The sequence below is a fragment of the Rossellomorea aquimaris genome (assembly GCF_020171925.1).
In the GTDB taxonomy this organism is placed as follows: domain Bacteria; phylum Bacillota; class Bacilli; order Bacillales; family Bacillaceae_B; genus Rossellomorea; species Rossellomorea aquimaris_F.
The window spans coordinates 115,343-173,013 of record NZ_JAIVAR010000006.1 but is presented as its reverse complement, the minus strand read 5'-3'; the positions used below and the strand labels follow the sequence as shown (position 1 = coordinate 173,013).

At 42.9% G+C, this 57,671-nt stretch carries 63 protein-coding genes and 1 other annotated feature (1 of these 64 cut by a window edge); of the genes, 45 read left to right on the top strand and 18 right to left on the bottom strand.

The window, feature by feature from the left end; translation table 11 throughout:
- Positions 1-794: 794 nt before the first annotated feature.
- The 5 genes from LCM10_RS17430 to LCM10_RS17410 form a co-directional block, all read right to left on the bottom strand.
- The gene (locus LCM10_RS17430; RefSeq protein WP_224877559.1) at positions 795-1,664 is read right to left on the bottom strand and encodes an SDR family oxidoreductase; all 870 of its coding nucleotides are present in this window, start codon (positions 1,662-1,664) and stop codon (positions 795-797) included.
- A gap of 134 nt (positions 1,665-1,798) precedes the next feature.
- Positions 1,799-3,145, bottom strand: a complete 1,347-nt coding sequence (locus LCM10_RS17425) for a CoA-disulfide reductase (RefSeq protein WP_224877558.1) — start codon at positions 3,143-3,145, stop codon at positions 1,799-1,801.
- Between the two features lie 136 nt (positions 3,146-3,281).
- A complete protein-coding gene (locus LCM10_RS17420) occupies positions 3,282-3,773 on the bottom strand; it encodes a YajQ family cyclic di-GMP-binding protein (RefSeq protein WP_224877557.1) in 492 nt (163 codons plus the stop codon).
- A 244-nt stretch (positions 3,774-4,017) separates the two neighbouring features.
- Positions 4,018-4,149 carry a DUF3941 domain-containing protein gene (locus LCM10_RS17415; RefSeq protein ID WP_224877556.1) on the bottom strand — a complete coding sequence of 44 codons (132 nt, stop codon included), beginning with the start codon at positions 4,147-4,149 and terminating at the stop codon, positions 4,018-4,020.
- Between the two features lie 67 nt (positions 4,150-4,216).
- Positions 4,217-5,065 carry a DegV family protein gene (locus tag LCM10_RS17410; protein ID WP_224877555.1) on the bottom strand — a complete coding sequence of 283 codons (849 nt, stop codon included), beginning with the start codon at positions 5,063-5,065 and terminating at the stop codon, positions 4,217-4,219.
- Between the two features lie 195 nt (positions 5,066-5,260).
- Between LCM10_RS17410 and LCM10_RS17405 the strand changes: the two genes are divergently transcribed.
- The gene (locus LCM10_RS17405; protein ID WP_224877554.1) at positions 5,261-6,115 is read left to right on the top strand and encodes a YitT family protein; all 855 of its coding nucleotides are present in this window, start codon (positions 5,261-5,263) and stop codon (positions 6,113-6,115) included.
- A gap of 43 nt (positions 6,116-6,158) precedes the next feature.
- On the opposite strand, the gene LCM10_RS17400 is transcribed toward LCM10_RS17405, so the two are convergent.
- From LCM10_RS17400 to LCM10_RS17390, 3 genes are all read right to left on the bottom strand, one after another.
- Positions 6,159-6,350, bottom strand: coding sequence for a DUF3813 domain-containing protein (locus tag LCM10_RS17400; protein WP_224877553.1), 192 nt, complete (start codon positions 6,348-6,350; stop codon positions 6,159-6,161).
- Between the two features lies 1 nt (position 6,351).
- Positions 6,352-6,504: a hypothetical protein gene (locus LCM10_RS17395; RefSeq protein ID WP_224877552.1), complete on the bottom strand. Its 153-nt coding sequence runs from the start codon at positions 6,502-6,504 to the stop codon at positions 6,352-6,354.
- A 102-nt stretch (positions 6,505-6,606) separates the two neighbouring features.
- Entirely contained in the window at positions 6,607-7,422 is an 816-nt protein-coding gene (locus tag LCM10_RS17390) for a Cof-type HAD-IIB family hydrolase (protein ID WP_224877551.1), read from the bottom strand.
- Positions 7,423-7,671: 249 nt separating this feature from the next.
- On the opposite strand from LCM10_RS17390, the gene LCM10_RS17385 reads away from it, so the two are divergent.
- Together LCM10_RS17385 and LCM10_RS17380 are read left to right on the top strand one after the other, a co-directional pair.
- Positions 7,672-8,445: a prolyl oligopeptidase family serine peptidase gene (locus tag LCM10_RS17385; protein ID WP_224877550.1), complete on the top strand. Its 774-nt coding sequence runs from the start codon at positions 7,672-7,674 to the stop codon at positions 8,443-8,445.
- A gap of 70 nt (positions 8,446-8,515) precedes the next feature.
- On the top strand, positions 8,516-8,824 hold the full coding sequence (locus tag LCM10_RS17380) for a metal-sulfur cluster assembly factor (protein ID WP_175988393.1): 309 nt from the start codon (positions 8,516-8,518) through the stop codon (positions 8,822-8,824).
- A 92-nt stretch (positions 8,825-8,916) separates the two neighbouring features.
- On the opposite strand, the gene LCM10_RS17375 is transcribed toward LCM10_RS17380, so the two are convergent.
- On the bottom strand, positions 8,917-9,726 hold the full coding sequence (locus tag LCM10_RS17375) for an undecaprenyl-diphosphate phosphatase (protein WP_224877549.1): 810 nt from the start codon (positions 9,724-9,726) through the stop codon (positions 8,917-8,919).
- Positions 9,727-9,923: 197 nt separating this feature from the next.
- Between LCM10_RS17375 and LCM10_RS17370 the strand changes: the two genes are divergently transcribed.
- Both LCM10_RS17370 and clpB read left to right on the top strand, forming a co-directional pair.
- Positions 9,924-10,103, top strand: coding sequence for a YjzC family protein (locus tag LCM10_RS17370; RefSeq protein WP_224877548.1), 180 nt, complete (start codon positions 9,924-9,926; stop codon positions 10,101-10,103).
- A gap of 176 nt (positions 10,104-10,279) precedes the next feature.
- Positions 10,280-12,874, top strand: coding sequence for an ATP-dependent chaperone ClpB (clpB, locus tag LCM10_RS17365; protein ID WP_224877547.1), 2,595 nt, complete (start codon positions 10,280-10,282; stop codon positions 12,872-12,874).
- Between the two features lie 69 nt (positions 12,875-12,943).
- Here the strand turns inward: clpB and LCM10_RS17360 are convergent, their stop codons facing one another.
- Positions 12,944-13,129, bottom strand: coding sequence for a DUF2929 family protein (locus tag LCM10_RS17360; RefSeq protein ID WP_224877546.1), 186 nt, complete (start codon positions 13,127-13,129; stop codon positions 12,944-12,946).
- Positions 13,130-13,372: 243 nt separating this feature from the next.
- Between LCM10_RS17360 and LCM10_RS17355 the strand changes: the two genes are divergently transcribed.
- The 9 genes from LCM10_RS17355 (at position 13,373) to LCM10_RS17315 (ending at position 20,927) form a co-directional block, all read left to right on the top strand.
- The gene (locus LCM10_RS17355) at positions 13,373-14,116 is read left to right on the top strand and encodes a hydrolase (protein WP_224877545.1); all 744 of its coding nucleotides are present in this window, start codon (positions 13,373-13,375) and stop codon (positions 14,114-14,116) included.
- A gap of 21 nt (positions 14,117-14,137) precedes the next feature.
- A complete protein-coding gene (locus LCM10_RS17350; protein ID WP_224877544.1) occupies positions 14,138-14,857 on the top strand; it encodes a hypothetical protein in 720 nt (239 codons plus the stop codon).
- Positions 14,858-14,981: 124 nt separating this feature from the next.
- Positions 14,982-15,950 carry a BMP family ABC transporter substrate-binding protein gene (locus LCM10_RS17345; protein ID WP_224877543.1) on the top strand — a complete coding sequence of 323 codons (969 nt, stop codon included), beginning with the start codon at positions 14,982-14,984 and terminating at the stop codon, positions 15,948-15,950.
- Positions 15,950-16,138, top strand: coding sequence for a ComZ family protein (locus tag LCM10_RS17340; protein WP_224877578.1), 189 nt, complete (start codon positions 15,950-15,952; stop codon positions 16,136-16,138). The genes LCM10_RS17345 and LCM10_RS17340 overlap by 1 nt, the downstream gene beginning before the upstream one ends.
- 430 nt (positions 16,139-16,568) lie before the next feature.
- Complete coding sequence (locus tag LCM10_RS17335; RefSeq protein WP_224877542.1) at positions 16,569-17,501, top strand: beta-ketoacyl-ACP synthase III; 933 nt, start codon at positions 16,569-16,571, stop codon at positions 17,499-17,501.
- A gap of 42 nt (positions 17,502-17,543) precedes the next feature.
- Positions 17,544-18,785, top strand: a complete 1,242-nt coding sequence (fabF, locus tag LCM10_RS17330; protein ID WP_224877541.1) for a beta-ketoacyl-ACP synthase II — start codon at positions 17,544-17,546, stop codon at positions 18,783-18,785.
- 206 nt (positions 18,786-18,991) lie between these two features.
- The gene (locus tag LCM10_RS17325; protein WP_224877540.1) at positions 18,992-19,780 is read left to right on the top strand and encodes a DUF2268 domain-containing protein; all 789 of its coding nucleotides are present in this window, start codon (positions 18,992-18,994) and stop codon (positions 19,778-19,780) included.
- Between the two features lie 92 nt (positions 19,781-19,872).
- Positions 19,873-20,094 (top strand): hypothetical protein, encoded by a 222-nt coding sequence (locus LCM10_RS17320; protein ID WP_224877539.1) that lies wholly within the window; start codon positions 19,873-19,875, stop codon positions 20,092-20,094.
- Positions 20,095-20,177: 83 nt separating this feature from the next.
- Complete coding sequence (locus tag LCM10_RS17315; RefSeq protein ID WP_224877538.1) at positions 20,178-20,927, top strand: YjbA family protein; 750 nt, start codon at positions 20,178-20,180, stop codon at positions 20,925-20,927.
- Positions 20,928-21,015: 88 nt separating this feature from the next.
- Here LCM10_RS17315 and trpS read toward each other — a convergent pair whose 3' ends face one another.
- Together trpS and LCM10_RS17305 are read right to left on the bottom strand one after the other, a co-directional pair.
- Positions 21,016-22,014 carry a tryptophan--tRNA ligase gene (gene trpS, locus LCM10_RS17310; RefSeq protein WP_224877537.1) on the bottom strand — a complete coding sequence of 333 codons (999 nt, stop codon included), beginning with the start codon at positions 22,012-22,014 and terminating at the stop codon, positions 21,016-21,018.
- Between the two features lie 52 nt (positions 22,015-22,066).
- Positions 22,067-22,306 (bottom strand) — a binding site (T-box leader).
- Between the two features lie 41 nt (positions 22,307-22,347).
- Positions 22,348-22,731, bottom strand: coding sequence for a DUF3899 domain-containing protein (locus tag LCM10_RS17305; protein WP_224877536.1), 384 nt, complete (start codon positions 22,729-22,731; stop codon positions 22,348-22,350).
- Positions 22,732-23,241: 510 nt separating this feature from the next.
- Here LCM10_RS17305 and LCM10_RS17300 point away from each other — a divergent pair.
- The 12 genes from LCM10_RS17300 to pepF all read left to right on the top strand — a co-directional run bounded on the left by LCM10_RS17300 (position 23,242) and on the right by pepF (position 38,213).
- Positions 23,242-24,897: a peptide ABC transporter substrate-binding protein gene (locus LCM10_RS17300; RefSeq protein ID WP_224877535.1), complete on the top strand. Its 1,656-nt coding sequence runs from the start codon at positions 23,242-23,244 to the stop codon at positions 24,895-24,897.
- 173 nt (positions 24,898-25,070) lie between these two features.
- Entirely contained in the window at positions 25,071-26,000 is a 930-nt protein-coding gene (opp3b, locus tag LCM10_RS17295) for an oligopeptide ABC transporter permease (protein WP_224877534.1), read from the top strand.
- Positions 26,000-27,025 (top strand): oligopeptide ABC transporter permease, encoded by a 1,026-nt coding sequence (gene opp3C / locus LCM10_RS17290; protein WP_224877533.1) that lies wholly within the window; start codon positions 26,000-26,002, stop codon positions 27,023-27,025. Before opp3b ends, opp3C begins: the two co-directional genes overlap by 1 nt.
- Before the next feature lie 20 nt (positions 27,026-27,045).
- Positions 27,046-28,119, top strand: coding sequence for an ABC transporter ATP-binding protein (locus LCM10_RS17285; protein ID WP_224877532.1), 1,074 nt, complete (start codon positions 27,046-27,048; stop codon positions 28,117-28,119).
- Positions 28,119-29,054 (top strand): ABC transporter ATP-binding protein, encoded by a 936-nt coding sequence (locus LCM10_RS17280; RefSeq protein ID WP_224877531.1) that lies wholly within the window; start codon positions 28,119-28,121, stop codon positions 29,052-29,054. The genes LCM10_RS17285 and LCM10_RS17280 overlap by 1 nt, the downstream gene beginning before the upstream one ends.
- Before the next feature lie 293 nt (positions 29,055-29,347).
- On the top strand, positions 29,348-30,535 hold the full coding sequence (locus LCM10_RS17275; protein ID WP_412103417.1) for a putative glycoside hydrolase: 1,188 nt from the start codon (positions 29,348-29,350) through the stop codon (positions 30,533-30,535).
- Between the two features lie 454 nt (positions 30,536-30,989).
- A complete protein-coding gene (locus LCM10_RS17270; protein ID WP_224877530.1) occupies positions 30,990-31,562 on the top strand; it encodes a GNAT family N-acetyltransferase in 573 nt (190 codons plus the stop codon).
- Positions 31,563-31,872: 310 nt separating this feature from the next.
- Positions 31,873-32,268, top strand: coding sequence for a transcriptional regulator SpxA (gene spxA / locus LCM10_RS17265; RefSeq protein ID WP_224877529.1), 396 nt, complete (start codon positions 31,873-31,875; stop codon positions 32,266-32,268).
- Between the two features lie 449 nt (positions 32,269-32,717).
- A complete protein-coding gene (mecA, locus tag LCM10_RS17260; protein WP_224877528.1) occupies positions 32,718-33,389 on the top strand; it encodes an adaptor protein MecA in 672 nt (223 codons plus the stop codon).
- Between the two features lie 66 nt (positions 33,390-33,455).
- On the top strand, positions 33,456-34,961 hold the full coding sequence (gene cls / locus LCM10_RS17255; protein WP_224877527.1) for a cardiolipin synthase: 1,506 nt from the start codon (positions 33,456-33,458) through the stop codon (positions 34,959-34,961).
- Positions 34,962-35,113: 152 nt separating this feature from the next.
- Positions 35,114-36,301: a competence protein CoiA gene (locus LCM10_RS17250; protein WP_224877526.1), complete on the top strand. Its 1,188-nt coding sequence runs from the start codon at positions 35,114-35,116 to the stop codon at positions 36,299-36,301.
- Positions 36,302-36,389: 88 nt separating this feature from the next.
- Positions 36,390-38,213 (top strand): oligoendopeptidase F, encoded by a 1,824-nt coding sequence (gene pepF / locus LCM10_RS17245; RefSeq protein ID WP_224877525.1) that lies wholly within the window; start codon positions 36,390-36,392, stop codon positions 38,211-38,213.
- A 570-nt stretch (positions 38,214-38,783) separates the two neighbouring features.
- On the opposite strand, the gene LCM10_RS17235 is transcribed toward pepF, so the two are convergent.
- The 4 genes from LCM10_RS17235 to LCM10_RS17220 form a co-directional block, all read right to left on the bottom strand.
- Entirely contained in the window at positions 38,784-39,581 is a 798-nt protein-coding gene (locus tag LCM10_RS17235) for a ClpXP adapter SpxH family protein (RefSeq protein ID WP_318247508.1), read from the bottom strand.
- Positions 39,582-39,624: 43 nt separating this feature from the next.
- On the bottom strand, positions 39,625-40,026 hold the full coding sequence (locus LCM10_RS17230; RefSeq protein ID WP_224877522.1) for a globin: 402 nt from the start codon (positions 40,024-40,026) through the stop codon (positions 39,625-39,627).
- Between the two features lie 244 nt (positions 40,027-40,270).
- Positions 40,271-40,903: a lytic transglycosylase domain-containing protein gene (locus LCM10_RS17225; RefSeq protein WP_224877521.1), complete on the bottom strand. Its 633-nt coding sequence runs from the start codon at positions 40,901-40,903 to the stop codon at positions 40,271-40,273.
- A gap of 64 nt (positions 40,904-40,967) precedes the next feature.
- Positions 40,968-41,567, bottom strand: a complete 600-nt coding sequence (locus LCM10_RS17220; RefSeq protein WP_263621547.1) for a CYTH domain-containing protein — start codon at positions 41,565-41,567, stop codon at positions 40,968-40,970.
- A gap of 185 nt (positions 41,568-41,752) precedes the next feature.
- On the opposite strand from LCM10_RS17220, the gene LCM10_RS17215 reads away from it, so the two are divergent.
- The 4 genes from LCM10_RS17215 to LCM10_RS17200 are packed head-to-tail and all read left to right on the top strand — an operon-like array spanning position 41,753 to position 44,579.
- Positions 41,753-42,124, top strand: a complete 372-nt coding sequence (locus LCM10_RS17215) for a hypothetical protein (RefSeq protein WP_224877519.1) — start codon at positions 41,753-41,755, stop codon at positions 42,122-42,124.
- Positions 42,125-42,179: 55 nt separating this feature from the next.
- Positions 42,180-42,845 (top strand): GTP pyrophosphokinase family protein, encoded by a 666-nt coding sequence (locus tag LCM10_RS17210; protein ID WP_224877518.1) that lies wholly within the window; start codon positions 42,180-42,182, stop codon positions 42,843-42,845.
- A gap of 20 nt (positions 42,846-42,865) precedes the next feature.
- On the top strand, positions 42,866-43,663 hold the full coding sequence (locus LCM10_RS17205) for an NAD kinase (protein WP_224877517.1): 798 nt from the start codon (positions 42,866-42,868) through the stop codon (positions 43,661-43,663).
- Positions 43,638-44,579 carry an RluA family pseudouridine synthase gene (locus LCM10_RS17200; protein ID WP_224877516.1) on the top strand — a complete coding sequence of 314 codons (942 nt, stop codon included), beginning with the start codon at positions 43,638-43,640 and terminating at the stop codon, positions 44,577-44,579. The genes LCM10_RS17205 and LCM10_RS17200 overlap by 26 nt, the downstream gene beginning before the upstream one ends.
- Positions 44,580-44,622: 43 nt before the next feature.
- Here the strand turns inward: LCM10_RS17200 and prpE are convergent, their stop codons facing one another.
- The gene (gene prpE, locus LCM10_RS17195; RefSeq protein ID WP_224877515.1) at positions 44,623-45,360 is read right to left on the bottom strand and encodes a bis(5'-nucleosyl)-tetraphosphatase PrpE; all 738 of its coding nucleotides are present in this window, start codon (positions 45,358-45,360) and stop codon (positions 44,623-44,625) included.
- Positions 45,361-45,792: 432 nt separating this feature from the next.
- Between prpE and mgtE the strand changes: the two genes are divergently transcribed.
- The 5 genes from mgtE (at position 45,793) to LCM10_RS17170 (ending at position 51,489) form a co-directional block, all read left to right on the top strand.
- Positions 45,793-47,136: a magnesium transporter gene (gene mgtE, locus LCM10_RS17190; protein ID WP_224877576.1), complete on the top strand. Its 1,344-nt coding sequence runs from the start codon at positions 45,793-45,795 to the stop codon at positions 47,134-47,136.
- A 21-nt stretch (positions 47,137-47,157) separates the two neighbouring features.
- Positions 47,158-49,023 (top strand): monovalent cation:proton antiporter family protein, encoded by a 1,866-nt coding sequence (locus LCM10_RS17185; protein WP_224877514.1) that lies wholly within the window; start codon positions 47,158-47,160, stop codon positions 49,021-49,023.
- Positions 49,024-49,414: 391 nt separating this feature from the next.
- Positions 49,415-49,900 carry a DinB family protein gene (locus tag LCM10_RS17180; RefSeq protein WP_224877513.1) on the top strand — a complete coding sequence of 162 codons (486 nt, stop codon included), beginning with the start codon at positions 49,415-49,417 and terminating at the stop codon, positions 49,898-49,900.
- Positions 49,901-49,981: 81 nt separating this feature from the next.
- Positions 49,982-50,758, top strand: a complete 777-nt coding sequence (gene fabI / locus LCM10_RS17175; protein WP_224877512.1) for an enoyl-ACP reductase FabI — start codon at positions 49,982-49,984, stop codon at positions 50,756-50,758.
- 236 nt (positions 50,759-50,994) lie between these two features.
- Positions 50,995-51,489, top strand: coding sequence for a CotO family spore coat protein (locus LCM10_RS17170; protein ID WP_224877511.1), 495 nt, complete (start codon positions 50,995-50,997; stop codon positions 51,487-51,489).
- A 67-nt stretch (positions 51,490-51,556) separates the two neighbouring features.
- Here the strand turns inward: LCM10_RS17170 and LCM10_RS17165 are convergent, their stop codons facing one another.
- Entirely contained in the window at positions 51,557-52,012 is a 456-nt protein-coding gene (locus LCM10_RS17165; protein WP_224877510.1) for a CotY/CotZ family spore coat protein, read from the bottom strand.
- A 130-nt stretch (positions 52,013-52,142) separates the two neighbouring features.
- Between LCM10_RS17165 and LCM10_RS17160 the strand changes: the two genes are divergently transcribed.
- The 10 genes from LCM10_RS17160 to LCM10_RS17115 all read left to right on the top strand — a co-directional run.
- On the top strand, positions 52,143-52,502 hold the full coding sequence (locus tag LCM10_RS17160) for a DUF1360 domain-containing protein (RefSeq protein ID WP_224877509.1): 360 nt from the start codon (positions 52,143-52,145) through the stop codon (positions 52,500-52,502).
- 264 nt (positions 52,503-52,766) lie between these two features.
- The gene (locus tag LCM10_RS17155; protein WP_224877508.1) at positions 52,767-53,234 is read left to right on the top strand and encodes a sporulation protein; all 468 of its coding nucleotides are present in this window, start codon (positions 52,767-52,769) and stop codon (positions 53,232-53,234) included.
- Between the two features lie 12 nt (positions 53,235-53,246).
- Positions 53,247-53,717: a stage V sporulation protein AC gene (gene spoVAC, locus LCM10_RS17150; protein WP_224877507.1), complete on the top strand. Its 471-nt coding sequence runs from the start codon at positions 53,247-53,249 to the stop codon at positions 53,715-53,717.
- Entirely contained in the window at positions 53,717-54,733 is a 1,017-nt protein-coding gene (gene spoVAD / locus LCM10_RS17145) for a stage V sporulation protein AD (protein ID WP_224877506.1), read from the top strand. The genes spoVAC and spoVAD overlap by 1 nt, the downstream gene beginning before the upstream one ends.
- Positions 54,734-54,751: 18 nt before the next feature.
- A complete protein-coding gene (spoVAE, locus tag LCM10_RS17140) occupies positions 54,752-55,108 on the top strand; it encodes a stage V sporulation protein AE (protein ID WP_224877505.1) in 357 nt (118 codons plus the stop codon).
- A gap of 15 nt (positions 55,109-55,123) precedes the next feature.
- Positions 55,124-55,825 carry a DUF421 domain-containing protein gene (locus LCM10_RS17135; RefSeq protein WP_224877504.1) on the top strand — a complete coding sequence of 234 codons (702 nt, stop codon included), beginning with the start codon at positions 55,124-55,126 and terminating at the stop codon, positions 55,823-55,825.
- 69 nt (positions 55,826-55,894) lie between these two features.
- Positions 55,895-56,011, top strand: coding sequence for a YjcZ family sporulation protein (locus tag LCM10_RS17130; RefSeq protein ID WP_224877503.1), 117 nt, complete (start codon positions 55,895-55,897; stop codon positions 56,009-56,011).
- A 122-nt stretch (positions 56,012-56,133) separates the two neighbouring features.
- Positions 56,134-56,394 (top strand): stage VI sporulation protein F, encoded by a 261-nt coding sequence (locus LCM10_RS17125; protein ID WP_224877502.1) that lies wholly within the window; start codon positions 56,134-56,136, stop codon positions 56,392-56,394.
- 160 nt (positions 56,395-56,554) lie between these two features.
- Positions 56,555-56,836, top strand: a complete 282-nt coding sequence (locus LCM10_RS17120; protein WP_224877501.1) for a hypothetical protein — start codon at positions 56,555-56,557, stop codon at positions 56,834-56,836.
- A gap of 72 nt (positions 56,837-56,908) precedes the next feature.
- On the top strand, positions 56,909-57,671 hold the 5' portion of the coding sequence (locus tag LCM10_RS17115) for an MBL fold metallo-hydrolase (protein ID WP_224877500.1). It continues 134 nt past the right edge of the window; 763 of the gene's 897 nt are visible here — the first part of the coding sequence; it begins with the start codon at positions 56,909-56,911; its stop codon lies off the right edge, out of view.

Sequence of the window (57,671 nt, the reverse complement as noted above, 5' to 3'; positions counted from 1 at the left end):
TAGCGTGTTGTTGATGATGAACAGGTTTCAGGCGAGGGTTGACGTGCAAGGTGAAGGAGGTCGTAGGTGAAGAGTGGCGGATGTGTGGCCTTGGAATGGGGGGAGGTTTTCGTCCGCCGCTTTTTAGGGGGAATTCTTGAAAGGGAACTATGATTGAAAGGGAACTATGGAATATTATGTGAGAGAATGTGTTTTTTGGAAGAGATTAGATGGTTTTTTCATAAAAGGGGGTGTTTTTCCTGAAAAGGTGGTTGCGTAGAAGGATTTTGACTGTATCAAGTGAGGGGGAATACTACTTTTTAACTTTTATGCTCCATTCGACAAAAAATATGCTCCAAATTCAGGATATATGCTCCAATTTCGAGTTTTATGCTCCTAATTACAAAAATATGCTCCAAAAGCAATCATTTATGCTCTGATTAGAATGATTCTAATCAGGAGTTGGCGAAGCCAGTGCCGCGTCCAGCCGAGAGACCAGGTATACCCAATAAGTTCCTGTCAACAATGTCCCATTCAGTGAAAAATCCACAAAAAAATTCTCACCCCTGAAAAATCGGCTCTCTTTTAATCAATGGACCCAAACACAACCCCCGATCCCCAATCCATGATTGGACCAAAACGCAAACCCCGATCCCCCCCAATCCATCAATGGACCCAAACACAAATCCCCAATCCAACATCATACCCGAACACTAAAACCATCAATTTACCCAAACAAACACAAAAAAAAGACCGGGTCCATAAACAACCCGGCCTCTCACTGTTACTACATCAAAAGCAAAATCACCAACACATCAGCCATTCACTACCGTACCACCGTTCACATGGATCATCTGACCCGACACATACGAGGAGTCATCGCTAGCAAGGTAAACATATGCTGGTGCAAGTTCAAATGGTTGTCCGGCTCTGCCCATCGGGGTATTGGCGCCGAACTGAGATACTTTGTCAGCATTGAAGGTGGATGGGATCAATGGTGTCCAGATCGGTCCCGGAGCCACGCCGTTAACGCGTATCCCCTTGGAAGCGATGTTCTCAGCAAGCGAACGAGTGAAGCTGACGATTGCCCCTTTTGTGGAAGAATAGTCGATCAGATCTTTATTTCCTTTGTATGCGGTAATGGATGCCGTATTGATGATGGAAGCCCCTTTTTTGAGATGGGGAAGAGCGGCCCTCGTTAGGTAGAACATCGAGAAGATATTGGTCTTGAACGTTCTTTCGAGCTGTTCATCGCTGATGTCCTCGAGTCCTTTCTGAGGATGCTGTTCGGCGGCATTGTTAACCAGGATATCCAGTTTTCCGAACTGGGAAATCACTTTTTTAATAATATCCGTACAGAATGTGGAACTTCCGATATCCCCTGATAGAAGCAAGCATTGGACGCCTTCTGCCTCAACTAGCTCCTTCGTTTTGGTGGCATCTTCGTGCTCATCGAGGTAAGAAATGGCTACATGTGCACCTTCACGCGCGAAATACCATGCAACAGAGCGGCCGATCCCGCTGTCCCCGCCTGAAATGAGGGCAACTTTCCCGTCTAGTTTGCCGCTACCTTTATATTGCTGATCAGTATGGATTGGCTGTGGATTCATTTCATCAGTTGTACCTGGCTGATGGTCCTGGTGCTGTGGTGGAAAGGTTGTTTTTCCGTTTTGTTGCTGGGTCAATTTGAACACTCCTTCTTGAATGTGATCCTCTTATCCTTTACTTAGAATAGTGTTTACCCGATAAGTGTAATTATTAACATGATTTCACGTCATGATATGGCTTTTGTAGAAAAGATCTGGACATGGTATTTACGTTATTTCATCATGCTTTCCGCTTTGTAGCCAACCATATTCATCAACCCTTTTGGCGATGAGTAAGGAGGGGCATAGCACGTTTCGATTTCCTGCAGTTGAATGACCGACAGTCCGCCTATGATGGCAGTTGAAAGGACATCGATTTGCTTGTCTACACCTTCGCCACCCGCAACGTTTCCCCCGAAAATCCGTCCGGTTTCAGGGCAGAAGTGGACGCGAACATAGACATCCTTGCTGCCCGGATAGTAACCGGCATGGGATTTTGCTTTATGCGTCACTGTTTTATAGTGTATTTTCCGTTTGATCAGTTCTTTCTCCCCATGTCCTGTAGAGGCAACGGTCATGTCGAATACTTTTGCAATCGCACAGCCAAGCATCCCCCTGAAAGGAACCGGAGTCCCTGTTATGTGTTTTGCCGCAATATATGATTGACGATGTGCCGGCCATGCAAGGGGTACTTGTTTGGGGCTGCCATCGATGAGGTCGAAGGATTCGACTACATCGCCTACTGCATAGATGGATGGGTCATCGGTCTGCATGTATTTGTTCACGGAAATCCCGCCTGATTCCCCGATTGAAAGTCCTGCATCATAGGCAATTTTATTAGTTGGTTTTATTCCCGTTGCGAGAATCACAAAATCTGCATGGATGACCGCACCGTCATCAAGCACCAGATCATTTTTTGGATGGACCCGATGAAGTCCAGTATTTAAGTGTAATTTCACGCCTTTTTCCGTCAGGTGCTGTTGAATGACTCCCGCTGTCTCTTCATCAATGACACTGAGCACGTGACTGGATCGTTCGATGATACTTGTCTCAATTCCCAGGTGGGTAAGGTTTTCGGCCATTTCGACCCCGATGAAGCCTCCACCTATGATGGCACCGGTTGTCGGCTTTTCATTTTGCAGATAGTCCTTTATCCTATCCATATCCCCAACGGTACGAAGGGTGAAAGAGTTGATGGACTCCAGTCCCTTTATATCTGGTTTGAAAGGTGTTGCCCCGGTGGCGATGACAAGTGCATCATAGACCTCTTCATACATGTCACCTTTAACGAGATCTTTGATGAAGAGTGTTTTCTTATCGCGATCGATGCGCAATGCTTCATGCTGCATCCTGACATCTATTTTCTTTTTTGCTTGTAACTTCTCTGGAGAGTAGGCAAATAAAGATTCCCGTTCCTGTATCACATCGCCAAGATAATAGGGCATCCCGCATGCACCATATGAAAGGAAGGGAGTCTTTTCAAGCAGGATGATTTCTGCGGCTTCATCTAATTTCCTCAATTGCGAAGCCGTCGTGGCGCCTCCGCCAACGGCTCCGATCACGATGATCTTTTTAGTCATTGTACTCCTCCGGTTATGTATATTTGGAAGACTCTTTTGGGTGATAGCATAAAGTGTTCGATCTTCCCTGGGTCCTAAAAGTATATAAAAAACCTGATGAGTATATTCTACCCACCAGGCTATGTAAGATAACATATTAACGGAAGTTTACAAACTGGACATCAATGGATAGATCAGCTTCCCTGACAGCAGAGATGATTTGTTGTAGGTCATCCTTGCTCTTCCCGGTAACGCGCACTTGATCATCCTGCACTTGGCTTTTGACTTTTACGCCTGAGTTCTTGATGAGTGTATTGATTTTCTTTGCATTTTCTTTATCGATCCCTTGTACCAATTTAGCTCTCTGACGTACGGTTCCACCGGAAGCACCTTCAAGTTTGCCGTAATCAAGGTTTTTGACCGGTACACTCCGTTTGATCAGTTTGCTTAACAGCACATCTTTCAGCTGGTTCATTTTAAACTCGTCATCCGAGACCAAGACAATTTCTTCCCCATCCAATTTAATATCACTTTTGCTTCCTTTGAAATCATAGCGCGTTTGGATTTCTTTCAGAGCGATTCCAATCGCATTGCTGACCTCCGACATTTCCACCTTCGAAACAATATCAAATGAACTTTCTTTCGCCATTTCCATTACCTCCATTGTCATTATCTTCTTTCATTATAGACAGCTGTTGTTATCTGCACAACTAATAGAAGATATAAGCTTATGTTGATGAAATGGAAACGCTAAGTAATCTAGTTGAGTTGAAGGCGGGTTACAGCGGTGAAGACTCTTGACGGACATCAACATCGGTATTTTTTCGACAAATTAAAAAGACCACCCTATTCAACAGGTGGTCTTGATTTAACGATTCAATCAGAATGTAGATCTAGAGATGGTCCGTTTTTTTGGAATAAGAGTTCTTTCCAGCTTTACGGTTCAGTTCTTTGATCTTGTTTTTTTCTTCATGAATGGCATTATTATCTTTCGCTTTTTTATCGTTATCAGATGTGTGCGGCATAGTATGACTCCCTTTCAATGGATGTATTCATTGTTAGTATGACTAAAAAAAGGGGAGTTTATGACCATTAACGAAGGAAAAATACCGCCAGTGTACCGGTTCCGGTATGAGAACCTATCGCGCATCCAATAATATTGATGTATACGTCCTTGGGTGAGAATTTCTCTTCGATCATCTTTTTCATTTCCATTGCGAGTTCCAAGTCGTCACCATGACTGATGCCGATTGTCTGCCCGGAGAGATCAGTTCCGCGCACTTCCATCAGCTCAAGGATTCTTCTCATCAGCTTCTTCTTTCCGCGTAGCTTCTCGATCGGTACCAGTTTCCCGTCTTCCACATGAAGAAGGGGCTTGATGTTGAGAAGGCCTCCGAGGAACGCCGATGCCTTTGAGACCCGCCCTCCTTTGGCGAGATAATCAAGATCTTCAACGGTGAAGAGATGTTCCATATGTTCGGCGTCATGGATGATGGTATCGATGATTTCTTGATGAGACTTGCCATTATTAAGGGCCCTCAATGCATTCTGAACCACCAGGCCATAGCCAAGTGAGGCACATTTGGAATCGATGATGGTAAGATCGAGTTCAGGGTATTCCTCTTTTACTTGATCCCTGATCATCACAGCTGTTTGATAGGTGCCTGACAGTTGGGATGAGAAGGCGATATAGATGCCTTTTTCACCTTTTTGGGCAAGATCCGAAAATGTCTTTAAGAAGCTTTCGGGGGAAACCTGGGATGTTTTGGGCATGTGGCCTTCACGGATTTTGTCAAAGACCTTTTTCGGTTCAATCGTGATAAGGTCTTCATAATCTTGTCCTTCGATATGTACTTTCAGAGGGAAGAAATCTATGTTGTCTTGATCGAAAAACTCTTTCGGGAGATCACTTGCGCTATCAGCAAATAATTTTACATTCATTTTTCTCATCCTTATCTTTCTTTACTTATAGCTTTAGTCTAGCTATTTTTCGTTGAAATGACAATCTATTCCTCTGTTTTATTGTGATACAAATCATTCAAAAAATATTTTTCAAAGAGATGAACTATCCAGAGAGTTTAGTTATGATATGTTGTGGAAGATAATTAAAGTACATAACAACATGGGAGGTATGTCATGAACAGGGATCATGTTCGTTTAGAATTAAAGAAGTTTGTGGTGGTTCTGATTGGTGCGGTATTGGGTGCCGTGGCGATGAACTTCTTCCTGATACCCGCAAATGTCTATGCCAGTGGATTTACCGGCATGGCACAGCTGTTATCAAGCATCATAACGGAATTTACTTCTTTTGAAGTATCAACAGGTATTTTATTATTCATCTTGAATATACCGGTGACGATCATCGGCTGGTTCAAGGTAGGTAAGTCCTTCACTGTGTACAGCTTTATTTCGGTTTTTCTCACATCATTCTTTCTAGAAATCATTCCGGTCATCCATTTATCACCGGATATCCTGCTCAATGCCGTATTTGGTGGGGTCATTGCGGCTGTCGGAGTTGGACTTACCTTGAAATGGGGGGCATCTACCGGTGGGATGGATATTATTGCAATGATCCTGTCGAGAATGAAAGATCGGCCAGTAGGGTCATATTTCTTCCTCATGAATGCGGTCATCATCATATCAGCCGGATTTTTATACGGATGGGAGAAGGCATTATATACACTCGTTACTCTCTATGCATCCACACGGGTCATAGACGCGATTCATACTCGTCATGAGAAATTGACTGCCATGATCATCACGAAAAAATCCCAGGAGTTAAGGGAAGCCATCCATTCAAAACTGATGAGAGGGATCACCACGGTACCTGCCAAGGGAGCTTTCTCAGGAGAAGAGAAGGAAATGATGATCATTGTCATATCCCGTTATGAGCTGTATGAACTGGAGCACACAATCAAAGAGGTCGACCCGAATGCATTCACGAATATTGTCCAAACGACCGGAATATTCGGCTTCTTCAGGAGAGACTGAAGGTCACAAAAAAGGTTGACCCTTTTGGGGTCAACCTTTTACTTTATTGAAGAGTATTCAACTCATCTTGAAGGGCGTGTAATTGGCTCTGTTCTGCTACATTACTGTTGGCATATGCAGAAGATAAGGCATTCTTTGCCTTTGTTACAGATGCAGCGGGATCGCCGCCTGCAGCGTTCGCCTGTTTGGCCTCGTTGACCGCTTGACGGGCTTGCCTGAATAGTGAATTACTCATCTTATATTCCTCCCGAAGAAGAGTTTTCCACTTTCGATGACAGTTTATTAGCCTCTGCCTCTGCATAGGTTAAATGATAAGGGATACGCTCATCATGTTTATCCACGGCAATCTTACCTTGTTGAACAAATCTCTTCGATTTATTTCTACCCAATGCAACCACCCCTTTTCAAGCTTAAACACCATATAAGTGTTCTCTTGTAGTATGGCTTAGAAAGGAGAGCTTTAAAGCGAAAAAAAATTCCCACTCCTGCCATTAAAGGTCAAAGCGTTTTTGCAGGTAGCGCCCGATGCCGTCCTCTTCGTTTGTTAATGTAATTTCGTTCGCAATATCCTTTAATTCAGTGATGGCATTCCCCATCGCAACGCCTGTTCCGGCATATTGCAGCATTTCCAGATCATTGTCTTCGTCCCCGAAAGCGATGATCCGCTCTTGTGGGATGTTTAAATGTGAAGCGACCTTTTCGATCCCGACGGCTTTATTCAGGCCGGACTTCACGATTTCAATGACGTGCCATGGTGCTGCCCATCTGCGGTGATCAATTACTTCAGCATGTACTTTATCCAAATGCGCACGGATTTCCTTCACATCTTTTTCCTCTGCATGAATTAACATTGATGTGGGATCTTCCGATAAGAAATCTCTGATATCACCTGTTGAAATGGATGGTTCACCCATCATGAATACATCGATCAGCTTTTCATCATGGTAATGAAGATAAACATCATCCTTCACTTCAGCAATGATATTTCGAAACGGGAAATCATGACATGCTTCAATGATCTTCTTTGATACTTCAAGGTCCATAGGGGAGTGGATCGCCTCCCAGTTTTTATCGCCCGGGTGATGGACGAGGGCACCGTTAAAGTTTACGATCGGTGTCACGAGGTTCATTTGTTTATAATAAATTTCACTTGCACGAAATGGACGGCCGGTGGCAATCATGACTTCATGTCCTTGTCTTCTGGCTTGTGTAAGGGTATGGAGGGTACTGGTGGAGATCTTCTTTTCATCCGTCAGCAGTGTGCCGTCCAAGTCTAATACAATCAAGTGCTTTTCGTGTGAGTTCATATCAAGTTACTCCAATTCTCTAGTATGGTGTTGAATGGGATGTGATACATGAATAGTGTATAAAGGATCAGTGAATGCTGTCCATAGCGTAGGGTTGAAATTAATGATTTATTTACAATGAGTCGAGCATTTCCCCTTACCCTTGTCCAATCAAATTTCACTGACTGCCTGAGGTTTAATTATTATACATACTGTAAATTCTAGGATATCATAATAAGGTGATAAGCGTACAGGAGGGAGCAAGAGAACATGATTGTAGTCGAGAAGTCCAGCATACAAGATATACCCTATCTTCATCTTGTGAAAGAAGAGGGGATCGGTCATCCTTTGCCCCTGTGCTTTTTTATACATGGCTTTACAAGCGCCAAAGAGCATAATCTACATTATGCTTATTACTTGGCTGAAAAAGGCTTCAGGGTAGTGCTTCCTGATTGTCTGGAACATGGAGAAAGGGCAACCGGGAAAACAGAGGAGGAATTGGGCGGTGTATTCTGGAAGATTGTATTGAACACCATTCATGAACTTTCAATTTTGAAAAGTCATTTTGAAGAAGAAGGACTAGTGGTTGATCATGGCATAGGGGTTGCGGGTACATCCATGGGAGGTATTGTCACACTGGGTGCATTGACGCAATATGAATGGATTTCGTCAGCCGTATCCCTGATGGGGAACCCATCATATGTTAAGTTTGCCAAAGCGCAGCTGGAGTACCTGAAATCTTCAGGATACGAGCTTCCATTCAGCGAAGGGGAAGTCAGCGCGATTCTGGATGAGCTGTCTTACTATGACCTGAGTCTGCAGCCGGAGAAATTGAACGGTAGACCGCTGATGTTCTGGCATGGGAAAAAAGACAAGGTCGTCCCTTTCCATTTGACAGAGGAATTCTATAAGAGTATCTTGCCGGCATACGAGGGGAATGAGAATAACATCCTATTCATTGCAGATGAGAGAGCCGATCATAAGGTTTCAAGAGAAGGTGTGAAGAAGCTGGTCGAATGGTTCGAGAAACACTTATCAGCCTAACTCTTTGTCTTCATGGTGTATCTTTGATAAGATGGGTAACAGGAAGTATTGTAAAGGAGTGTGTGCAACAATGGATCAAGATCTTAAAGATAATCTGATGGGTGCACTTGAACAAGTAGTGGACCCGGAACTTGGCATAGACATCGTTAACTTAGGATTGGTATACGATGTGGATTTAGACGAAGAGGGCAAGGCGACAGTCACGATGACTTTGACTTCGATGGGCTGCCCACTTGCAGGCACAATCGTCGACCAAGTGAAGGCGGCATTAAGTGACATCCCTGAAGTCAAGGAAACGGAAGTCGACATCGTCTGGAATCCACCTTGGAGCAAGGACAAGATGTCCAGATATGCAAAGATCGCACTTGGCATCACCTGATTTAGATATCAGCACAACGGTTCAAATCGAAAAAAACTACCCATCCAGAGCGCTGGATGGGTAGTTTTTATTTTGTACAAGGTTAAAACATCTTATATGAAAATGACGACCAGTATCCCTACCGTCAAGCAATAAAATGCAAAATATTTCAGGTTTCCTTTGGCCATGATGTTCATGAACCATTTCAAGGAGAAATAAGATGCTACCAGTGATCCTAAAAACGCCAGGATATAAGGAACGGTCATGGATGCAGCCGGAGGCGTTTCGATCAGATCCTTGATTCCGAGCAGCATGACCCCGAAGCTGACTGGTATGTACAGCAAAAAGGAGTATCGAAGCGCCGTTTCTGACTTCATCCCGCGCGCCATGGCCGCTACGATTGTGGCACCTGAACGGCTGATTCCCGGTATGAGCGCAACTGCCTGGGCAAGACCAATGATCAAGGCATCTTTCACATTCAGATCACCATCGTTCTTTCTACCCCTAAGGTTTCTGATCAGCCATAAGGCTGTACCAGTGATGATCAGGGTGATTCCGATCGTCATGACTCCGGACAAGTGCTCCTCAATCACATCACCGAATAAAACACCGATCACACCAGCTGGGATCGTACCGATGATTAAATAGACTATAAAGTGAAAATCACGTTTATTTTCAGGCGTTTTTTCTTTGAAATAGCCCAACCCATTCACGATGAGGCGCCAAATGTCTTCCCGATAAACCAATAATACGGCAAAAAGGGAAGCGGTATTCACTAGAATTTCAAATGTCAAGCCTGGCTCTTCAATACCGAGGAAGTATTGAGCAAGGACCAGGTGTCCGCTTGATGAAATGGGAATCGGTTCCGTAAAACCTTGAAAAATCCCCAGGAATAAATACTTCAATATCAGTAAGAAATCCATTACATATCCTCCAAATCTAAAATCTTCACATTTTTTTATTTAACACCAATAAGTGACAAGCTGTAAAGCGTTTTTCCGAATGTTAATCAAACCGTAATGGAATGGACATGAATATCCCTTCTTATGGCATGCATGAACCGTGAGAGGAAGAAGAAAATAAAAGGGAAGCCTTGCTTCAAGAAAGAGGAGGGATCACGATGGGACAACCAAGACATTTCAAGGGTGGCGAAAAAGCTCCCAATAATGGGATTTACATTGAAATTGGTGAAACCGGAAGCAATGTCAATAATCCTCAGAAGTTAAAGATGAAAGCGGGAGATCGTTTTCCTGAGAATTCAAACCATAATCGTCATTGGACCTATATGAGAAAGCCTTAATCAATGGCTTGATGGAACAAGGATTTCCCTGTTGTGGTGAATCCTTGTTCTTTTTTGTTTTCGGCACCATGGCAGTGGCATAGGTCAGGAATGTAGACATTATTTTTTGAATTCATAAGTGATAAAGAGATATAATAAACCTAAAGGTCAATAAAGGTCAAAAGAGGTGAGGAGCATTGAATATCGATCATATGACGTATAGCGTCGGAGAAGGGCTTGCAGCGGCCGGTGAGCTCTCGAAAGAATATCAGCATACCGATATCCGCATCCTTCATTTATGGAAGGCACTCATGCAGAAACAGGAAGGATTGCTTTCCTCCATCTATGAGAAAGCGGGTGTAAAACAAAGTGCTTTGGATGATTACCTGCAACGGAAACTGAAGGAGTTGCCAGCAGTTGAAGGAGAAGGTGTCAGGTACGGCCAATACTTGTCGAATGATCTACACCAATTGTTTCATGATGGTGAGAAGCTTCAAAAACAATGGGGGGATGATTATCTATCCATCGAGCATTTGATTCTAGGGCTGTATAAGCAACCCAACCATCCCATCACAGAGTATTTAAAGGGGCAGGGAATCGGTGAAGTGCTTGTCAGGGAAATCATAAACATGATAAGAGGAGGAAAGAAAGTGGATTCGCAAAACCCGGAGGTTACATATGAAGCATTGAAGAAATACGGTAGGGACTTGGTAGCTGAAGTCAAGTCGGGTAGGATCGATCCTGTGATCGGCAGGGATTCTGAAATCCGGAATGTCATCCGGATCCTTTCGAGAAAAACTAAGAACAATCCCGTACTGATCGGAGAACCTGGTGTAGGGAAGACGGCAATCGTCGAAGGACTTGCGCAAAGGATTGTCAGAAAGGACGTTCCGGAAGGGCTTAAAGAGAAAACGATATTCGAACTCGATATGAGCGCACTCGTGGCTGGGGCAAAATTCCGGGGTGAATTTGAAGAGCGATTAAAGGCCGTGCTGACAGAAGTGAAAAAGAGTGAAGGGAAAATCCTTCTATTCATTGATGAGCTGCACACGATTGTCGGGGCGGGCAAAACAGAAGGTGCCATGGATGCCGGGAACATTTTGAAGCCGATGCTTGCCAGGGGAGAGCTCCATTGTATCGGTGCCACCACCCTGAATGAGTACCGGAAATACATTGAAAAAGACCCTGCACTGGAGCGCCGCTTCCAACAAGTGCTGGTACAGGAACCGAATGTAGAGGACACGGTATCCATTTTAAGGGGGCTGAAAGAAAGGTTTGAGATCCATCATGGCGTAAATATCCACGATCGGGCAATCGTGGCTGCTGCGGGACTTTCAGACCGGTATATCTCGGATCGATTCCTTCCTGATAAAGCCATTGATCTGATTGATGAAGCGTGTGCCATGATCAGGACCGAAATTGATTCGATGCCTTCCGAACTGGATGAGGTGACGCGCAGAGTCATGCAATTGGAAATTGAAGAAGCGGCATTGACGAAAGAAAAAGATCAACAAAGTCTCGAGAGGTTAGACCTTATCAGAAGAGATCTAAGCAACCTGAAAGAAAAAGCTGATACCATGAAGCTTAGATGGCTGAAAGAGAAAGAGAGCATTGCGGTGGTTCAGGAGAAAAGGGAAGAACTGGAGAAGCTGAGACGTTCTCTTGAAGAAGCGGAGAATGATTACGACTTGAATAAAGCTGCCGAACTACGCCACGGCAGGATCCCTGCGATGGAAAAGGAACTTCGCGAAGTGGAGAAGGAAATGATGAAGGAGCAAGAGGGAAGGCTCTTAAGAGAAGAAGTAACAGAAGAAGAGGTAGCAAGCATTGTAGCCAGATGGACGGGGATCCCTGTGACGAAATTGGTTGAAGGCGAAAGGGAAAAGCTATTGAAGCTGGATGCATTATTGCATGAGCGTGTCATCGGCCAACATGAGGCAGTCGAGCTTGTGAGTGATGCAGTGATTCGTGCAAGGGCAGGCATAAAAGACCCGAACCGACCGATTGGATCATTCATATTCCTTGGGCCGACAGGTGTGGGGAAGACTGAACTTGCAAAGACACTGGCAAATACACTATTTGATAGCGAAGAACAGATGATCAGGATCGATATGTCAGAATATATGGAGAAGCATGCGGTGTCAAGACTAGTCGGTGCTCCTCCCGGTTATGTAGGATACGAAGAAGGCGGTCAGCTGACAGAGGCCATCAGAAGAAAGCCTTATTCAGTGATCTTGCTTGATGAAATCGAAAAGGCACATCCTGATGTGTTCAACATCTTACTTCAAATGCTCGATGACGGACGCATCACGGATTCTCAAGGACGGACCGTCGATTGTAAAAACACCGTCATCATTATGACCTCGAACATTGGGTCCTCTTATCTGCTGGAAAGGAATAAGGGGGAAGAAGAGATTGATGCAGAAACAAAGGAGAATGTCATGAAGCAGTTGAGAGGTTCATTCAGGCCGGAATTCCTGAACCGAGTTGATGACATCGTCTTATTCAAGCCACTCAGTATCGGTAATATTAAAGGGATCATCGAAAAACTGTTGAAAGAATTGCAATCACGCTTGGAAGAACAGCAGATTAAATTAAACATGACGGAACAAGCGAAAGAGTTCATTGCCCATGCAGGATATGATCCCGTCTATGGTGCCCGTCCACTGAAAAGATATATGCAGAAAGAAATCGAAACGAAGCTTGCGAGGGAATTGATTGCGGGCAATATAGGGATCAATCAGGACGTCCTGATAGACATAGGTAATGATGGCCTGATTTTAGTGAATTGATAAGATCGGTTTTCCGACTTAATGTGGAGACAAATGAAAAAGCAGCCAGCTGGCTGCTTTTTTCATGCATTAATGATGATCTTCGACAGGATCATTCGGGATGATCGTTGTAATGACAAAAAGTAAAACTGTAATAACAATGGACAGCATTAGTCCTGTTTCAAAATGAAAGGCAAACCCATTCATTGAACTAACCACGTAAGTCAGCATCATGGATAATAAAAATGCCCAGAAAAATGTGAAGAAAAATCTCACGCCAGTCACCTCATTCCTCTATATTCATCCATATGTAGATGGTTACAACCAATTTCAATCTTTATCATCATATCACACCTACTTTAAATAATAAATGAAAAAAATGTGAAAATGTAACCCTTATCATCTGCTTGGTGACAGGGTAAGAAAGACGACAATTTCATTCATGATAGGCAAAGCTCCTTACAAAATCTTTTCCTGTACATACACTATAACGACTCATTATGTAAAAGGGGAATTTCCATGAATCGGCGTATATTTCAATTGAATCAAGAGTGGTGCATGATTCATTACCCAGAAAAACCCAATGGGTTTGCTGTCATGGTGATTGGTGATCATCACCACTATGTAGATGATAAAACTAGCTTCTGGGAACAGCATGAAGTAAGGAAGAAATGGATCAGTGACCTTACGGCTAAAGGGTACATCGTTTATTATAGTCACTTGAACGGAGCCAATTGGGGAAGTGATAAGGCAGCGGATTTGGCGGTCAGCCTTTATCAATATATAAAGCGTACAGAGATCATCAACGGTAAGATTCACATTCTCGCTGAAGGAATGGGGGCACTTGTCCTCAAGGGTCTCTATTCGAAGATGAAGAATGATATCCGTTCCGTCGTGATGTTCACACCTTGCGTCTCATTGTATGAGCTGGTGCGGCAGGAGAAAGAACAGAAGTTTTTTTATAAGAAATTCCTTAAAGAATTTGCTGCTTCCCGGGGTGCAGATCTTGAAGACCTTGATCAGGATTTCATTCATTCAGAACAAGATCATAAAGTATTCAAAGACATCCCGTTTCCACTTTATATTGTCCAGTCCTATAATGTTAACCGTTATAAAAACCAAATCCCTATCATAAAGGATATATATATGCATCGTTTCGAAAAGGGCTATTCCACCGACCTCTTTTATGTACTGCCTGAAAAGAGGGTTACCCTTGGAATGAAGATTGCTTCGTACTTCTCATTAAATGAAAAAGAACTATAGTCTTGATTAGGGGTGAGAGATTTGAATCACGCTATTGTGCTCTGTGCACAGCATTATTTAGGGTTTGAGCTATGTCGTGCACTGCTAGAAAAAGGCTGGACAGTGACAGCGGTCGATGATGGATTGGAAACAAGTGATAAATGGATGGAAATAGGGAGAAACGCAAATATTCAATACTTCCCCTCCAAAAGCTGGAACAGGGAACTACCGGTTGATTGCAGAGTGTTTCTCCCTTATTATGATCAATTCGATGGGGAGGAGCTCGAATGTTTGTCTCTCATTGAATCCTTGAATGGAAAAGCTGAAGAATTGCCGGAAATGGTTCGGATCCTCCGAAATCATTCCCATGGGACCGATCAGGGTGTATACAGGACCTTTTCAGGGACAACTTTCCACTTGCCTACACTTTATGGTCCCCATCAACCGGACCACTTTTTATTTGCACAATTGATGAAGGGGGTTGAAAGGGATAAGCTGCGATATGAGGATGATCCGAGCGGGGCAATTTACGTGAAAGACGCAGCGGAATGTATCATAAAGCATTCAAGCAGGAAAGGAACCTATCTATTGAAATCATTATCGGATAACAGCTGGAAAGAAGCCCTTTCCTATATTACAGAAGAATCAATCCTACCAAAGACGAAAAACGTGAGGCACGAAGGGGAGGCCATCACCGTACATCCATCCGCGTCACATGCGACGATTCTTGAGAAGCAGAAGCTTGCCATTGGGTCCTTTTAACATGTGTAAGTAAAATTTCTCTTTTATCTGTATACGGATGAAGGTAAAATAGACGTATTGATAGAAGATTGTCATTCTGGGATCATACTATCGGTGCTGCAAGAGCTTTGAAGGAGTTGCTCACATGAAAAAGAAACTGAACTTCCTTATTCTAGTGGTCCTGGCACTTGGTATAAGCGGGTGCATGAATGGGACTCATTCGGGGGAACTGGAGAACGTAGGTTTACTCGTTCCAGAAACCGTGAATGACGGAGTCTGGGGGACAAAGGGATATAAAGGATTATTGAAGATCCAATCTGATCAGGATGTGGACGTATTTTATAAGGAAAGCATGGTAAGTGATACGTCGATTGAACAGGCAGTGAAGGAATACGAAAAAAAGGATGTCAACCTTGTGTTCGGTCACGGTAGTGAGTATGCAGACGTGTTCAACCACATCTCAAAAGAACATACAGGGATTCATTTTGTAAGTTTCAATGGGAATGCTCTAGAAGAAAATACTACAAGCCTGAAGTTCAAGGGGTATGCCATGGGGTTCTTTGGTGGGATGACGGCTGCTTACCATTCAAAGACAGAACGAATTGGCGTTATTGCGGCCTATGATTGGCAGCCTGAAGTTGAAGGGTTTGTGGACGGGGCCAAGTTCCAGAAGAAGAATATTGGCGTGGACGTTGAGTACACCAGTAATTGGGATGACAAAGCATTGGCACTCGAGCGTTTAGATAAAGTAATCGGAGAGGGTGCGGATGTTGTATATCCAGCCGGGGACGGATATAATGTAGCTGTAATCGAGGAACTTAAAGAGCGGGGGCTTTTCGCCATCGGATTTGTTTCCGATCAATCAGACTTGGGACAATCCACGGTATTAACGAGCACCGTTCAACATGCTGATAAGCTTTATGAAGTCGTTGCAGATCGGTTTTCTAAGGGAGAGTTGCCTTCTGGTAACCTAGAATTCGATTTCCAGGATGGGGTCATATCGATGGGGCAATTCAGTCCATTGATCCCTGAGGATTTCCAATCGACGATAAAACAGCATGTGAAACATTATATCGATACAGGAATATTACCGAATGGAAAGGAAGCAGAATGATGAATCAAGACAAATCTATGGAATTTATGCAAATCGCCATGAAATACCTGCCTGAAGCAAAGCAGACGTTGGATCAAGCCGGGATCGAATTATCCCCTGAAATGCTTCAGCCATTCATGACGCTCTTTACGCAAGTGATGAGTGAAGCCTATGAACTGGGTAAGAAGGATGCATTACATAACGGATAGTATTCTTAAAAGCCTGTGACATAAGTGTATGAATCAAGTGAAGAAACGGACCCGATTGCCAATTGGAAGGCAGATGGGTCCGTTTTTTATTAAGCTGTTTAAGAAGCGGGTGATGATTGATTTGCGATGCAAGCTCGGTTTTTCGTGGGATGAGATGAGCCTCCCAGTGCAAATGAGGGGGCTTGAAATTCCCTCAAGGCTTGCTTCCGCAACAGCATTTTCCCTGACAAAGCCACACCGTCCACAAAGACTGAGTAATGACAAATACCTGTGAAAATGGTTGTGTCACGGGAGTGTATTCGATAAAAATATTGCACAAGGAACGGATTTTCGTTAAAATTAGTACCAAGTCATAATAATTGATAATAACGTTGGGAATGTATAGTATTTACTGTTGGAAACAAAATCTAAGAAAGCAGGGGATGCCAGTATGAATGCAGGAATAATTGGAATTGGGCGTTACCTTCCAGAGAAAATCTTGACAAATGCTGATTTGGAAAAGATGGTCGATACTTCCGATGAGTGGATCCGGACTAGAACGGGAATCGAGGAACGACGCGTGGCAGGTGATGACATCGATACGTCGGACATGGCATACGAGGCTGCGAAAAAAGCGATTTCCGATGCTGACATATCACCTGAAGAAATCGATTTGATCCTTGTTGCCACGGTTACACCGGATCAGCCTTTCCCTTCCGTAGCATGCCTGCTTCAAGACAGGATCGGTGCCAAGAAGGCAGCTGCAATGGATATCAGTGCTGCGTGTGCAGGATTCATGTATGGTATGATTACGGCAAAGCAATTCATTGATAACAATGTTTATAAAAATGTTCTCGTTGTAGGTGTTGAAAAACTATCCAAAATCACGGATTGGGACGATCGGAATACAGCAGTCTTATTCGGTGACGCGGCAGGGGCCGCTGTGGTCGGTCCCGTACAAGATGGTAAAGGAATTCTTGCCTTTGAACTCGGAGCGGATGGTTCCGGGGCAAAACACTTGTATCAAGAAGAGAATATTGTGATGAATGGTAGGGAAGTCTTTAAGTTTGCCGTTCGTCAAATGGGTGAATCGAGTATTAACGTCATCGAGAAAGCTGGTTTGAAAAAAGAGGATGTTGATTTCTTGATTCCTCATCAAGCAAATATCCGCATCATGGAAGCTGCAAGGCAGAGATTGGAACTCCCGGTAGAGAAGATGTCCAAAACGGTTAATAAATATGGAAACACATCCGCGGCTTCCATTCCTGTGTCATTGATTGAAGACTTACAGGAAGGCCGAGTGAAAGACGGAGATGTCGTCGTGATGGTTGGTTTCGGAGGCGGCCTGACATGGGGTGCCATCGTCATGCGCTGGGGTAAATAAAGATGAATTCTTCTATAACTTGTTTAAAAGGAGATGGATGACATGAACAACAAACGTGTCGTTGTAACCGGCCTTGGAGCCGTTACACCGCTAGGAAATGATGTAGAATCAACTTGGAAGGGTATCCTTGAAGGGAAGTCTGGAATCGGTCCGCTGACAAGGCTCGATGCAGATGAGTATCCTGCAAAGGTGGCAGCCGAGTTAAAGGACTTTGATATCGAACAATATGTAGAGCGTAAAGAAGCAAGAAAGATGGACCGTTTCACTCACTACGCAGTGGCTGCCTCCATGATGGCAGTGAAGGACTCGAAGCTTGAAATCAATGATCATAATGCCCACCGTGTCGGAGTATGGATCGGATCTGGAATCGGAGGCATGGAAACGTTCGAAAATCAGTTTGAAACATTCCAAAAACGCGGATACCGCCGTGTAAGTCCATTCTTCGTTCCGATGATCATCCCTGATATGGCGACCGGACAAGTATCGATCATGCTCGGGGCGAAAGGTGTAAATTCTTGTACCGTGACAGCTTGTGCCACTGGAACAAATTCAATCGGAGATGCATTCAAAGTCATTCAGCGTGGAGATGCGGATGTTATGATATCAGGAGGTGCGGAAGCGCCGATTACGAGGATGTCGGTTGCAGGGTTCTGTGCCAATACGGCTCTATCTACGAACACGGATCCCGAGAAAGCTTCCCGACCGTTCGATGCAAACCGCGACGGCTTCGTTATGGGAGAAGGAGCGGGAGTTGTCGTACTGGAGGAGCTTGAGCATGCACTGAAACGCGGCGCGACTATTTATGCAGAGGTAGTCGGGTATGGAAGTACAGGCGATGCCCATCATATTACAGCCCCGGCACCAGCTGGAGAAGGCGGAGCAAGAGCGATGAAGATGGCATTGGAAGACGGGCGTGTGAAACCCGAAGAGCTCGATTATATCAACGCGCATGGTACGAGCACGCCGTATAATGATAAATATGAAACGATGGCAGTGAAAGAGGTATTTGGGGAACATGCATATAAGCTTGCGATGAGTTCCACCAAATCGATGACGGGCCATCTACTCGGTGCTGCCGGTGGTGTTGAAGCAATCTTCACCGTGCTGGCAATGAAGGATGGTGTCCTTCCACCGACGATGAACATTGATACACCTGATCCTGATTGCGATCTTGATTATGTAGCGAATGAAGCGAGAAAGAGAGAAGTGAATGTTGCAATGAGTAATTCACTTGGCTTCGGTGGGCATAATGCCACGCTTGTGTTCAAAAAATACACAGATTGATTTTTTGTATGACCAAGGCTGTCGACGATAACGTCGGCAGCTTTTTTTGATTTATCAGCAACACCATAACCTGAACAGTAGGATGTCAGTCCACTTCCTTCCATTGTTACTATTTCCGCTCTTCTTACATATATATTGTAAAAGGCTACTTTCTTCGAGCACCATTCGCGAAGTCAGGAAGGCCATGTAATAAAAGAGAGAGAGGGATGAATGTGACAATCGCTCCTACCGATGAATGGATGGCCGACTCCTTGGATCCAATCGAAATCCTAAAGAGAACGAAGCAGGGTAGGTCTGAAGCCGAGTCACTATATCGTTATTTACTGAAGCACGGAATGTATCGTCATGACAGAGGTTCAAAGACAATTTATGAATCTATGAAAAAGAGTAATGTGTGGCAGAAGTTCAGAAATATTGAAACCATATATAAGAAGAAATGGAATGGCCCGGATGTTCCGGTATACTTGCTACCGGTTCAAGAGAAGAGGGGACTGTTTCAAACTTCCATGAAAAAATCAGGTGTCTGCTTCAAAGATGAAATCTATCTGTTTTTGACAGAACAGGAAGATCGTAAGGAATATGAAGCGCTATTCGTTCATGAATATCATCATTGTACGAGGATGGCGAGGCTTGATAAAGAAGATGATGACTATACTCTGATGGACTCCATCGTATTTGAGGGGCTGGCTGAACATGCAGTGAAGGAATATTGCGGGGAGGAGTATGTAGCATCATGGACAAAGGCGTATGGTGAGAAGGAATTACAACGCTATTACGATGAGTGGATACGTCCAAACCTGGACATTACAAGGATCAATCCCCTTCATGATCATTTATTGCTCGGTCAGAGACACTACCCGAAAATGCTAGGTTATGCAGCGGGGTATTTCCTTGTCAAACAAAAGCTGAAGGATATGCACCTAACAACCAGACAGCTCATTTCAAAGCCGTCATCCTATTTTATGATGGAATCTGCTAATTCTTCCCCATCTTAATGGGGGAGGGCCCATTTTCGTCATATATCCCTCATTCCCACATAAACTATTATAAAAGGACAAGCAAGTAAAAGAGGGTAGAGGCGGAAGGCATGGTGTTTCAAGTGTTCATATTATTTATCGGGTTTGGACTGGCTGTTTCCGGGGGAGTAAGCTTGATCATCTATTTGAACCTTCTTACGACAGGTATGGGAATCATTGATTATCTTCTATTTGTGAGCACCAGGATCGAATGTTATCTTTTCCTAGTCGGAATTCTCATCATCACCTTAACGATCTATCTGCCACGCAGAAAAAATAACACCTATTTATAAAAGGTAGGGATCAAGGAATATTTTTACTCTAAACTGCCTATACTGATTGACAAATAAGATTGTAGCAAAGCGAGGGGTCAATCATGTTATATCTTCATGATGTATGGGTAAATTGGTTCGAGGGTGAAGAAAATGGCTACAATGTCTGTCATTTTCATGAATGGAGAAAAGAAGATGTCATTGAGTTGTTAGATCAAGTTCCTTTGATTAAAGTGGATAGTACCCTATTTCATTACATCGAGAATGATTTATCAGAGTTACCTCAACAACTGCTGAATGACGTGTATCAAAAGGCATATTTAAGAAAGAACCATGAACGGATCCAGCTGGATTATTGCTTCATTGTCACGGATGGGACAGGCATCATCGCAGTTGATACAATAGGATATACCGTTCCTATAAGGAAGAGCCGGCTCATTCCAAGGCAGGAACAGCTTGTTTATGAAATGGTGGAAGGTCATGAAACGGTTCGTTACTCCATGGAGCTTGATTTGAAAGAAGAGGAAGCCTATCATATTCTTTCCCCGAGTCCCCATATGATGAATGGATTGACACGGAAGGAAAGACAGCTGAAGCAGTTATTATTTATGGCGCTCGACCAGCTTCATACTTCAAAGAACACCGCGGAGATCCGTTATTGGTACACAGAATGGGCACCGGAACAATATCGATTCATCCGAGACATGGATTTCGAAGACGTATGGAATATGCTTTATGAAGAAATAAAGTATGGATGGTCAACCAAGCACCTTACTTTATGTGAGAACTTGATTAAAGGACAGCCTTTCTTTGAGAAACTGTGGGAAGTAGAGAACAGGCCAAAAGTGAACTGAGCGTTAAGACCTTGAGCCAAAAAGGCTCAAGGTTTTTTTATGCAAAAAAAAGCCGGAAGCCCTGAATAGAGCTCCCGGTTTTGTGATCTTATTTTCTTTTTCTGTCTTTACGTCCAAGTCCCATGGCTTTCTCCATTTTTCTTAACATCTTGTTGGCAGCCCTGTTTGCTTTTTCAGCTCCATTATCAAGAATGTCATCCAGCTCATCTGAATCGATTAGTTCATTGTAACGGTCCTGGATGGGTTTGATGGTGTCAATGACAACCTGAGCCAAATCCGCTTTGAACGCTCCATACCCTTTTCCTTCGTATTTCTGTTCGAGCTCTTCGATGGAAATCCCCTCAAGGATGGAATAAATGGACAATAAATTCGAAACGCCCGGTTTGTTTTCCTTGTCATATTTCACGACCCCATCTGAATCGGTGACCGCGCTCTTGATCTTTTTCTCAATTTGCTTCGGCTCATCAAGTAATGTGATGAATGATTTTTGGTTGGGATCTGATTTACTCATCTTCTTGACAGGATCCTGTAGTGACATGACACGTGCGCCTACTTTTGGAATCCTGACTTCAGGTATCGTAAAGATATCATTATATTTGTTGTTGAAACGCTCTGCCAGATTGCGGGTCAGCTCAAGATGCTGTTTTTGATCCTCGCCCACCGGTACAAGATCGGTACCATATAATAGGATATCCGCAGCCATTAACGGCGGATATGTCAGAAGCCCTGCAGATACAGCTTCCTTTCCGTGTGACTTGTCTTTGAACTGTGTCATGCGCTCCAGTTCTCCTATATATGTCACACATTGAAGGATCCACCCAGCCTGGGCATGTGCCGGTACCTCTGACTGTATGAACAAGGTGGACTTCTCGGGATCGATTCCACACGCGATATACAGGGCAGCCAAACTTTTTATATTTTTTCGAAGCTCCATCTTATCCTGCTGCACCGTAATTGCGTGCTGGTCCACAACGCAAAAGTAACAGTAATACTCATTTTGCAATTCAGTGAACTGCTTCATTGCGCCAATGTAATTACCGAGAGTGATCGTCCCGCTCGGCTGAATGCCGCTAAAAATTGTCTTCATTTCATTTACCTCCTGAATTCACTCAAAATAAAAACCCACTCTCCCTTATGAAAATAGGGACGAATGGGATAGGATCCGCGGTGCCACCCTAAGTACTCAAGTTGATGAGTCTCCTTAGTCCATACAAACGTATGGAACCTTTTTAACGTAAGGTCATTCCGTCATCCGCTACTGTCATGTTCACGAATGAAGCTCGGAAGTCCATTCCCTGCTAGATGATTACTTGTTCGCACCTGCCACAAGCTCTCTTGAATCATGACTAGTAGGTACTCCTCTTCTTCAGTGCCATGGTCATATTAGTAAACACTATTATAGTGAATTAAAAGACCGAATTCAAGTATAGAAGAGATAGGAGGAAAGGAAAGAAATAAACAACAGCAGGATTCCCGTTAAAAGTAGTGCAGCTGTGATCTTGTAAGACCTTTCGGCAGAAATTTCTTCATGGGCTTCCTTTGTTGAATCGATATCATCGAATTGTGAAAGATATCTCCCCTGTGAAGTGCTCCTTCTGAATCTTTTCAATGAATAGATGATTCCATTGAAGAACCCCTTCTGAAATATATATAGGAAAGCACCGATAATCAACTGGATCATTCCGACGATAAACAAACCGTCCAGAAGGGATAACGTAAATGAATCGCCACCGGAAACCGAAACAGTCATGGAGATGGCGAGCGGGATGATGGTGATTAAGATAATCAATAGTGTTCGTTTCATAATACTCCTTTAACCCTTTTTTATAGAAAGTATACACGATTCACTCCATGCATTTCAATCGGGATTCATATATATACAGGGGTAGGCAGAGTGTTCAGTAAGAAAAGACAACAGTCCGCTCCGGGAATACATCATGTGGGGAACAGAGAAATCCGGTCACTGAACAGTGGGGGATCAGAGCTTTAGAAACTAATAAAAAATCAATAGAGTTAATAATTATAATGGAAGCTAGTGACGGATCCTTCTATTCTATATAATTTAGACCATGGTTGAATTTACAAAGAAATCACGTGCTGTAACAATTGTAATAGGACAAACACCCTAAAATATAACGAAAAAACGTTGGTAAATAAGGGTTTTGGATGCTAATTACCTACTAATCTGATAATTTTGCAAAAAAACTGTTAAATTAATATTGCAAAAATATCTCTATCATGTATAATAAGTAACAAATCTTCTGAAAATTAGAAGATAAATAAATATGAGATTTATGAGGAGGTCAATTTCAAGATGAAGAAAAAGTTTTCATTCTTGCTGGTTCTTCTTCTGGCTCTTAGCACGTTCTTAGCTGCTTGTGGCGGCAACGACGATGCTAAAGGAGGAGATTCAGGCGACAAAGGCGGCGACAAGCCTGCTGAGAAAAAAGAACAAGTACTTAACTTGATCGAGGGTTCTGAGATCCCATCAATGGACTCTACACTAGCTACTGACTCTGTTTCATTCAACGTCATGAACAACGTATTCGAAGGTCTTTACCGTCTAGGTGAGAACGACGAAGCCGTTCTAGGTATGGCTGCTGAAGAACCACAAGTCAGTGAAGATGGTCTTACTTACACGTTCAAGCTTCGTGATGCTAAATGGTCTAACGGAGAAGCAGTTACTGCTAACGACTTCGTTTACTCTTGGCAAAAAGCTTTAAACCCAGACACTGGTGCAGAGTATGCTTACATCATGTATGATGTGAAAAACGCTGCTAAAGTAAATGCTGGAGAACTTCCAGTTGAAGAACTAGGTGTTAAAGCAATCGACGACAAAACGTTAGAAGTACAACTTGAAGGTCAAGTACCTTACTTCAAGGCATTACTTTCTTTCGCAACTTTCTATCCTCAAAACCAAAAATTCGTAGAATCTCAAGGCGATCAATATGGTCTTGAAGCTGATAAAGTAATCTACAATGGTCCATTCACACTAGCTGAGTGGAAGCACGAACAAAGCTTCAAATTGTCTAAAAACGACAACTACTGGGATGCAGAAACAGTTAAGTTGAAAGAAGTTAACTTCAACATCGTTAAAGATACTGCGACTGCAGTTAACCTTTATGAAACAAATAAAGCAGACGTAACTGGTCTATCTGCTGAATTCGTTGACAAGTACAAAGATGATCCAAACTTCAAAACATTGGCTGATACAGCTGTATACTTCCTTCGTTTGAACCAAAAGAACGAAGTGATGGCTAACGTACATGCTCGTAAAGCGATCGATGCTGCTTATGACAAACAAGGTATGGTTGACGTTCTTATGAACAACGGTTCTATGCCTGCTTACTACCTAGTACCAAAAGATTTCGTATCTGGTCCAGATGGAGCTGAATACCGTGAAACTGTTGGTGATTTCGGTGGATTCGATCCAGAAAAAGCGAAAGAACACTGGGCTAAAGCAAAAGAAGAGTTAGGTAAAGATACGTTCGAAATCGAACTATTAAACTATGACTCTGAAAGCTCTAAGAAAATCGGTGAGTTCATTAAAGAACAACTTGAAACAAACCTTGAAGGTCTAACTGTTTCAATCAAAGCTCAACCATTCAAGCAAAAGCTTGACCTAGAATCAAAAGGTGACTATGACTTCTCATTCGCTGGATGGGGTCCTGACTATCCAGATCCGATGACATTCATCGACATGTTCGTTACAGATGGAGCTCATAACCAAATGGCTTACTCTAACGAAAAATACGATGAGTTAGTTGAAAAAGCTAAAGGTGAACTTGCTAGTGACCTTGATGCTCGTTGGCAAGCAATGATCGACGCTGAGAAGATTCTTTTCGAAGATCAAGCAATCAGCCCTATGTACCAAAAGGGTAGCTCTTACCTAGAGCGTCCATATGTTAAAGGAATCCTTCGCCATTCATTTGGTGCGGATAACTCTTACAAGTGGGCTTCTGTTGAGTAATTGATAGCTCAATGACAAACCTTAGAAGGGAGAGTGTATGCATGAGCATACGCTCTCCTTTTCCGCTGATTGTCGAAAAATATCAAAAAAGTAAAAATTGATTGAAAATTTGTCGATTATCGATATAATTAACTATGTAACGAAAAAAACAGACAAAAAAGGGGGGCTAAAGAATGGTCAAATATACACTTCAACGTATCGTTTATATGATCATCACTTTGCTTATCATTGCTACCGCTACTTTCTTTCTGATGAAGCTCCTACCTGGATCTCCACTACAAAATCAAGAAAGGCTGTCTCCGGAACAACAACAAATCATTTTGGATAAATATGGCCTGAATGATCCGCTTCCTGTTCAGTATGTCAACTATATGACAGGACTTGCCCAAGGTGACTTAGGTCTATCATTCCAATACGACAACCGCCCGGTAACACAAATCATTGGAGATCGTATTGGACCTTCCGCACTTCTAGGATTCCAAGCTATGGTATTAGGAACGTTTTTAGGATTATTGGTTGGGATAATTGCAGCCATCAAGCACAATACTTTCCTTGATTACGGTTCGACGATACTCGCAGTGTTGGGGATATCGATCCCATCCTTCGTATTCGCAGCATTAATGCAATACTACATCGGTGTAAAACTCGAGTGGTTACCAGTTGCCCTATGGGGAGAATATAAACATACCATCCTCCCGACACTTGCCCTTACAGTAGGGGTTGTGGCAACGATTGCGCGTTTCATGCGTACCGAAATGCTCGAGATCTTAAACTCTGATTATATTTTACTAGCAAAAGCAAAAGGGATTTCAAAAGTCGGGACCGTCGTAAAACACGCAGTGCGTAACGCCATGATCCCAATTGTCACAATCTTGGGACCAATGACGGTCGCGGTTATGACAGGTTCACTTGTTATTGAGCGTATTTTTGCGGTTCCTGGGTTAGGTGAACAATTCGTCCTTTCAATCAACACAAATGACTACACGGTCATCATGGGAATCACGTTATTCTTTAGTGCACTATTCATCGGTGTTATCTTCTTGGTTGATATCCTGTATGGAATCATCGACCCACGTATTCGTATAGCTGGAGGGAAGAAATAATGGAATCAAACAAAAGAAAATTAGATCAGCTTAGTCCAGATCTCTTCCAGCAGAAGAAAATCAATGAAAATGAAGCTGAAAGAATCGAAAGACCGAGTTTGAATTTTTGGCAAGATGCCTGGATCAGATTACGAAAGAGTAAAGGTGCGATTGTCGGAATGATCATCACGGCGATCATCATACTTTTCGCGATCATCGGCCCGGGAATGAATGATCACACATTCAAAAGTCAGGAAATTAGACACGCAAAACTCCCACCTAAAATTGAAGCGCTTTCAGGAATCAGCTGGCTTCCATTTGACGGGAAGGATAAAGACGGTTTCGATATATATGAAGCTAGGAAAATCGAAGAGAATTATTGGTTTGGTACAGATGACCTTGGAAGGGATTTATGGACAAGAACTTGGACGGGAACAAGGGTTTCCCTCTATATCGGTATCTTGGCAGCGATCATTGATTTCTTGATCGGTATTTCTTATGGTGGTATTTCCGCTTATTACGGTGGAAGAGTCGACGATTTCATGCAGCGTATCATCGAGATCCTTGTAGGGATCCCTAACTTGATCGTCGTTATCCTTTTCATCCTGGTGTTTGAGCCGGGGATCTTCTCGATCACCATGGCGATGGTCATAACAGGATGGACCGGGATGGCAAGGATCGTCCGCGGACAAGTCCTACAGCTGAAGAATCAGGAATTTGTACTTGCTTCACGTACATTGGGTGCGAGCAGCAACCGATTAATCTTCAAACATTTACTGCCTAACGTTATGGGGCCAGTCATCATCACGACGATGTTCACGGTTCCATCAGCGATTTATATGGAAGCATTCTTAAGCTTTATCGGATTGGGTATTGCTCCTCCGAAAGCATCTTTGGGTTCATTGGTTAATGATGGGTACAGATCGATTCAATCTTATCCTCATATGATGTTGGTGCCTTCAGCCATCATATCATTAGTCATTTTGAGCTTTAACTTGATGGCTGACGGACTCCGTGATGCACTGGATCCGAAAATGCGTAAGTAATGGAAGGGAGATTGAAGAATATGTCTAAAAGAATACTTGAAGTGAATAATTTACATGTCTCCTTCAATACGCATGGAGGAGAAGTAAAAGCAGTCCGAGGTGTAGACTTTCATCTTGATAAAGGTGAAACACTTGCAATCGTAGGTGAATCCGGATCGGGAAAATCAGTTACGACAAAAGCATTGATGAGACTTATCCCGAATCCTCCAGGGTTCATCAAAGACGGAAATATCATGTTTGAAGGAAAGGACCTTGCGTCACTTCCTGAAAAGCAAATGGAAAAAATCAGAGGGAAGGATATCTCGATGATCTTCCAGGATCCGATGACTTCCTTGAACCCGACGATGACGATCGGTAAACAAATCATGGAACCGCTTGTCAAACATCAGAATATGAACAAAAATGATGCAAAAAAACGTGCCATCGAATTATTGAAGCTTGTAGGGCTTCCTAGTCCGGAGACACGATTCAAACAATATCCGCACCAATTCTCAGGTGGTCAGCGCCAGCGTGTCGTCATCGCCATCGCACTTGCATGCAACCCTAAGATCTTGATCGCAGATGAACCGACAACCGCACTGGACGTAACAATCCAAGCGCAGATCCTTGAATTGATGAAAGACTTGCAGACGAAGATCGAAACATCCATCATCTTCATCACGCATGATCTTGGCGTCGTAGCCAATGTTGCCGATCGTGTAGCCGTCATGTATGGTGGACAAATCGTAGAATCTGGAACAGTGGATGAAATCTTCTATGATCCACGTCACCCATATACTTGGGGGTTGATTGGTTCCATGCCGACAACGGATACGGAAGGAGAGCAGGAATTGGTAGCAATCCCAGGAACGCCGCCTGACCTGTTGAATCCTCCTAAAGGAGATGCATTCGCACTTAGAAGTGAATATGCAATGAAGATCGACTTTGAAGAAGAGCCACCATATTATAAGGTGTCCGATACACATTTCGTAAAATCCTGGTTGATGCATCCTAATGCTCCTCAGGTGGATCCTCCTGAAGCGGTTAAAGTAAGACACAGAAAAATGCCGTCTAACTACGCTGAGCCGGTATTAGTTGGGGAGGTTCGTTCATAATGGCAGAGAAATTGCTTGAAATAAAAAATCTTAAACAATACTTCAACCCAGGAAAACCAAACATGGTCAAGGCCGTTGATGATATCTCTTTTGATATTTATAAGGGTGAGACGCTTGGACTGGTTGGCGAATCCGGTTGTGGTAAATCTACGACAGGCCGTACCATCATCCGTTTGTATGATGCAACGGACGGTCAGGTACTATTCGATGGTGATGATGTACACGGTAAGAAAAGCCGCTCTCAATTAAAAAAGTTCAACCGTAAGATGCAGATGATCTTCCAAGATCCGTATGCATCGTTGAACCCACGTATGAAGGTTGCCGACATCATCGCAGAAGGAATCGATATTCACGGTTTGGCTTCTTCTAAAGAAGAACGCTTGCGGAAAGTACATGAGCTTCTTGAAACGGTTGGTTTAAATAAGGAACATGCTGGCCGTTACCCGCATGAGTTCTCTGGTGGTCAGCGTCAGCGTATCGGGATTGCCCGTGCACTTGCAGTAGATCCGGACTTCATCATTGCAGATGAACCAATCTCAGCACTTGACGTTTCCATTCAGGCTCAGGTTGTAAACTTGATGCAGAAACTGCAGAAAGAAAAAGGGTTGACGTATCTATTCATCGCACATGATCTATCGATGGTTAAATATATCAGTGACCGGATCGGCGTCATGTATTTTGGTAAACTAGTGGAACTGGCACCTAGTGATGCACTGTATAAGAACCCGCTTCACCCTTATACACAGTCACTCTTGTCTGCCATACCGCTTCCTGACCCTGAGTATGAGCGCACGCGCAGAAGAAAGGAATATGATCCTGCTGTTCATAATTATACTGAAGAGGATCATCTTGAAATGCGCGAAGTGGCTCCAGGACACTTCGTATATTGCTCAGAGAAAGAATATGCGCAATACAAAGCGCAATATAAAGCATAACTTGCGAAAAAGCTCCCTTATAGAAGGGAGCTTTTTCATTATGTGATACTTTACTATTCCACCTGATAACAAATGTAAACCCCTTCTTATTTCACAGTATGAAACATAAACTGTCCTTAGAATGTTTGAACCGACTTCACGTGTACATTATTGATTTCCTCGGAAATTTCGACATTTGGGCGTTATTCCCCTTTTCTTAGAAGGATTTTCCTTGTTAAAATAGTATGAAGTGTTACAATTTTTAGTAGATAGACAGATTAAAAGAGGAGAGATTCATTTTGAAATGGAGTAAGATGGCGACAGCATTATGCGTGTTCACGATGTGTGTATTGCCAATACAAACAGTTAGCGCCGAGTCTGATAAGGCTCCTACAAGTGAGAATCATCAAAAGAGAGGCCTTTCACTTTCCAAAAAGGAATTACCAACAGCACTTCCTCGATTTGTATATGATTCGGGATATTCGTTTGAATATCCGGATGCTGTAAGGGGTGTGTACGTTACCGGACATTCTGCCGGAGGTGAACGGTTTAAAAGATTGCTTGACCTCATTGATTCCACCGATCTTAACGCGATGGTGATCGACATCAAGGACGATCATGGATATGTTACATATGAACCGGAATCCTCGTCTCCTTATGCAGAAGTCGGTCAGCCGTATATCAAGGATCCTAAATCAGTCCTTAAGGCAATGGAGGAGAAACAAATCTATCCGATTGCGCGGATCGTGGTTTTCAAGGATACCGTCCTTGCCAATAAAAAACCTCAACTATCCTATAAAGATGGCGGTTCTGTTTGGAAGAATGGACGTGGGGAATCGTTTGTCAATCCGTTCCTTAAAGAAGTTTGGGATTATAATGTTGGAATTGCGATTGAAGCGGCAAAGATGGGATTCCAGGAAATACAATTTGATTATGTCCGCTTTCCTGAAGGTTTCGAAAAACGTGATCAAGAACTGGAGTATGGTACAGGTGAGTATGGAAACGAAAATACAGACAACGTCCAGAAACGGGTTCACGCAGTAACGGATTTCGTGGAGTATGCCCATGAAAAGTTAAAGCCTTATGGTGTCAAAGTATCCGTGGATATTTTTGGGTATACCGCAACACTCCCTGAAGCGCCAGGTATTGGTCAAAACTTCTCGAAAATATCTGAACATGTCGACGTCATTTCTTCCATGATCTATCCGAGTCATTGGACACCGTATTTCGGCATCGCCAAACCCGACTTGCAGCCATATGAACTCGTCACAGAATATGCAAAGCTTGAGAACAAAAAGTTGCAGGAATTGAAAGATCCTCCGATTTCAAGACCTTGGATTCAGGATTTCACGGCTTCCTGGCTTGGCAGCGGGAATTATAAACCATATGGCAAGGCGGAAGTGGAAGCGCAAATCAAAGCCTTGAATGACCAGGGAATCAATGAGTTCCTCCTCTGGGATGCAGGTAACACCTATACTGAGGGTGTCGACTATACCCCTTAATAAATCACTTCAATCCGGACTCTCTTCTTTTCATTGGAAAGAAGAGAGTCCGGATTTTATGTGTAGGAGACTAAACAAATTGTCCAGAAACCGTGAAAGAGTTGATTTGTCAAACAGTTTGAAACCAGCTTTCAAACAGATGGAAAGCGGAACTAAATAATCTGAAGCAGTGCTATAAAGGTCATAGCTTGAATTCATCTACAATTCACAAATTGATCCCCAAAAAAACATCATGTATATCATTTGACAATTTCAACGTTATTGTTATGATTAAATTGGTAACATTAACCGCTTTACACCACATCTCCCCCTTTTCTACAGGAAGCGCTTCGTGTAGAACCGTATGAATACCATTTCCACTGAAAAGACTAACAACGTACATCAAACAATCACATTCGAAAAAATAGGTTTTATCCGGTTAGTCGATAACAAATTCACTAAAAGGAGTAGGTCCATGCACTGGTATGAAAAGTTAAATCAGTATTTCCCTGTAGAGGAAATGAAATCGAAAGAACATCTGGAATCATTACTGAAAGAACGAAGTGATATTTATCATAAAGATGAAGGGAAGCACCATGTGCTCATGTATGCAGAACTCGAAGATTTCATCTTTATCGATTATTTATTTGTCTCCAAGGATGCAAGGGGGCAAGGTCTTGGTCATAAGCTCCTGGACAAATTGAAGGAGAAGGAAAAGGCCATCATATTGGAAGTCGAACCTGTTGATTATGAGGATACGGATACTGAGAAGCGATTGAAATTCTATAAGCGCGAAGGTTTTGAGCATGCGGTGAGCATCGGTTATAGAAGACGATCCCTGGCAACCGATGAGATCAATCAAATGGAAATCCTTTACTGGGCTCCAGGTAACGCATCTGAGGATTTAATCTTCGAGTCAATGAAGAAAACATACGAAATGATCCATACGTATAAGGATCAAAAATTTTACGGAGCATCCTATCAGCCTGTAGACGAAGTGTTGAAAATGGATGAAGACCGGGATAAAGATGTATTAAAAGGATTATAGGACAATCAAAAACCTTATTGCGATTCGCAATAAGGTTTTCTAAATGAAAATATCCACCAGCAATCGAGAGGTTTAGAAGGGGATAAGAGCGGGTAATAAACACTGTATAAGGAAAATATATAGCTTATGTTAAACTAATGTGTAAGAAGTTTGACAAATTGATTAAAAGTATGTTCAACTTCTTGCAATTCATGTATAATACATAATAGAGATTTCTTATTTAAACTTATTTTAAATAACGATTGTGTTTAAATATAAAATACTCTTTATGAACCTCACTACTATAAAATATTAAGGGAGTGTGAATGACGTGGTTACATTATTCACTTCACCTAGTTGTACATCTTGTCGTAAGGCAAAAGCTTGGTTAGAAGAGCATGAGATTCCATATACAGAACGTAACGTTTTTTCAGAACCACTGAGCATCGACGAAATCAAAGAGATTCTTCGAATGACTGAAGATGGTACCGATGAGATCATCTCTACCCGCTCCAAGACATTCCAAAAGCTTCAAGTGGACTTGGAAACGTTACCGCTTCAAGAATTGTTCGAGCTTATCCAGAAAAATCCGGGTCTGCTTAGACGTCCGATCATCCTGGATGAAAAACGATTGCAAGTTGGATACAATGAAGATGAAATTAGACGCTTCCTACCAAGGAAAGTCCGCACATTCCAACTTCTTGAAGCGCAAAGAATGGTTAATTAACTGAACTCTTTCATGATTCCTGCATGTTTAGTATCCGTGGGGAATATACAATGAAAAGGGGCTGATCCGTAAAGGGCGTTTTGTTTCCTTATGGGTTAGTCCTTTTCTTTACTTATCGATTGCAGCGGTGGACTTCTTATTGTCCGATCGCACTGTATGTCGTACCTAATATTTGTAGTAAGTATTATCACTTGAATTTTCTGCAAATATTAGCTAAAATGGCAAAAACGCTTAAAATAGTCCATATTGCTTAAAGGAAAAATGGGTGTTAATATTATTCCATTTTAAGTGCTAATAACATAAAATAGAAGTACAAGGTACAAACTAGTTTAAAGTGTATCTTAATCTTCACCAACAGTCTGGCACACCTGTTCAGACAGTCGGGCTTATGCAGCTCAGAGGGTGTAGTCCCTTCACTAACTTTATGCAAGAAGGGAGAGGTGTAAAAAATGGAAATCGAACGCATTAATGAAAATACAGTGAAATTTTATATTTCATACGGGGATATAGAGGATCGAGGCTTTGATCGCGAAGAAATTTGGTATAACCGTGAAAGGAGCGAAGAACTCTTTTGGGAAATGATGGATGAAGTCCATCAGGAAGAGGACTTCGGTATCGAAGGTCCCCTATGGATTCAAGTCCAGGCCTTGGATAAAGGACTTGAAGTACTTGTAACAAGGGCTCAGGTATCTAAGGACGGTCAACGATTCGAACTACCGATCCCGGAAGATAAGCTGAAGGAACTACCTGTCGATGAACGGATCGAGGAATTGCTCGATCAACATTTCCAATTGAAACAGGATGATGACGAGAACGCAGAAGTTGCATTGGATTTTACATTGAAATTCAATGAATTCGAAGATGCCATTGCTTTATCCAAGCGGTTGAAGGATCTGGCCGTAGAACATTTAACAACGAAGTTACTTGCTTTTGAAAATAAATATTATCTTTATGTCAAGTTTTCTGAAGAGCACTTCTCAGAAGAAGAGATCGACAATATGCTAAGTATCCTTCTTGAGTATGCGGATGAATCCAGAATGACTGTCCACCGTCTTGAAGAGTATGGAACAACTGTAATCGATCAAGACGTCTTCGATACATTAAGTGCACATTTTTCATAAGTTCGAATACCGGTTTCAACCCGAAATCGGTATTTTTTTATTCACAATCATGGGACGGTGTAGGTAATGAAAAATACGGTCAAGGTGCTCTTATTCATACTGGTTGTATCATTGAGTTATTTTTATTTTTTAGATCAATACTTGGTAGGGGTTCTTAAATATGTAAGTTTGTTGTTTACATTCTCTGTCATCATCATCGGTTTCCTTATTTTCTTTGAAAATCGGCATCCGACCCAGACTCTCACGTGGTTGATCGTTCTTGGTGCCTTTCCTTTCCTTGGGTTCATTTTTTATTTGCTTTTTGGGAGAAGTTACCGCAAGGAAAGGATGTATAAGAAGAAGTTCATTCTGGATAAGGAAACCTATGATAAATATGAACCTGGGCCGAAGGATATGAATCCAGAATTATTTGGTTTGTATCAGGAAAAGCATGTGCAGCTCGCTCAGCGGATTGGGAACAGTGCCATCTCCTTTACTAGTGAAACAAAAGTATTGACGAATGGTGATGAGACATTCGGTGAGATTCTTCATTGGTTGAAAACGGCCAAGCACCATATCCATTTGGAATACTACATCGTTCGCCATGATGACATCGGTCAGCAGATCAAGGATATATTGATCGACCGTGCGAACGATGGCGTCAAGGTAAGATTCCTTTATGATGCAGTCGGTGCGTGGCAGTTATCAAAACAGTATATCAATGACATGAAACGTGCAGGTATAGAGGTAATCCCGTTCGGTCCAGTCAAGATCCCTTTCCTTAATAATAAGTTCAATTTCAGAAACCACAGGAAAATCATTGTGATCGATGGAAATATCGGGTTTGTTGGTGGATTGAACATAGGAGATGAATACTTGGGTAAGAATCCATCCTTCGGCTTTTGGAGGGATACTCATTTATTTGTAAAAGGGGAAGCAGTCCGGACGCTTCAACTGATCTTTTTGCAGGATTGGTACTATATGACCAACGATGACTTCTTGACCCCGGGTTATCTGAATCCAGAACCTGCGGACGCGACCAACGATGGTGGGGTCCAAATGATTGCGGGGGGCCCAGACAATGAGCTTAGCGTTCTTAAGAATATCTTCTTTTCCATGATAACTTCTGCACAAAAGAGCGTGTGGGTGGCCTCTCCATACTTCATCCCGGATGAAGATATCTTTTCTGCCCTCAAGATTGCTGCATTGAGCGGCATCGATGTCCGGCTCCTCGTGCCGCACAAACCGGATAAAAGAATTGTTTTTCATGCTTCCAGATCCTATTTTCCTGAACTGCTTGAGGCAGGTGTAAGGATTTATGAATACCAGAAAGGTTTTATGCATAGTAAGATTGTGATTGTGGATAATGAGCTCGCTTCCATCGGGACATCTAATATGGATATGAGAAGCTTTCATTTAAACTTCGAGGTGAATGCCTTCTTATACAAGACGTCAAGTACACATTCTTTGGTGGCGGAGTATAAGAACGATCTGGAAGACTCGGTCGAGCTATCACATGATGAATTCCAAAAGAGACATCTTGGCTACAGGATCCTAGAGTCTACATCCAGACTAATGTCTCCGTTGTTATAATGATTGGCGAAATCGGGTATTGGCCAGAAAAGCTGTTGATAGACCTCAATTTGGAACCCAATAAGCGATGACAGATGGATGTATTCCGTCTGTCATTTTTGTTTGCAGGAATTCAACCGTTTTTGTCGAATAGAAATAGAAGGAGGTGTTTAATGCTTACAGCTTTATTAAATTCCAAGCCTTTTATCGTGTTCAATCATTCCAAAGAAGAATTGCGAAGCATAAGAAAGGGATCCCCCACCTTTATATGTCCTCATTGCTTGTCTCCGTTGATCCTGAAAGTCGGCCAGGTAAAAGCCCCTCATTTCTCCCATGCCGCCAAAGTACAATGCCCATTTGATTCGAGAAAGGAAACACGGGAGCATATTTGGAGTAAAACAATACTATATCAAAGGCTTACACATCTTTATGAGGATGTTAAACTGGAATGTTATGTACCCCAAATCAAACAAATCCCCGATTTAATGATTTCTGCTGAAGAAAGGCGCATCGCAATTGAAATCCAGCACTCTACCATTCCCCTTCAAGAAGTGGGAAAGAGGACGGTCGGATATAGTCATGCGGATATCCATCCTCTGTGGATTTTGATTCAGTCCATCCAGACAGGGAACCCAATTAAGTTGACCCGTTTTCAACAGGGATTCATCCGTTTCTCGAAAGAATTACATTACTTCCTGCTCCATTTCAATCCCGGAACGAAATGTTTCACCATTCTTCCCCATCTAATGCCTATATCAAACAATACGTTTCTCCATTCAAAAAACATCGTCATCCCCCTTGACTCATTCACCCTGCCAATTTCCTTTCAGAGACCGGGAAGTACCGGTCCGCATTTGCTTTCCAACTGGCCACAATACCGTAAAAAGTGGATCATTGACAAAATAAATTATCGTTCATTAAAGTATGATAGATTCTTGAGAGAAGTGTATGAAGCAGGGGATACGTTTCAGTATTTACCCCTCTATATCGGACTGCCGGTCATGCCCCATGCAACGATATTGAAAACCCATCCAATTCAATGGCAGTATTATATATGGAAGGATGTGTTAAAGAGAGACAGGATTTTTTCCAAGGAGTCTGTCCTACGTGCTATCGCAGAAAGACTGGGTCGTGGAGACATTGAAGCGAGGGATTTCCCACTCATGACATCCGGAGGTGCAATGAGTCGTTTAGTTGGGGATTATCTTACCATCTTGGAGAAGCTTCGCATTGTCAAGAATGAAGGGTCAGCGGGGTTTTCATTAGTCTCTAAATGGGAGTGCCCGGGTACATTCAATGATTTTCTCCTTCACGAGCGTGGTTTTTTTCCGAATTGGAAGCATATATTAAAAATGGACTGAAGAAAGCGTGTTTTCTTGCAGGAATATTCAGGATGAGAGAGAATGTTACTATAAGGAATAGTCTGTAGATTCAGAATGGAGGATGTATATGTCAAAAGACACAGCAACGAAAAGCCTGCCACAGAGGAGTGAAGTAGAAGAAACACTCACATGGAGGCTCGAGGATATCTTCGAAAGCGATCAAGCGTGGGAAGAAGAGTATAAAGAGATCAAAAACACAATCGATCGTGCAGAGGATTTCAAGGGGACATTAAGCGAAAGTGCGGATCAACTGTATAAGGCGTTAAGCTTTCAGGATGAAATAATGGAAAGAATGGGGAAGGTTTATACATACTCTCATATGCGATATGACCAAGATACTACAAACTCCCACTACCAAGGGATGGATGATCGTGCCAAGAGTCTTTATACGCAGCTGGGAAGCAAATTTGCGTACCTTGTACCCGAAATCCTATCAATGGATGAGGAAAAGCTTCAGGGTTTCATGCAAAGTAAAGAGGAATTGAAGAAATATGAACATGCACTAGAGGAAATCAATTTGCAGCGCCCGCATGTATTATCTGCTGAAGAAGAGTCTCTGATGGCTCAGGCTTCAGAGGTATTCAGTGCTTCAAGCAATACATTCGGCATGCTTAATAATGCCGATATCGAATTCCCTAGTATCAAGGATGAAAATGGAGAAGAAGTCGATATCACCCACGGACGTTTCATCAGATTCCTTGAGAGTGAGGACAGAGCGGTTCGTGAGGAAGCATTTAAAAAGGTTTATGAAACATATGGTAAGTTTGAAAATACGTTCGCTTCTACGCTTAGTGGAACCGTGAAGAAAGATAATTTCGTCGCTAGGGTCAGGAACTACGATTCCGCTCGTCACGCAGCGCTGGCTAATAACAATATCCCTGAGCAAGTCTATGATAATCTGGTGGAAACGGTGAATAAGAATCTTCATTTGCTTCAGCGCTATGTATCGCTCAGGAAGAAAGTGCTTGAACTGGATGAAGTGCATATGTACGATCTTTACACTCCGCTTGTGAAGGAAGTCAAAATGGAAGTCGGATATGAAGAAGCCAAGGACATGATCCTTAAAGGACTCCAACCACTTGGGGATGACTATGCCAAAGTCCTTCAGGAAGGCTTTGATAACCGCTGGGTGGATGTTGTCGAGAATAAAGGTAAGAGAAGCGGTGCATACTCGTCGGGTGCATACGGGACAAATCCTTATATTCTGATGAACTGGCAGGATAATGTGAATAACTTGTTCACTCTTGCACATGAGTTCGGCCATAGTGTGCATAGTTATTACACAAGGTCTTCACAGCCATATACGTACGGACACTATTCCATCTTCGTGGCAGAAGTTGCTTCCACATGTAATGAGGCATTGCTGAATGATTACCTGCTGAACACAATCGATGATGAGAAGAAGCGCCTCTATCTGCTGAATCATTATTTGGAAGGTTTCAGGGGCACTGTGTTCCGTCAAACGATGTTTGCAGAATTTGAACATTTGATCCATAAGAAAGCGCAGGATGGTGAGGCGCTTACATCGGACTTACTTACTAAGGAATATTATGCTCTTAATGAGAAGTATTTCGGCAAAGAGATCTCCATTGATAAGGAAATCGGGTTGGAGTGGGCAAGGATCCCTCATTTCTATTACAATTATTATGTGTATCAATATGCCACAGGCTTCTCGGCAGCCACTGCCTTAAGCAAGCAAATACTTGAAGAAGGCGAACCGGCGGTGGAGCGATATATCGAGTTCCTTAAAGCGGGAAGCTCGGATTATCCGATTGAAGTGTTGAAGAAGGCTGGCGTTGATATGACTACTTCAAAGCCGGTGGAAGAAGCTTGTAAAGTGTTTGAAGAAAAACTGAATGAGATGGAAGAATTATTAGCGAAGCTTCAGTAAATCAATTAAAATCGGAACCCCTTCAACGATGAAGGGGGTTCCGTTTTTTGCTCGTATACATAATGGTGTTTTTCAACGGTGGAGTAAACATGAGAAATATGAAGGCGGTACTCGATTATTTAAATCCTCTGAAACGGTTCCGATTACCGAGAGAATAGATAAAGAGAAAGAGGGAGAGGAATAAGATCGGTGAAGTGAGCAGCAGAGGGATGAGGTCCATCAAACCAAGAATGTTCATGAGAAAGCTAATGATGATCAAAAGCAATAACAAAATAATTTTCAGACTGACGTTCATGACGATTCCCCCGATGTATCATTTATACACTATATGACAAGTTTGATTGGATCATACATGGATTTTGACAATATTGTGAAATACCATACAAACAACTTGCAAATACAAGTTCACACATGTTATATTATCAGTGTGAAGTTGATCACAAGCAAACATATACCCCTTTGTTTGACCGTGAAAAATTTCTCCCATCCCCTTTGTTCGTATTGAAAAACCGATGTTGGCGACAACATCGGTTTTTCTCGTTTTCAGTGTATTTAATTATATTAATATAATTACTCTCCGATATATCTCCAAAACGTCCCGTGCTTTGCGGGGATTTTCCGCACCTTTTGCTGCAACGTCCATTTCTTCATCATTTTTTCAACCGATTCAATGGACAGGTCATAAACGACAGCAATTTCTTTGGAAGCGACCAAGCGATAATATCTCATGAATTCTTCCAGTGTAGGCAATGGTTTTTTTTTCGGCTTTTCAGTCAGCATCTCTTCGATGATGTGGACGTACACTTCATAAGAGTAGAGGCCGGTTACCTTTAGGCCCTCATCTTCGATATTCTCATTAAAGAAAACCAGCGTAGGGATTTCATCGACTTCCATTTCAGAGGTGATCTTAATATCACATTGAAAGGCTTTTGAAGCGGAGTATGAGTGAATATCATTAAGAAATTCATTTAGGTCGAGCTTGGCTTCCTCGGCACATTCCTTCAATACTTCAAAGTCTGAGATATCCTGTTTCTGAAGAAATAGTCTTTCTTGGATATAACGTAAAAATCGTATGCCGGCATGTTTGCCTTGAAGCTCGGCTGCTTTAATGGCAAAGGATGCAAGGTAAGGCGAGTCGATCGGATTATCGAACCACATGCTTCCATCGCATGACATCCCGGAACGACTTGCAGTCTTCTCCCATTGCTGTGCTAGATCCTCTTGTTTTCGTTTAGTCGTGATATTCAAACTGGACAGCTGTCCGCTCAATATGTAGCGGATCCTGAAATACTGTCCGTATTCAAGTCTGAGTTTCTTTAATACCGGTTCCAGTGCCCAGCATTCAGGACACAGGGGATCTACGAACATATATATTTCCAGCGGTTTCTTATCGGCTCCTGAGTGGTTATGATTAGTCAATGTTGGTTCTCTCCGGTGTCTCCGTATTTACCATATGGTGAGCTGTCAGTACAAGTCTTTGAAAAAAATCGTCCCTGATCGGACCCTCCAGTTCCACCTCATCCATTGCTTCTTGCATACAACTTAGCCATGCCTTCGCCCGTTCTTCGGTAATCTGGAAGGGAAGGTGCCTGGCGCGGAGCATAGGATGCCCGTGTTCAGAAGTATAGAGGGGAGGACCACCCAAATATTGTGTCAGGAACTGTTTCTGTTTTCGGGCCGTCTCCGTCAAGTCATCCGGAAAAATAGGAGCTAACAAATCATGTTTAGACACTCTATTATAAAATGCATCAACGAGCATGGAGAGTTTCTTTTCGCCGATTAAATTATAGGGCATTTGTGGTTTCTCGACCATAAGAAGGACTCCTTTTTACTTAGAATGTAAGTTTATTCTAGCAAGCATTGGGCCATATCTCAAACAAATAGCCTTCATATACAAGAAACTGTAAGCTTAGTGTTGCCTGTTCAATTCTGGATATCCCGCCGATTCTCGATCAACTTGCCCAAAAAACGGAAAATAAAAAGCCGCCATCCTGTTCTGTCAGGATGGCGACCGTTCCCGTTATACATGTCTTTAAACTTAAGGACATGGATATTCATCAGGCATAGAAAGTGTCCGTTACTTTTTTTACATATGCGGTGGTTTCCTTGAAGGGAGGGATGCCATTGTATTTGTCAACATTCCCAGGACCAGCATTGTATGCAGCAAGTGCGACTTCGATATTCCCGTGAAATTTATCGATCATCTGCTTCAAATATTTTGTTCCCGCAAAGACGTTCTCTTCCGGATCAAGGATATTGTCCACGCCGAGAGAACGGGCGGTAGAAGGCATCAACTGCATCAACCCCGAAGCACCGGCAGGACTGACGGCATCGGATTTGAAGCCCGATTCATGCTGTATCACAGCTTGTATCAATTTTTTAGGAAGATGATACCGATCGGCAGCCCTTGTTATAATATCGTCGATTGACTGTGATGGTTTCGTACCCGTGTTGCTTTTAATCAGGGGAGGGAGCTCTGAAACCGTAAATGCCGGATGTGTTTCAAGCAGGTTTCTAACGGTCCCCAATGTATGTGTGCCGGTTGAGGGACCTGATCCGCTATTCACCGCCCTGGTCAATAACTCCTGAAACAAATCATTCTGTGGACCCTTATCCTGAATGGAAGAAACCGAGCCCAATTTATTGAGCGCCTGCAGTTCCATCATCACTTTTATTTGTTGAACATTCATATTGAGACTCCTGTCTATGATTGTATTACCATTTCAACCTATATATCGGCTGGCAGTCCGATAATTATAGCCCAAGTCTGACTTTCTCCTCATAGAACCTTTTGATTTTGTTGTTTGTTTTCCTGCGAGGGATCCCATGCTCCTTCAGTAAATTCAAGAAGGTTTCTTGTCCGGAGTTGAAATCTTGTACTTCATACTCTAGTTCATAGTCGACCTTACTGAAGTAGCTGCTTTCATCGAATACCAGCAACCCTCCATCAAAATCGATTTCAGCCCTTCTTGTCGTCAAGGATCCGAAGTGGATAAGGGAGAGGGGGAACCGTCGATCAACAAGGAATTGCTTGACCTCTCCTTCTGGCATGATGCCCGACTCCAGGAGTTCATCTGCTGCCTGTGTCGAAAGTTCTTGATTCGTTTCGAGGAGTCCTTCTTTGGCAGGTGTTTTCAGTGTCAGTATCTGCTTGTTTCCTTTCCTTCTGATCCTCAATGCCGATTGCTCACCCTTCAGCTTGAAATCGGGAGTATCGAAATAGTGGTTTTCCTGACTGATGAAGTCAGATTCTTCTATATTGAAGTGCTCCAGTAAGGCGAGGAATTCATCTTTTTCCAATAGGTTTTTAAATTCAATTTCTAACTCTTGTGGCACTTGAATGCATCCTTTCATTTTTGCAACATTCTTGTACTGGGTATGATAGATGCAATGTCATTAAAATAAACAGGAATGACAGCTTGCTACGACAACCCTTAACATTTATTATCTCTTTTAAAGAATGGAACTTCAATGTTTAGATGTATAACCCTTCTTATGATAAAATAATACTGATTGTTTTAAGGAAGGATGAAAGAGCCATGAGAAAAATCATTAAAATCAATGAAGCAAAACTTGAAGGTGAAGTTTTACACTTACATACGGAACAAACCGATTTCATGAAAGGGATCAAGCCGGCGGGGCAAATCATCGCGGACTCCGATCAGTACGCATTTGTATACCTTACGGAAAACGAAGAGGAATTCGTATATGTGTATCTCGAAGAAAGTTTATGGGGTGATCTGCAAAAAGCAAGGGAAGAAAATGCTTCCGTTGTGTTAAAGAGTGCTGATCTTTCGCTGGAACTGGATCATTTTCAGGAAGAATTAAATTACCTGATTAGTAATATCGAAGGAAATGGGAACTATGGTGAAGAAATGGTTAATAAAGTTGAAAACGTCTTTATACGATAACGTGTAAATTCAACCGTAGAAATAATGTAGAAATGTTTCAAATGAGGTGAGGGGAATGGATCATTGGGAACAATTCTTGGCTCCCTATAAACAGGCCGTGGATGAACTTAAAATTAAACTGAAAGGAATGCGCGGGGAATATGAGTTTAAGCAAACACATTCTCCGATTGAATTTGTGACGGGGCGCGTCAAACCGATTGCAAGCATCTTGGATAAAGCGAATAAAAAGGGCATTCCCTTATCGGACATAGGGACAGAAATGCAGGATATTGCGGGATTAAGGATGATGTGTCAATTTGTGGAGGATATTCATGTCGTGGTCGATCATCTTCGGGCACGTAAGGATTTCACAGTCATCGAAGAAAGGGATTACGTCACCCACAAGAAACCGAGCGGCTACAGGTCTTATCATATAGTCGTCGATTACCCCGTTCAAACAATCCAAGGAGAGAAGAATATTCTCGTTGAAATTCAAATCCGGACGTTATCGATGAATTTTTGGGCAACGATTGAGCATTCTTTGAATTATAAGTACAGTGGCCAATTTCCTGAACGTATCCGTTTAAGGCTTCAAGGTGCTGCAGAAGCTGCTTTCAGACTTGATGAAGAAATGAGCTTGATCAGGGAAGAAATTCAAGAAGCACAGGCTATATTCACAAACAAATTGGAACAGGATAAGAGGGGCAGCGGTCAGACTGATAAAAGAATTCACAAACAGTGAAATGAAGGGGGTCCATCTCGATGAAGTTTGCCATTACGTCAAAGGGTGATTCGAAATCCAACACCCTGATGCATAAAATGAGAACCTATCTACAGGATTTTGATTTGATCTATGATGAAGATCAACCAGATATCGTCATATCGGTAGGTGGGGATGGCACTTTATTATATGCGTTTCACCGGTACAGATCCAGGCTTGATAAGACCGCTTTCGTTGGGGTACATACAGGTCATTTGGGGTTTTATGCAGATTGGGTCCCGGAAGAAATCGAAAAGCTTGTCATCGCCATTGCCAAGACTCCGTATCAAATCATCGAGTATCCATTGCTCGAGACCATCATAAGATACCAGCACGGTGGTAAGGAGACACGCTATCTTGCACTCAATGAGTCTACGGTCAAAAGTGTGGAGGGTACTCTTGTCATGGATGTGGAAATCAGGGGGCAGCACTTTGAACGGTTCAGGGGCGATGGCTTATGCTTATCGACTCCTTCTGGTAGCACCGCATATAATAAAGCGCTTGGCGGTGCAATCATTCATCCGTCACTTCCCGCAATTCAATTTGCGGAAATGGCATCCATCAACAATCGTGTTTTCCGGACAATCGGATCGCCTCTCATATTGCCCGCACACCACACATGTATGTTGAAGCCGGTCAATGGACCGGATTTCCTGGTGACGATCGATCATCTTTCGCTGCTGCATAAAGATGTCAAATCGATACAGTATCGTGTAGCGGATGAAAAAATCAGATTTGCACGCTTCCGACCATTCCCGTTTTGGAAGAGGGTTCATGACTCCTTTGTCGCAGATGAGTAATGGATATAGCATCGAATGGAAGGTTCCTTCCGTTTTTGAAGGAAAACTTTTGCGGGAGTTCCTCATTGATCGGAGGATTTCCAAACGAACGTTGACTTCCGTGAAATTCGATGGCGGCATGATTACGGTCAATGGGAATGAAGTCAATGTGCGCCATACACTTAAAGCAGGTGACGATGTCAAGTTGACCTTCCCGCCTGAACATAGCAGTGTTAAATTGATTCCGGAAGAAGTTCCATTAGATATCGTATATGAGGATGGGGATGTTCTTGTCGTGAACAAACCTTCGGGGATGAGTTCGATCCCTTCGAAAGAACATACCTCGGGAACGCTTGCTAATGCGATTGCCGGATATTATCGGGCGAACGACCTCTCATATGCTGTCCATATTGTCACGAGGCTTGATCGTGATACATCGGGCCTTGTCCTTATAGCCAAACATCGGCACGTTCATCACCTTTTCAGCATTCAGCAGCAGAATAGGGAAATTTCAAGGGAATATGAGGCTTTGGCTGAAGGCGTTATGAACGAAGTTGAGGGATTGATTGACCAACCAATAGGGCGGAAAGAGACGAGTATCATTGAAAGGGAAGTACGGGCCGATGGCCAATCCGCTAAAACACGGTTTGTCGTCATGGACCAATACCCTCATGCTGCTCGCCTCACCGTACGGCCCTTGACTGGCAGGACACATCAGATCCGTGTCCATATGGCCTCGATCGGCCATCCTCTCTTGGGTGATGACTTATATGGTGGAAAAACAAATCTTATGAATAGACAGGCACTTCACTGTAGGTCTCTTTCTTTTTTTCACCCGCTTACCCACGAATGGGTCAATGTAGAAGCACAGGTGGCGGAAGATATGAATGCAGCGATGCGACAATTGGATAAACAAAGAAGAGATCCTTCCAGGTGAATGTCTGGAAGGATCTCTTTCTTGCATGTATTTCACCCATTGGTCAGTCTGGAAAGCTTCTGAACTTCTCCTCTACAAACGGCAAGCCCGAATCGACACTGACAGTTACCATCTCAGGATAACGTAGTGCGGTCAATTTCCCCCCGAACACGGCACCTGTATCGATATTGATTGTGTGATTGACCCATCTTGGCTCGGTGACAGGGGTGTGGCCATAAACAATCCAGGCATCCCCCTTATATTCCTTTGCCCAATCCCTTCTGACGGGTGTACCATCTTCATTCACTTCCCCTGTGATATCACCATAAAGGACGAAGGTTTTCACCCGTTTATTCATGGTTCCGATGAGGTCTTGTTTGATCCCTGCATGCGCAATGATCAATTTCCCATCATCCAGTACGCGGTAAAGTTGCGACTCTTCATATAAACGGATAAATGCCGACTGATAGCGAAGCCTTTCTTCCTCTGGTAAGGCGGCCAATTCAGCAGCAGTCGTTTCAAGTCCATGAAGAAGCTTGACGTTGTTGCCTAAGAAATACCGATAAAGCTTGTTGCAATGATTACCAGGAACATAGTAAGCTTCTTTTTTTTGATGAAGCGAATATACAATCGAAATCACTTGCAAAGAGTGTGGACCTCTGTCCGTCAAATCCCCTACAAATGCAAGCGTTCTTTCGGGATGATATGGTAGACCTTTGTCCCACTGGTAACCCATCTTTTCAGTCAGTTTTTTAAATTCCTCATAGCAGCCGTGAATGTCTCCGATTACATCAATCTTCATTATGCATCTCCTTTTTGTTGAAATCATGAGAAGTAACGCTCGTTTAATGATTCGTCATCCACTTAAAAAACTTTTTTCTTTTCATTTCAATCGATTTGTGACATATTAATGGTTCAGTGCTTTAATAATATGAAGACTTAGCCTTTTTTTATGGCTCAAGTTGTTTTTTATCCGGATTCAGCTGTTGATTGCTATGGAAAAAAGAAGGCACCCGTGGAATGCGAAGTTTTACAGGAAATCGGGCAACGGTACCTAACCAGCGTCTTTCGTTCATAGCAAAAACATGAAGTCATGCTGGGTTCGTGGGCGACATTTACATAAAGTTTTGCTAGTATTAATACGACTATATGGGATTAACATAAAGGAGGGTGTGTTTTAATGATCGAAGCAAACGATGCACAAACTCATGATAAAGATAAACCAGAGAAAGAAATGTATGATGAAGAGCTTCTCATTAGAGCCCTTCAAGAAGAAAATTTAGATCTTTTCCGTTCAGAGTTCACTCATTTGCACTCTTATGACCAGGCCAAGTTCTTCTCGAAGATGGAGGATGAATTCAGGACCCGGCTCTACCATTATCTTTCTCCTGAAGAGATGGCTGAACTCTTTGAAAACCTTGACATAGATGAAGAAGATTACCAGGATCTCCTCGCAGAAATGAATCCTTCCTATGCAGCTGAAATGTTATCCAATATGTATACAGATGATGCAGTCGATGTATTGAATGAATTGGATAAAGAGCAGGTCGTGAGTTATTTGACGATCATGGATGATGACTCAGCTAAAGAAATAAGGGAGCTCCTGCATTATGAGGAGTATACTGCCGGAAGTATCATGACGACTGAGTTCGTCGCCATATCCAAGAATCAGACTGTACGTTCCGCCATGTACATCCTAAAGAACGAAGCACCGAATGCTGAAACCATCTATTACACGTATGTCGTGGATGATGATAAGAAATTGGTTGGCGTCATTTCCCTGAGGGACCTCATCATCAGTGACGATGATGTCATGATTTCAGAAATCATGAGTGACAGGATCATGTCGGTGGGTGTAAGCGAAGATCAGGAAGCGGTCGCAAGAAAAATGAAGGATTACGATTTCCTTGCCTTGCCCGTCGTCGATTTTCAGCAACACTTGCTTGGAATCATTACCGTCGATGACATTATGGATGTTATGGAAGAAGAAGCGTCGGATGACTATTCCAAGCTTGCAGGTATCGCTGACTTGGATTCCATCGACAGAAATCCTTTCAATGCAGCGAAAAAACGTTTGCCTTGGCTGATTGCGCTACTATTCCTGGGTATGATTACAGCAAATCTCATCGGGCACTTCGAAGCAACACTTGATAAAGTAGCCATTCTTGCAGTGTTTATCCCGCTTATTGCCGGGATGGCTGGTAATACCGGAACACAAGCACTGGCGGTTGCTGTCCGGGGGATTGCCACAGGGGATTTGGAAAAAGAAAGCAAGCTTTCACTGATTATTCGTGAAGCGGGCACGGGGCTTATAACCGGTACGACCTGTGGAATCGTCGTCAGTATGATCGTCTACCTGTGGAAAGGGACTTTTTATCTCGGCTTGCTGGTCGGTATATCGGTCTTCATTTCTTTATTTGTGGCAACGTTGGCGGGTACACTGGTACCCCTTTTCATGCACCGGTTGAAAGTAGATCCAGCTGTTGCATCGGGACCATTCATCACGACCATCAATGATATCATCAGTACCCTGATATACTTAGGGCTGGCTACGATTTTCTTGAATTACCTTATATAAAAAGAAAAGGGGGAGAATAACATGGAACAGCATGCCTCTGTAACATCTTTGGTCATTGTCATCATTGTCGCATTTTTGACTCCTATACTGCTTCACCGCTTTAAACTGAACTTCATTCCAGTCGTCATTGCAGAGATCATCATGGGGTTGGTCATCGGAAAGAGCGGGTTTGACCTTGTCCATCAAGATATGTGGCTTGAGACATTATCCACTTTCGGGTTCATCTTTTTGATGTTCCTGAGTGGTCTGGAGATAGACTTTACTGCTTTCTCAAGCAGTAAAAATAAAAAAGAGACCCTCCCAAGTGGGAAAGAAGAACCCAATCGCCTGAAAGTCGCGACCATTATTTTCATAGGGATATTCTTTGTTTCGCTTGGACTGTCTTATCTGTTTGTTCTTTTTGGTTTAATTGAAAATGCGTTCCTGATGACGCTGATCATTTCGACGATTTCATTAGGAGTGGTTGTGCCAACATTAAAGGAGGCACATATTTCGAAGTCGGCAATTGGTCAAATCATCTTATTGATTGCGGTCATCGCTGACTTGGTGACCATGATCCTGTTGGCTGTATTCGTTTCTCTTTACGGGGAAGGTCACGGGAATATGTGGTTGCTTCTCGTCCTATTCGGGGTTGGAATCCTTCTATACCTACTGGGGAAGAGGATGAAAAACAATCATTTCATCAAAAGTTTATCAACCGGTACTGTACAGATCGGAACAAGAGCGGTCTTTACGCTCATCATCTTACTGGTCGCCGTATCTGAAACGGTCGGTGCTGAAAATATCCTCGGTGCCTTTCTTGCTGGTGTATTGGTATCCTTATTAGCACCCAATCAGGAGATGGTTCAAAAGCTCGATTCATTCGGTTACGGATTCCTGATCCCGATATTCTTCGTGATGGTCGGTGTCGAACTGGATCTGCAAACATTGCTGAGTGATAGAAAGATGCTGCTGTTGATACCACTGCTGCTTGCAGCCTTTTTGATTTCTAAGATTCTCCCTGTTTATTTGTTGAGGATCTGGTATGATACGAAAACGACATTGGCATCCGCATTCTTGCTGACATCGACTTTATCATTGGTCATCGCTGCGGCAAAGATTGCTGAAAGAATGGAGATCATCACTTCCCAAATGAGCGGGACGTTGATCCTTGTGGCGGTCATTGCATGTATCATCACGCCGATTCTCTTCAAGAAGCTATTCCCGCGGGAGAGCGCTAAGGAGAAGAAGTTGAAAGTGGTGTTCCTCGGAGCGAATCAAATGACACTACCGGCATCAAGGGAACTGCAATCTTCCCTATACGATTCAGTCCTTTATCATACGATTCAGGATAAATCGGATAAGAATATTGCCGATTCATTATTCAAAATCCATGAAATTGAAAATTATTCTGTGGAGACGCTTGAAAATCTGAATGTATTTAACGACGCAGACATCCTTGTCATATCGACCGGCGATGAAGAAGCGAATGCCACGCTTTCCATCATGGCGAAGGAACGAGGGGTCGAACGTGTCATCGTGAGGGTTGAAAGCCCTGATATGCATGAAACCTTGAGAGAGCAGGGGATCGAAGTGTATTCGGTATTCCTTTCAACCAAGGCGCTATTAAGGGCGATGATCGAGTCACCTTCCGTGATGAATATCCTTACGAACCAGGAGATGTCACTTTATGAAATCAGGATGCTGAACAGTCAATTCGAAGGTATGACTCTCAGGAAATTCCCGTTCACAGGAGACGTCATCTTTGTACGTATCTTCAGGGGAAAGGATTCGATCGTTCCTCATGGAGACACAGAGCTTCATATGAATGACAGATTGATCGTCACGGGCTCCAAGGAGTATGTGGATGAATTGAAGCGAGAGCTTGAATTCTGTGAATATTGTTAAAGGACTTCCTGTACCATTAAGGGGTTCTGTTTAAGAAAGAAGATCTAAAGAAAGCAGGTCTAATTCATATGAATTAGACCTGCTTTTTGTTTTTTTTCAAATGATTCTAGACGCTTCGAGCCATTGACTTGAGTGGAGTAAGCCGTGTTTTTTCACTAAACAGAGGTGTTATACGGAGCTTACTTTTAAGTAGAGTTATTCACATTCCTCTTTTTGATGCTAAAATGGATGTGGTATAAGGTTGACCGTCTCTTAACGGTTTTCCTTACTTTTATATGGGGATTTTCAATTCAGTGGGGGTGTGGAAACTCCCGTTAAACGGCACTAAGGAAGGAATTTCTGCTCGCGATACCTAATTAGTAAAAGAAGAACATGAAGGAGATGGTGGTACATGTGGGAAACGAAAGTATTGAAGATACGGGAAGAGCTGTTAAGGAGCATTTCGGACTTGTCATTCGAAGAATTGAACGAAAAGCCTTCAGACGGTGAGTGGAGCATAGCACAGATCGTCCTTCATCTTTCAGGGGCGGAGACGCGATTTTTGAAGCTTGCGCTAGATGCGGCACAAGAAAATGAAGGAGAGACTGGGGAAGAGGTGGATTTGAGCGTATTCGAAGATAAGGAGAAGAAGCTCAAAGCACCGATCGAGCCTTCTGAAGAGCCACATTCGATTGAAGAATTAAAGAGTGCTTTGCAAGCTTCAAGGCAGTTGACGGAAAAATTCATCAATACGTACTCTGAAAGGGAACTCTCCCAGAAAACGATGAATCATCATCGGTTTGGGAACATGCCAGTGTGGCAAGTGCTTGAACTCCTTGGCAGGCATGAAGAGAGGCATATCCATCAAATAGAACAGACGAAAAAGAAAATATCATAGGTTCGTACCCTTTTCTTTTTTCGTTGATTCATGTAGAATTAGTATCAGGTACTAATAACTTGTAACAATAGGAGGATAATGATGACTCTTTCATTAGCAGGTAAGACATTCGTCGTCATGGGTGTCGCCAATAAAAGAAGTATTGCTTGGGGTATTGCACGTTCCCTACATCAGTCAGGTGCTAAGTTGATCTTTACATATGCAGGAGAGCGCTTTGAAAAAGGTGTAAGAGATCTTGCAGGAACGTTGGAAGGGGGGGAGGATGCTCTTGTACTCCCATGTGATGTAACGAGTGATGAAGACATTGAGAAATGCTTTGCAGCGATCAAAGAAGAAGTGGGGGTCATCCATGGTCTGGCGCATTGTATCGCGTTTGCAAATAAGGAAGAACTTGTCGGTGATTATATGAATACGACAAGGGACGGCTTCCTGCTTGCCCATAACATCAGTTCTTATTCTTTAACAGCCGTTGCGAAGGTTGCGAAGGATTTGATGACGGAAGGCGGAAGTATCGTTTCCATGACTTATCTCGGAGGAGAACGGGTGATGCAGAACTATAACGTCATGGGAGTGGCTAAAGCGTCATTGGAAGCTAGTGTCAAATATCTTGCAAGTGACCTTGGGAAGCACGGTATCCGTGTGAATGCCATTTCTGCAGGTCCGATCCGTACACTATCCGCAAAAGGTGTCGGTGATTTCAACTCGATTCTGAAGGAGATCGAGGAACGCGCTCCGCTTCGCCGCAATACTACCCAGGAAGAAGTAGGGGACACAGCTGTATTCTTATTCAGTGACCTATCACGTGGAATCACTGGTGAGAATCTTCATGTGGATTCAGGTTACCATATCCTTGGCTAATACCCTCAAAAGATACCGACCCGCTGACTTTTCATGTCAGCGGTTTTTTTGATTGGTTATTTTCAGAAAAATGGATGCCCACATGGGGAGAGCACATTGCAGTCCAATCAACATGTAAGGCGATCGTGCACTGTATCAACGTGCGTTTTCACCTTATCGGAAAAATCTCATAAAAAAGAAACTGACGTGCACCGCTTGCATACATATAAAGTGGAGATGAATTGGAGGTGTGCATCATGAAGAAACAAAAGGCTACAAGCAAGGAACCCCTGTTATACATCCAACAACCTAAGCTTGAAGAAGTAAAAGGTAACATGCAGGTGATTTATCGTTCGACAAAGTCAAAGGAAAAGAAGGAACCAACCGCTGAAAAAATCAAGGAAACCCGAATGGATCATGTCGTTGAGCCAAAGAGTCGTTTGGAAGAAGTGAATGAAAGTAGTAAACCCGGAGCGGAAACTGATAAAGAAGTGCCGAAGTCGTCCAGCTATTCGTTCAGAAGATTGAAGCCTTTCAAGGAACTGAATCTTGAGGAAAAACTTGAGTATATTAATGCGAGCATTAATGGTAAAGTGCCATTTCCGTGTGAATTCAAAACGGACGATGCATCTTATAAAGGTGTACTCACCTCGATGGATGAGGCCGGAATCGCAATCAAAACGTTCCAGGGTGAGGAAGTCTCGATCCCGAAGAACGAATTGAAATCCATCAAGATGGTAGGCTTACATTAAAAGAAGCCAGGCGGGCATTCCCGGCTGGCTTTTTTTCCATTCATTTAAAGCTAACGCTTTTGACTTATCAATCTTCGCATAAGTCAACGTAAACATCTTTGATACATTGAATCGCACAGAAGCAATCAAGGTCAACAGTGATGCAATCGCCTGTTAATTCCCATTCGCTCATCATTTCTGATTCTTCGATTTCGTCGCCTCTGCTGTGGTGTTCAGGTTTTACTACTTGAAGTGTAGCACAGCAGTTATCGAAAATTTCCTTCACACGGAAAAATGGGGATTTCCAAGGTTTACCCTTAATGTGTGCTTTGAACGTATCGCCGTTCTTCAGGTAAAGCTTGAAGATACGGGTATTTACGCGATTACTTGGGCTTACCATCGTCCCTAGTGGCTCAAGAAAACAATCGTTACGGCATTCGTTGCAATCGTCACCAGCATCTTGAATATCCTTAATAGCGCGAACTGCTTGACATACACAGCCGAGATCTTTTTTACCAAAGTCTCTATCTCTTCCGCAACCCATATAAAGTTCCTCCTTAAAATAAATTTCATTTACATTACTAACATATTGTTGTGTAGGCAATTAGGTAACGGACATCTGCCCTCTTTTGGAAATTTGGGCTTGTATATATTATGGGAAAAGGGGGGATACCGTGGAGTTTACTTTCGTACAGTTGATTACCCTGGGGTTTGCCATTTTCCGGATGACCCATTTGATTGTATTTGATAAGATCACTGAATTTTTGAGGGCGCCGTTTTTTGATGAAGTGACAGAAGTAGAAAATGGAGTAGAAGAGATCTATCTTATCCCGAAGTCTGGCGGAGTGAAAGGGTTTGTCGGGCAATTATTATCCTGTTACTGGTGCACAGGGATATGGGTAAGCCTTTTTTTGTATATTGGTTATCATCTTTACCCTGTTATTTTTGGACCGTTGATCACGTTATTGGCTGTGGCTGGAATTGCAGCAATCGTTGAAGCGATTGTCCAATATATGAATACAAACAGTAATTAGGTATATGTGGAAACAAGCACGCATCCGGCAACATATAATGGAACAACAAATGGCAAAGGAGGCCATGAACTTGAAAAAATCCTCTTCTAAAAACATGATGAAATCATCAAACTCAGCTTCAAACAAGAAGAAAAAAGACTGCGGGTGCGGCTCGAAAACAAAGAAAAATTAGATTGCTCTTTATGAGCAATCTTTTTTTTATCATAAAATCAGACATTAAGAAAACCATAAAAGGGAGAGTATATAGAAAAAAGAGGGATAACGATGAAGAATTATCTAGTTGCGTGTCTGGTTATTTGTCTAATGTCTGCAGGCTGCTCCAATACAGATGACGGAAAACAAAGTAAAACAGCACTATTGAAAGCTACCGATCCTTCTCCAATTGAACTGGTCGACAATCCTGAAACCGACAGTTTTGGACATGCCATAAAAAAGGAACTTGCCAAGAAGAAGGAGTTATATGACGTAGCCGTGATTCAAAATAAAGAAAAAACCCTTGTGGTTTACAAGGTGAAGCATCTTCAGCGTTTTAAAATGAAGAAAATTGAAAAAAACATGGAAAATTACTTAGAAGAAAAATACCCGGATGAAGACTTCATCCTTTCAAGCGATTATAAGATCTTCCTCGAGACAGTCCGATTAAAGGAAAAGATGGAGAAGCACTCTCTATCCAACGAAGAAGCAGATAAGAAGTTCAAGGAAATCATCGAGCTTCAAAAGGAAAAAACGTAGGAGGAAAAAGCAGTGGGAAAAACACCTAAAACACCTCAACAAAAAAAATATGAACAAGTGGAAAAACAATATGAGACGAAAAGGCCACTTATAAAGAATATCATCAAGGCCTTTTTTGTGGGAGGGACAATTTGTCTGATCGGTCAGGCAGTCAGTTACTTTTATATTTATTTCTTTAATTTCACCGAACAGACGGCTGGAAACCCGACGGTCGCTACGATGGTGTTTTTTGCAATGCTCCTCACAGGATTCGGGATCTATGACCACTTAGGTCAATTTGGAGGAGCCGGCAGTGCGGTTCCAGTAACAGGTTTTGGGAACGCAGTCATATCTGCAGCAATTGAGCATAAGACAGAAGGGCTTGTGCTTGGAGTTGGAGGAAACATCTTTAAACTTGCAGGGTCCGTTATTGTATTTGGTGTTTTTTCCGCTTTCGTCGTTGCCTTGATTAAAACATTATTAATTTTATGGGGGGTTATTTGATGCTTAAGGGATCGCGATCATGGGTGTTTCCTGCACAGCCGGCGATTCTCTCGACCGGTGTGGTTGGAGGGCCCTTCGAAAAAAATGGGAACCTTGCATCGGATTTTGACCGTTTTTATGACGATTTGTGGATGGGGCAAGGTTCTTATGAAAAAGCCAATCGTGTCCTTATAGAAGATGCAGTTGAGATTGCGCTTGAAAAACAAGCACTCAAAAAAGAGGATGTTCAATTCTTCCTTTCGGGAGACTTGATCAACCAGATCACTCCTTCCAGTTTTGCGGCCCGGTCTTATGCCATCCCTTACTTCGGGTTGTTCGGTGCTTGCTCAACGTCCATGGAAGGATTGGCTTTGGCTGGATTTCTTGTCAATTATCAAGGAGCCGAAAAAGTCGTGACAGGGGCATCGAGTCATAACTCCGCGACGGAAAAGCAATTTCGCTACCCTACCGAGTATGGTGGCCAGAAGCCGCCTACCGCTCAATGGACAGTCACAGGGGCCGGTTATGCCGTGGTCGGGAGTGGTGTAGGTATGACGGCTCCGTGTCCTAGAATCACTTCTGCAACAATCGGAAAAGTGATCGACATGGGATTGTCGGACCCTTTCAATATGGGTGGGGCAATGGCACCGGCAGCCGTTGATACAATGGTGGGCCACTTTCAGGATTTGGGGAGGGATCCTTCTTATTATGATCTCATCGTAACAGGGGATCTTGCAACAATCGGAAGGCAGACCGCAATGGAACTCATGAGGGAGAAAGGCTATCCACTCAGTGAAGAGCTTTATCAAGATTGTGGCTTGCTTATCTATGATAAAAACCAGCCCGTGCAGTCAGGAGCAAGCGGACCCGGTTGTTCAGCGACGGTCCTGTACGGACATTTATTGAATGAAATGAGGAAAGGAACATACAAACGGATTTTGGTGGTCGCGACGGGGGCCCTGCTTTCACCCCTGACATTCCAACAGGGAGAAACGATCCCTTGCATTGCACACGCGGTGTCCATTGAATTTATATAAGGAAAGGAGGAAGCACGTATGTTAGCAATGTTCTTTTGGTCATTCGTCATCGGTGGCATCATTTGTGTGATTGGACAATTATTATTTGATGTAGCGAGGTTGACACCTGCCCACACACTGAGTCTTTTGGTAGTGGTCGGGGCAGTGTTGTCCGGATTTGGATTGTATGAACCGCTCATCGATTTCGCGGGGGCCGGTGCCACCATTCCGATTACAAGCTTTGGGAATGCACTTGTGAACGGAGCCATGCAGGAATCGAGTGAACATGGAGTGGTTGGTGTGTTGACGGGAATGTTCGAAGTGACAAGTTCGGGAATTTCAGCAGCAATCATTTTCGGTTTCATAGGTGCCCTTCTTTTTAAACCAAAGGGGTAACAGGGAGGGTGTACAATGCCAGAATACTTAGAAGTGGCAGTCAGGAGTTTGTTTATCTTACTGTCATTGTTCTTCATCACAAAGCTGCTTGGAAAAAAGCAGCTGTCTAAATTATCTTTTTTTGAATACATCACAGGCATCACGGTGGGGAGCATTGCAGGGACGCTTTCCATGGATCTCGGTCTCCCATTGAGTGAAGGGCTTATGAGTATCCTCTTATGGTTTTTGGTCCCTTTGCTATTCTCGATCATCTCATTGAAAAGCAGTAAGTTCAGAAGATTTGCAGAAGGGAAACCATCTGTCTTCATAAAGGATGGCGAAATCGACGAAAAAGCGCTGCGTAAAGAAAAATATTCAGTGGATGAACTTCTTGAACAATTAAGGAAAAAAGATGTGTTCAGGGCTGCAGATGTCGAATTTGCCACGCTTGATACGAACGGCGACCTGAGTGTCATGTTGAAGAAAGAAAAGCAGCCATTGATCAAGGAAGATCTACTATCCCTGTTCAGTAAGGCGTCTCCTCCGCAGGCAGTTATCGTGGATGGAAAGATTGATGAGGAGGCTTTGGAACAGGTGGGGTTTCAAAAGTTATGGCTCCTAAAGGAATTATCAAGGAGGAAACTGACCACAGAGTCCGTCTTCCTCGCCCAGGCAGACAGGGATGGGAACCTTACCCTGGATCTGTATAATTGGACAAACATCCAACAAAATGAATAAAAGCCCATACAGATCGGTCTTCACTTACATATGTTATAAGTGACTAAAGGTAAAGTGAGGTGAAGTCGGATGCCTTACGGATATGGTTATGGTGGCTGTGGATACGGCGGTGGTTATGGATCTACTTTTGTATTAATCGTCGTCTTGTTCATCTTGTTGATCATCGTTGGAGCTAGCTTCTGCTAATTTCTGGGAAGCGGGAACAAAGACAGAATCCTCGAGAGAGTGATCCTGTCTTTTTTTATGGAAATGTCACGCTCTCCGTTTTTGAACATATGATGCTTATAGTTAAAAGGAGGCGTTTATTCATGAACAATAACTTTTTCAAGAATCTTGAGCAGAAGACCGGCGTAAACATGAATGAAGTGCTTGAACTTGCAAACTCACTTCAAAATGCAAATTTCAAAGACGAGGCCACTGTACGCAGTGTCATTAAACGTGTATCGAAAATTGCCAATAAACCCGTAAATAAAGAAATGGAAGACAAAATTGTAAAATCAATCGTAAACGATGGAAAACAACTGGATTTCGGAACCATTTCCAACATGCTTAACAAAGGAAAAAAATAATTTTCTTTAAAGAGGATGGACATAAAGGAGCTCTCCTACGCGTACTTTATGTTAATTCTCTTTTTTATTATTCTGCTGAAAGAAGCGATGCTTGATCTTGATTAACGGTGGTTTATCCCTGCCTTGATCAAGGGTAAAAAGTAGGAAGGAGGTCATATTCATGGGATATATCGCTCCAATTCCACACCATCAATACAAACAGTATCAAGAAAGGGAAATGAAGGTGAACCAGACTCCTTTCCGGTTCATGCCCGTTCAGCCCATCAAAGCATTGAAAAATAAATCGGGACAAACCGATCATGAACAGACAACTTCGAGTGATGCCCTACATTCTGGTAGTCACCGGTTACTGAATAGAGAAAGAAAGCAACGTGCATTGATCCCATCCGAGTTAATTGCAAAAGTAACAGGAAAAGGCACCTACTTCAACGAATATGTATAGATGACAAAGTAGAGGTAAGTCTTCATGCAATGGGGACTGGCTTTTCTGTTATAGCAGAAGGGATGGATTACATTGGATTTCAAACAATTTTCAGATCATTGTTTTGCTTTTACTGGTGCCGTGAATATCGGATATTGTTTAAAAGAGGGGAAGGGCCTCCTCATCGACACGGGACTTGATGAATCAGCAATCAGGAAGGTCTTGAAGGTGCTCGACGGACAATCACTCCCACTTGATTATGCAATCATCACCCATGCCCATTCGGATCATTTCGGTGGGGCGCAATATCTGAAAGAGATGACGGGGGTCCCGCTCTATGCTCCTCCATTCGAAGCTTCGATCATGCGTCACCCCATCATTGAACCCGTTTATTTATTCAATGGTGCGAATCCCTTGGCGGAACTGAGAAATAAGTTCCTTGAAGGTCCTCCTGTAGTGGTCGACCATCTCCTTTTTACGGGGAAGACGGCAATCGGTCCATTTGCGATCGATGTCATCGACTTGAAGGGGCATTCATATGCGCAGGCCGGCATCCTTATCGAAGGGATTTTATATGCCGCCGATGGATTCTTCGGAAGGGAAACCCTCAAGAAGCATGTGATCCCGTTCATCATCGACGCGGACGAAACCCTTGACTCGTTAGAAAAGCTCCTTCACATTGAATGCAAAGGAGCGATACCAGGTCATGGTCCGTTTGAAAATGACCTTACGGAAATCATCAGGCAGAACCAAGAAGTTCATTATGATCTTCGTTCGGAACTATTCCACCTGATTGAGGAAAAGGACATTGGCGAAACGATTGAGAACCTGACCAGGAAACTTCTGAATTTACATA

Coding starts and splice junctions, on each gene's coding strand:
- LCM10_RS17425 (WP_224877558.1), bottom strand. CDS start 3,145: ATGACTAAAAAGATCATCGTGATCGGAGCCGTTGGCGGAGGCGCCACG.
- LCM10_RS17420 (WP_224877557.1), bottom strand. CDS start 3,773: ATGGCGAAAGAAAGTTCATTTGATATTGTTTCGAAGGTGGAAATGTCG.
- LCM10_RS17415 (WP_224877556.1), bottom strand. CDS start 4,149: ATGCCGCACACATCTGATAACGATAAAAAAGCGAAAGATAATAATGCC.
- LCM10_RS17410 (WP_224877555.1), bottom strand. CDS start 5,065: ATGAATGTAAAATTATTTGCTGATAGCGCAAGTGATCTCCCGAAAGAG.
- LCM10_RS17405 (WP_224877554.1), top strand. CDS start 5,261: ATGAACAGGGATCATGTTCGTTTAGAATTAAAGAAGTTTGTGGTGGTT.
- LCM10_RS17400 (WP_224877553.1), bottom strand. CDS start 6,350: ATGAGTAATTCACTATTCAGGCAAGCCCGTCAAGCGGTCAACGAGGCC.
- LCM10_RS17390 (WP_224877551.1), bottom strand. CDS start 7,422: ATGAACTCACACGAAAAGCACTTGATTGTATTAGACTTGGACGGCACA.
- LCM10_RS17385 (WP_224877550.1), top strand. CDS start 7,672: ATGATTGTAGTCGAGAAGTCCAGCATACAAGATATACCCTATCTTCAT.
- LCM10_RS17380 (WP_175988393.1), top strand. CDS start 8,516: ATGGATCAAGATCTTAAAGATAATCTGATGGGTGCACTTGAACAAGTA.
- LCM10_RS17375 (WP_224877549.1), bottom strand. CDS start 9,726: ATGGATTTCTTACTGATATTGAAGTATTTATTCCTGGGGATTTTTCAA.
- LCM10_RS17370 (WP_224877548.1), top strand. CDS start 9,924: ATGGGACAACCAAGACATTTCAAGGGTGGCGAAAAAGCTCCCAATAAT.
- LCM10_RS17355 (WP_224877545.1), top strand. CDS start 13,373: ATGAATCGGCGTATATTTCAATTGAATCAAGAGTGGTGCATGATTCAT.
- LCM10_RS17345 (WP_224877543.1), top strand. CDS start 14,982: ATGAAAAAGAAACTGAACTTCCTTATTCTAGTGGTCCTGGCACTTGGT.
- LCM10_RS17340 (WP_224877578.1), top strand. CDS start 15,950: ATGAATCAAGACAAATCTATGGAATTTATGCAAATCGCCATGAAATAC.
- LCM10_RS17335 (WP_224877542.1), top strand. CDS start 16,569: ATGAATGCAGGAATAATTGGAATTGGGCGTTACCTTCCAGAGAAAATC.
- fabF (WP_224877541.1), top strand. CDS start 17,544: ATGAACAACAAACGTGTCGTTGTAACCGGCCTTGGAGCCGTTACACCG.
- LCM10_RS17325 (WP_224877540.1), top strand. CDS start 18,992: ATGAATGTGACAATCGCTCCTACCGATGAATGGATGGCCGACTCCTTG.
- LCM10_RS17320 (WP_224877539.1), top strand. CDS start 19,873: ATGGTGTTTCAAGTGTTCATATTATTTATCGGGTTTGGACTGGCTGTT.
- LCM10_RS17315 (WP_224877538.1), top strand. CDS start 20,178: ATGTTATATCTTCATGATGTATGGGTAAATTGGTTCGAGGGTGAAGAA.
- trpS (WP_224877537.1), bottom strand. CDS start 22,014: ATGAAGACAATTTTTAGCGGCATTCAGCCGAGCGGGACGATCACTCTC.
- LCM10_RS17305 (WP_224877536.1), bottom strand. CDS start 22,731: ATGAAACGAACACTATTGATTATCTTAATCACCATCATCCCGCTCGCC.
- LCM10_RS17300 (WP_224877535.1), top strand. CDS start 23,242: ATGAAGAAAAAGTTTTCATTCTTGCTGGTTCTTCTTCTGGCTCTTAGC.
- opp3b (WP_224877534.1), top strand. CDS start 25,071: ATGGTCAAATATACACTTCAACGTATCGTTTATATGATCATCACTTTG.
- opp3C (WP_224877533.1), top strand. CDS start 26,000: ATGGAATCAAACAAAAGAAAATTAGATCAGCTTAGTCCAGATCTCTTC.
- LCM10_RS17285 (WP_224877532.1), top strand. CDS start 27,046: ATGTCTAAAAGAATACTTGAAGTGAATAATTTACATGTCTCCTTCAAT.
- LCM10_RS17280 (WP_224877531.1), top strand. CDS start 28,119: ATGGCAGAGAAATTGCTTGAAATAAAAAATCTTAAACAATACTTCAAC.
- LCM10_RS17275 (WP_412103417.1), top strand. CDS start 29,348: ATGGCGACAGCATTATGCGTGTTCACGATGTGTGTATTGCCAATACAA.
- LCM10_RS17270 (WP_224877530.1), top strand. CDS start 30,990: ATGCACTGGTATGAAAAGTTAAATCAGTATTTCCCTGTAGAGGAAATG.
- mecA (WP_224877528.1), top strand. CDS start 32,718: ATGGAAATCGAACGCATTAATGAAAATACAGTGAAATTTTATATTTCA.
- cls (WP_224877527.1), top strand. CDS start 33,456: ATGAAAAATACGGTCAAGGTGCTCTTATTCATACTGGTTGTATCATTG.
- LCM10_RS17250 (WP_224877526.1), top strand. CDS start 35,114: ATGCTTACAGCTTTATTAAATTCCAAGCCTTTTATCGTGTTCAATCAT.
- pepF (WP_224877525.1), top strand. CDS start 36,390: ATGTCAAAAGACACAGCAACGAAAAGCCTGCCACAGAGGAGTGAAGTA.
- LCM10_RS17235 (WP_318247508.1), bottom strand. CDS start 39,581: ATGTTCGTAGATCCCCTGTGTCCTGAATGCTGGGCACTGGAACCGGTA.
- LCM10_RS17230 (WP_224877522.1), bottom strand. CDS start 40,026: ATGGTCGAGAAACCACAAATGCCCTATAATTTAATCGGCGAAAAGAAA.
- LCM10_RS17225 (WP_224877521.1), bottom strand. CDS start 40,903: ATGAATGTTCAACAAATAAAAGTGATGATGGAACTGCAGGCGCTCAAT.
- LCM10_RS17220 (WP_263621547.1), bottom strand. CDS start 41,567: ATGAAAGGATGCATTCAAGTGCCACAAGAGTTAGAAATTGAATTTAAA.
- LCM10_RS17215 (WP_224877519.1), top strand. CDS start 41,753: ATGAGAAAAATCATTAAAATCAATGAAGCAAAACTTGAAGGTGAAGTT.
- LCM10_RS17210 (WP_224877518.1), top strand. CDS start 42,180: ATGGATCATTGGGAACAATTCTTGGCTCCCTATAAACAGGCCGTGGAT.
- LCM10_RS17205 (WP_224877517.1), top strand. CDS start 42,866: ATGAAGTTTGCCATTACGTCAAAGGGTGATTCGAAATCCAACACCCTG.
- LCM10_RS17200 (WP_224877516.1), top strand. CDS start 43,638: ATGACTCCTTTGTCGCAGATGAGTAATGGATATAGCATCGAATGGAAG.
- prpE (WP_224877515.1), bottom strand. CDS start 45,360: ATGAAGATTGATGTAATCGGAGACATTCACGGCTGCTATGAGGAATTT.
- mgtE (WP_224877576.1), top strand. CDS start 45,793: ATGTATGATGAAGAGCTTCTCATTAGAGCCCTTCAAGAAGAAAATTTA.
- LCM10_RS17185 (WP_224877514.1), top strand. CDS start 47,158: ATGGAACAGCATGCCTCTGTAACATCTTTGGTCATTGTCATCATTGTC.
- LCM10_RS17180 (WP_224877513.1), top strand. CDS start 49,415: ATGTGGGAAACGAAAGTATTGAAGATACGGGAAGAGCTGTTAAGGAGC.
- fabI (WP_224877512.1), top strand. CDS start 49,982: ATGACTCTTTCATTAGCAGGTAAGACATTCGTCGTCATGGGTGTCGCC.
- LCM10_RS17170 (WP_224877511.1), top strand. CDS start 50,995: ATGAAGAAACAAAAGGCTACAAGCAAGGAACCCCTGTTATACATCCAA.
- LCM10_RS17165 (WP_224877510.1), bottom strand. CDS start 52,012: ATGGGTTGCGGAAGAGATAGAGACTTTGGTAAAAAAGATCTCGGCTGT.
- LCM10_RS17155 (WP_224877508.1), top strand. CDS start 52,767: ATGAAGAATTATCTAGTTGCGTGTCTGGTTATTTGTCTAATGTCTGCA.
- spoVAD (WP_224877506.1), top strand. CDS start 53,717: ATGCTTAAGGGATCGCGATCATGGGTGTTTCCTGCACAGCCGGCGATT.
- spoVAE (WP_224877505.1), top strand. CDS start 54,752: ATGTTAGCAATGTTCTTTTGGTCATTCGTCATCGGTGGCATCATTTGT.
- LCM10_RS17135 (WP_224877504.1), top strand. CDS start 55,124: ATGCCAGAATACTTAGAAGTGGCAGTCAGGAGTTTGTTTATCTTACTG.
- LCM10_RS17130 (WP_224877503.1), top strand. CDS start 55,895: ATGCCTTACGGATATGGTTATGGTGGCTGTGGATACGGCGGTGGTTAT.
- LCM10_RS17125 (WP_224877502.1), top strand. CDS start 56,134: ATGAACAATAACTTTTTCAAGAATCTTGAGCAGAAGACCGGCGTAAAC.
- LCM10_RS17120 (WP_224877501.1), top strand. CDS start 56,555: ATGGGATATATCGCTCCAATTCCACACCATCAATACAAACAGTATCAA.